General features: G+C 71.5%; 46 protein-coding genes and 2 pseudogenes (1 of these 48 running past the window's edge). 25 read left to right on the top strand and 23 right to left on the bottom strand.

Annotated features, from left to right (window positions below):
* The 4 genes and pseudogenes from tnpA to BBK14_RS24975 form a co-directional block, all read right to left on the bottom strand.
* Window positions 1-366 carry the 5' portion of an IS200/IS605 family transposase gene (tnpA, locus tag BBK14_RS24990; RefSeq protein ID WP_071065689.1) on the bottom strand. The gene continues 57 nt to the left of window position 1, outside the view, so the window shows 366 of its 423 coding nt (coding positions 1-366); its start codon is at window positions 364-366; its stop codon lies beyond the left edge, outside the window.
* A 116-nt stretch (window positions 367-482) separates the two neighbouring features.
* Window positions 483-707, bottom strand: a complete 225-nt coding sequence (locus BBK14_RS39140) for a hypothetical protein (protein ID WP_071065688.1) — start codon at window positions 705-707, stop codon at window positions 483-485.
* Window positions 708-959: 252 nt separating this feature from the next.
* Window positions 960-1,682 (bottom strand): enoyl-CoA hydratase/isomerase family protein, encoded by a 723-nt coding sequence (locus BBK14_RS24980; RefSeq protein WP_083391235.1) that lies wholly within the window; start codon window positions 1,680-1,682, stop codon window positions 960-962.
* Window positions 1,683-1,690: 8 nt separating this feature from the next.
* Window positions 1,691-2,353, bottom strand: a pseudogene (locus BBK14_RS24975) (SDR family NAD(P)-dependent oxidoreductase).
* 224 nt (window positions 2,354-2,577) lie between these two features.
* Here BBK14_RS24975 and BBK14_RS24970 point away from each other — a divergent pair.
* The 7 genes from BBK14_RS24970 to BBK14_RS24945 all read left to right on the top strand — a co-directional run bounded on the left by BBK14_RS24970 (window position 2,578) and on the right by BBK14_RS24945 (window position 9,534).
* Window positions 2,578-3,417, top strand: a complete 840-nt coding sequence (locus BBK14_RS24970) for an enoyl-CoA hydratase/isomerase family protein (RefSeq protein ID WP_071065687.1) — start codon at window positions 2,578-2,580, stop codon at window positions 3,415-3,417.
* Window positions 3,414-4,106, top strand: a complete 693-nt coding sequence (locus BBK14_RS24965; RefSeq protein WP_083391234.1) for a hotdog family protein — start codon at window positions 3,414-3,416, stop codon at window positions 4,104-4,106. Before BBK14_RS24970 ends, BBK14_RS24965 begins: the two co-directional genes overlap by 4 nt.
* On the top strand, window positions 4,103-5,767 hold the full coding sequence (locus BBK14_RS24960; RefSeq protein WP_071065685.1) for a class I adenylate-forming enzyme family protein: 1,665 nt from the start codon (window positions 4,103-4,105) through the stop codon (window positions 5,765-5,767). Before BBK14_RS24965 ends, BBK14_RS24960 begins: the two co-directional genes overlap by 4 nt.
* A complete protein-coding gene (locus BBK14_RS24955; RefSeq protein WP_241831827.1) occupies window positions 5,754-7,541 on the top strand; it encodes a class I adenylate-forming enzyme family protein in 1,788 nt (595 codons plus the stop codon). Before BBK14_RS24960 ends, BBK14_RS24955 begins: the two co-directional genes overlap by 14 nt.
* On the top strand, window positions 7,538-7,984 hold the full coding sequence (locus tag BBK14_RS42990; RefSeq protein ID WP_241831826.1) for an amidohydrolase family protein: 447 nt from the start codon (window positions 7,538-7,540) through the stop codon (window positions 7,982-7,984). Before BBK14_RS24955 ends, BBK14_RS42990 begins: the two co-directional genes overlap by 4 nt.
* Window positions 7,894-8,277 (top strand): amidohydrolase family protein, encoded by a 384-nt coding sequence (locus BBK14_RS42985; protein WP_338045498.1) that lies wholly within the window; start codon window positions 7,894-7,896, stop codon window positions 8,275-8,277. The genes BBK14_RS42990 and BBK14_RS42985 overlap by 91 nt, the downstream gene beginning before the upstream one ends.
* 123 nt (window positions 8,278-8,400) lie before the next feature.
* The gene (locus tag BBK14_RS24945) at window positions 8,401-9,534 is read left to right on the top strand and encodes an RNA-guided endonuclease InsQ/TnpB family protein (RefSeq protein ID WP_241831825.1); all 1,134 of its coding nucleotides are present in this window, start codon (window positions 8,401-8,403) and stop codon (window positions 9,532-9,534) included.
* A 493-nt stretch (window positions 9,535-10,027) separates the two neighbouring features.
* Here BBK14_RS24945 and BBK14_RS24940 read toward each other — a convergent pair whose 3' ends face one another.
* Window positions 10,028-10,348: a DUF1905 domain-containing protein gene (locus tag BBK14_RS24940; RefSeq protein ID WP_241831824.1), complete on the bottom strand. Its 321-nt coding sequence runs from the start codon at window positions 10,346-10,348 to the stop codon at window positions 10,028-10,030.
* A 505-nt stretch (window positions 10,349-10,853) separates the two neighbouring features.
* On the opposite strand from BBK14_RS24940, the gene BBK14_RS24935 reads away from it, so the two are divergent.
* Window positions 10,854-11,069: a hypothetical protein gene (locus tag BBK14_RS24935; protein ID WP_071065683.1), complete on the top strand. Its 216-nt coding sequence runs from the start codon at window positions 10,854-10,856 to the stop codon at window positions 11,067-11,069.
* Window positions 11,070-11,430: 361 nt separating this feature from the next.
* On the opposite strand, the gene BBK14_RS24930 is transcribed toward BBK14_RS24935, so the two are convergent.
* Both BBK14_RS24930 and BBK14_RS24925 read right to left on the bottom strand, forming a co-directional pair.
* Complete coding sequence (locus tag BBK14_RS24930) at window positions 11,431-12,705, bottom strand: acyl-CoA dehydrogenase family protein (RefSeq protein ID WP_071065682.1); 1,275 nt, start codon at window positions 12,703-12,705, stop codon at window positions 11,431-11,433.
* A complete protein-coding gene (locus tag BBK14_RS24925; RefSeq protein WP_071065694.1) occupies window positions 12,705-13,865 on the bottom strand; it encodes an acyl-CoA dehydrogenase family protein in 1,161 nt (386 codons plus the stop codon). The genes BBK14_RS24930 and BBK14_RS24925 overlap by 1 nt, the downstream gene beginning before the upstream one ends.
* A gap of 360 nt (window positions 13,866-14,225) precedes the next feature.
* On the opposite strand from BBK14_RS24925, the gene BBK14_RS24920 reads away from it, so the two are divergent.
* From BBK14_RS24920 to BBK14_RS24910, 3 genes are all read left to right on the top strand, one after another.
* Complete coding sequence (locus tag BBK14_RS24920) at window positions 14,226-15,260, top strand: NAD(P)-dependent alcohol dehydrogenase (RefSeq protein WP_071065681.1); 1,035 nt, start codon at window positions 14,226-14,228, stop codon at window positions 15,258-15,260.
* Window positions 15,261-15,352: 92 nt separating this feature from the next.
* Window positions 15,353-16,870, top strand: a complete 1,518-nt coding sequence (locus BBK14_RS24915; protein WP_071065680.1) for an acyl-CoA synthetase — start codon at window positions 15,353-15,355, stop codon at window positions 16,868-16,870.
* Window positions 16,867-18,318 (top strand): aldehyde dehydrogenase, encoded by a 1,452-nt coding sequence (locus BBK14_RS24910; RefSeq protein ID WP_071065679.1) that lies wholly within the window; start codon window positions 16,867-16,869, stop codon window positions 18,316-18,318. Before BBK14_RS24915 ends, BBK14_RS24910 begins: the two co-directional genes overlap by 4 nt.
* A 50-nt stretch (window positions 18,319-18,368) precedes the next feature.
* Here BBK14_RS24910 and BBK14_RS24905 read toward each other — a convergent pair whose 3' ends face one another.
* A complete protein-coding gene (locus tag BBK14_RS24905; protein ID WP_071065678.1) occupies window positions 18,369-19,403 on the bottom strand; it encodes an NAD(P)H-dependent amine dehydrogenase family protein in 1,035 nt (344 codons plus the stop codon).
* 301 nt (window positions 19,404-19,704) lie between these two features.
* Between BBK14_RS24905 and BBK14_RS24900 the strand changes: the two genes are divergently transcribed.
* Complete coding sequence (locus tag BBK14_RS24900) at window positions 19,705-20,889, top strand: amidohydrolase family protein (protein WP_071065677.1); 1,185 nt, start codon at window positions 19,705-19,707, stop codon at window positions 20,887-20,889.
* Between the two features lie 78 nt (window positions 20,890-20,967).
* Here the strand turns inward: BBK14_RS24900 and BBK14_RS24895 are convergent.
* Window positions 20,968-22,428, bottom strand: a pseudogene (locus BBK14_RS24895) (aldehyde dehydrogenase family protein).
* A 233-nt stretch (window positions 22,429-22,661) separates the two neighbouring features.
* On the opposite strand from BBK14_RS24895, the gene BBK14_RS24890 reads away from it, so the two are divergent.
* Genes BBK14_RS24890 through BBK14_RS40605 form a run of 3 tightly spaced genes read left to right on the top strand, consistent with a single transcriptional unit; the run spans window position 22,662 to window position 24,799 of the window.
* Entirely contained in the window at window positions 22,662-23,717 is a 1,056-nt protein-coding gene (locus BBK14_RS24890) for an acyl-CoA dehydrogenase family protein (RefSeq protein WP_071065676.1), read from the top strand.
* Between the two features lie 4 nt (window positions 23,718-23,721).
* Complete coding sequence (locus BBK14_RS24885) at window positions 23,722-24,594, top strand: acyl-CoA dehydrogenase family protein (protein ID WP_241831823.1); 873 nt, start codon at window positions 23,722-23,724, stop codon at window positions 24,592-24,594.
* Complete coding sequence (locus tag BBK14_RS40605) at window positions 24,560-24,799, top strand: acyl-CoA dehydrogenase family protein (protein ID WP_241831822.1); 240 nt, start codon at window positions 24,560-24,562, stop codon at window positions 24,797-24,799. The genes BBK14_RS24885 and BBK14_RS40605 overlap by 35 nt, the downstream gene beginning before the upstream one ends.
* 169 nt (window positions 24,800-24,968) lie before the next feature.
* Here BBK14_RS40605 and BBK14_RS24880 read toward each other — a convergent pair whose 3' ends face one another.
* Together BBK14_RS24880 and BBK14_RS24875 are read right to left on the bottom strand one after the other, a co-directional pair.
* Window positions 24,969-25,748 (bottom strand): FadR/GntR family transcriptional regulator, encoded by a 780-nt coding sequence (locus BBK14_RS24880; RefSeq protein ID WP_071065675.1) that lies wholly within the window; start codon window positions 25,746-25,748, stop codon window positions 24,969-24,971.
* A 263-nt stretch (window positions 25,749-26,011) separates the two neighbouring features.
* Window positions 26,012-26,746: an HAD family hydrolase gene (locus tag BBK14_RS24875; protein ID WP_198541428.1), complete on the bottom strand. Its 735-nt coding sequence runs from the start codon at window positions 26,744-26,746 to the stop codon at window positions 26,012-26,014.
* A gap of 127 nt (window positions 26,747-26,873) precedes the next feature.
* Here BBK14_RS24875 and BBK14_RS24870 point away from each other — a divergent pair, with 127 nt between their 5' ends.
* Entirely contained in the window at window positions 26,874-29,507 is a 2,634-nt protein-coding gene (locus BBK14_RS24870; protein WP_071065673.1) for a sensor histidine kinase, read from the top strand.
* Window positions 29,508-29,561: 54 nt separating this feature from the next.
* Here the strand turns inward: BBK14_RS24870 and BBK14_RS24865 are convergent, their stop codons facing one another.
* The 5 genes from BBK14_RS24865 to BBK14_RS24850 all read right to left on the bottom strand — a co-directional run bounded on the left by BBK14_RS24865 (window position 29,562) and on the right by BBK14_RS24850 (window position 37,875).
* On the bottom strand, window positions 29,562-30,803 hold the full coding sequence (locus tag BBK14_RS24865) for an ABC transporter substrate-binding protein (RefSeq protein WP_241831829.1): 1,242 nt from the start codon (window positions 30,801-30,803) through the stop codon (window positions 29,562-29,564).
* 675 nt (window positions 30,804-31,478) lie between these two features.
* Window positions 31,479-31,622, bottom strand: a complete 144-nt coding sequence (locus BBK14_RS37330; RefSeq protein ID WP_198541427.1) for a hypothetical protein — start codon at window positions 31,620-31,622, stop codon at window positions 31,479-31,481.
* Between the two features lie 7 nt (window positions 31,623-31,629).
* Window positions 31,630-34,506 (bottom strand): branched-chain amino acid ABC transporter permease/ATP-binding protein, encoded by a 2,877-nt coding sequence (locus tag BBK14_RS24860; protein ID WP_071065671.1) that lies wholly within the window; start codon window positions 34,504-34,506, stop codon window positions 31,630-31,632.
* 56 nt (window positions 34,507-34,562) lie between these two features.
* Complete coding sequence (locus BBK14_RS24855; protein WP_071065670.1) at window positions 34,563-35,879, bottom strand: ABC transporter substrate-binding protein; 1,317 nt, start codon at window positions 35,877-35,879, stop codon at window positions 34,563-34,565.
* Between the two features lie 763 nt (window positions 35,880-36,642).
* Window positions 36,643-37,875 carry a CaiB/BaiF CoA transferase family protein gene (locus BBK14_RS24850; protein WP_071065669.1) on the bottom strand — a complete coding sequence of 411 codons (1,233 nt, stop codon included), beginning with the start codon at window positions 37,873-37,875 and terminating at the stop codon, window positions 36,643-36,645.
* 1,035 nt (window positions 37,876-38,910) lie between these two features.
* Here BBK14_RS24850 and BBK14_RS24845 point away from each other — a divergent pair.
* The 7 genes from BBK14_RS24845 (at window position 38,911) to BBK14_RS24815 (ending at window position 48,360) form a co-directional block, all read left to right on the top strand.
* Window positions 38,911-40,008 carry a cytochrome P450 gene (locus tag BBK14_RS24845; protein ID WP_071065668.1) on the top strand — a complete coding sequence of 366 codons (1,098 nt, stop codon included), beginning with the start codon at window positions 38,911-38,913 and terminating at the stop codon, window positions 40,006-40,008.
* Window positions 40,009-40,018: 10 nt separating this feature from the next.
* Window positions 40,019-40,531: a PaaI family thioesterase gene (locus BBK14_RS24840; RefSeq protein ID WP_083391231.1), complete on the top strand. Its 513-nt coding sequence runs from the start codon at window positions 40,019-40,021 to the stop codon at window positions 40,529-40,531.
* Window positions 40,518-41,672 (top strand): thiolase family protein, encoded by a 1,155-nt coding sequence (locus BBK14_RS24835; RefSeq protein ID WP_071065667.1) that lies wholly within the window; start codon window positions 40,518-40,520, stop codon window positions 41,670-41,672. The genes BBK14_RS24840 and BBK14_RS24835 overlap by 14 nt, the downstream gene beginning before the upstream one ends.
* Before the next feature lies 1 nt (window position 41,673).
* Window positions 41,674-42,105 carry a Zn-ribbon domain-containing OB-fold protein gene (locus BBK14_RS24830; protein WP_071065666.1) on the top strand — a complete coding sequence of 144 codons (432 nt, stop codon included), beginning with the start codon at window positions 41,674-41,676 and terminating at the stop codon, window positions 42,103-42,105.
* On the top strand, window positions 42,102-44,600 hold the full coding sequence (locus BBK14_RS24825) for a CaiB/BaiF CoA-transferase family protein (RefSeq protein ID WP_071065665.1): 2,499 nt from the start codon (window positions 42,102-42,104) through the stop codon (window positions 44,598-44,600). Before BBK14_RS24830 ends, BBK14_RS24825 begins: the two co-directional genes overlap by 4 nt.
* A gap of 273 nt (window positions 44,601-44,873) precedes the next feature.
* Complete coding sequence (locus tag BBK14_RS24820; protein ID WP_476739406.1) at window positions 44,874-46,409, top strand: SMP-30/gluconolactonase/LRE family protein; 1,536 nt, start codon at window positions 44,874-44,876, stop codon at window positions 46,407-46,409.
* 109 nt (window positions 46,410-46,518) lie between these two features.
* A complete protein-coding gene (locus tag BBK14_RS24815) occupies window positions 46,519-48,360 on the top strand; it encodes a flavin-containing monooxygenase (RefSeq protein ID WP_071065663.1) in 1,842 nt (613 codons plus the stop codon).
* Window positions 48,361-48,455: 95 nt separating this feature from the next.
* Here BBK14_RS24815 and BBK14_RS24810 read toward each other — a convergent pair whose 3' ends face one another.
* The 3 genes from BBK14_RS24810 to BBK14_RS24800 form a co-directional block, all read right to left on the bottom strand.
* Complete coding sequence (locus tag BBK14_RS24810) at window positions 48,456-49,592, bottom strand: amidohydrolase family protein (RefSeq protein ID WP_241831821.1); 1,137 nt, start codon at window positions 49,590-49,592, stop codon at window positions 48,456-48,458.
* Window positions 49,593-50,315: 723 nt separating this feature from the next.
* Window positions 50,316-50,681 (bottom strand): CHRD domain-containing protein, encoded by a 366-nt coding sequence (locus tag BBK14_RS24805; protein ID WP_071065662.1) that lies wholly within the window; start codon window positions 50,679-50,681, stop codon window positions 50,316-50,318.
* Window positions 50,682-50,698: 17 nt separating this feature from the next.
* Window positions 50,699-51,019: an alpha/beta fold hydrolase gene (locus BBK14_RS24800; protein WP_071065661.1), complete on the bottom strand. Its 321-nt coding sequence runs from the start codon at window positions 51,017-51,019 to the stop codon at window positions 50,699-50,701.
* Between the two features lie 232 nt (window positions 51,020-51,251).
* On the opposite strand from BBK14_RS24800, the gene BBK14_RS24795 reads away from it, so the two are divergent.
* A complete protein-coding gene (locus BBK14_RS24795; protein ID WP_071065691.1) occupies window positions 51,252-52,022 on the top strand; it encodes a thioesterase II family protein in 771 nt (256 codons plus the stop codon).
* Window positions 52,023-52,068: 46 nt separating this feature from the next.
* On the opposite strand, the gene BBK14_RS24790 is transcribed toward BBK14_RS24795, so the two are convergent.
* Window positions 52,069-54,255: an NAD-binding protein gene (locus BBK14_RS24790; protein WP_420849191.1), complete on the bottom strand. Its 2,187-nt coding sequence runs from the start codon at window positions 54,253-54,255 to the stop codon at window positions 52,069-52,071.
* Between the two features lie 129 nt (window positions 54,256-54,384).
* Here BBK14_RS24790 and BBK14_RS24785 point away from each other — a divergent pair, with 129 nt between their 5' ends.
* The gene (locus BBK14_RS24785) at window positions 54,385-55,395 is read left to right on the top strand and encodes an oxygenase MpaB family protein (RefSeq protein WP_241831820.1); all 1,011 of its coding nucleotides are present in this window, start codon (window positions 54,385-54,387) and stop codon (window positions 55,393-55,395) included.
* A gap of 353 nt (window positions 55,396-55,748) precedes the next feature.
* Here BBK14_RS24785 and BBK14_RS24780 read toward each other — a convergent pair whose 3' ends face one another.
* From BBK14_RS24780 to BBK14_RS24770, 3 genes are all read right to left on the bottom strand, one after another.
* Window positions 55,749-56,222: a hypothetical protein gene (locus BBK14_RS24780; RefSeq protein ID WP_071065660.1), complete on the bottom strand. Its 474-nt coding sequence runs from the start codon at window positions 56,220-56,222 to the stop codon at window positions 55,749-55,751.
* Between the two features lie 252 nt (window positions 56,223-56,474).
* On the bottom strand, window positions 56,475-57,350 hold the full coding sequence (locus tag BBK14_RS24775) for a hypothetical protein (RefSeq protein WP_071065659.1): 876 nt from the start codon (window positions 57,348-57,350) through the stop codon (window positions 56,475-56,477).
* Between the two features lie 131 nt (window positions 57,351-57,481).
* On the bottom strand, window positions 57,482-57,671 hold a 190-nt coding region (locus BBK14_RS24770; RefSeq protein ID WP_198541426.1), incomplete at its 5' end, for a transposase.

Genomic DNA, 57,671 nt, shown 5'->3' with positions numbered 1-57,671 from the left:
GACAGTCTCGGGCGAAACCGCGCCGACGGTGGCAGCGACGTACGACCGCGACCACATGGCCGGCAACCAGGACCGTAGATGCCCGAACTCCTCGCGCAGCACCCGGGACGTCAACCCCTTGAGCTGGTTGGCGACAGACGACGGGAAGTGCCTCGGGTGAAGCTTGACGAACAGGTGCACAGGGTCGGGCGTGACCTTCGACGCTGCGACTGTCCACTTGTGCCCGGTGCACTTCCGCCGGATCAGCTCCTCACAGCGGTCATGGACAGGAGCGGCGAACACGGGGTGGCGGTACTTCGAGCACCACACGACGTGACATCCAAGATCGTAGACGCCACCCGCGCCCACCCGCATCCCCCGAACCATGATCCGAACATACCAGCGACGTACACCCATGGTTACGGTCCGCGCCCGATTGCCCTGACGCCTGAAAGCGCCAGTCCCCCCGGGCAATCTCGATGGGACGCAGCGTGGTCAGCGCGCTAGCCGTCGAGTACCCGGACCGGGTCGCCGTCGCCGTCGCCGTCGATCCCGCCTACCTGCTCCCGGGCGAGACGGCCGGCGCGATCGGGCCGATGCTCGACCTGCTCGCCGACACCGACCCGGCGCCGTTCGTCCAGCAGCTGGTGGGCGGCATGGACTCGCCGGCGCGGCTGCCGGCCCTGCGGACCTGGCAGGTGCGCCGGATCGCCGGGATGGCCGGCCACGTGCTGCGGCAGTCGCTGGAGGCGCAGACGACCGGGATGGCCCTGCACTCGCGCAGCGAGCCGTATCTGCGCCGACGGCGCTGCCCAGTGCTGACCTTCTACGCCGACCCGGCGCGGGCCGCGGTCGAGCGGGCCGTCTTCACCGACCCCCGATCGCGCGTGGTGACCTGGGAGGGTGCCGGCCACTGGCTGCACAAGGAACCGCCCGGCCGAGTTCAACACGCTTGTCACCGGCTGGCTCGCGTCGATCGCCTAGCTGAAACTCGGGCGACCGCGGCGCGGGCGCGGGACACAGCCACGGCACACAGTGACAGCACACGGCGGAGGTGCAATGCGCGCGGCGGTGGTCGCCCCTGGCGGGCAGTACGAGATTTCCGAGGTGCCGGACCCGTCGCCGGGTCCTGGTGAGTTACTTCTCCCGAGCGCCAGTGCCGCTGCCAGCAGCTCGTCCGGTGGCACCACCCGGTTGACGAGGCCCCAGCGCAGGGCCTCCTCCGCGGGTATGGGATCACCGGTGAGCGCCAGCTCCAAGGCCCGGGCGATCGGCAGCCGCAGCGGCAGCCGGGTGCCGCCGCCCGCGGCGAACAGGCCGCGCTTGACCTCCGGGAGGCCGAAGTTCACGCCCGCCGCGGCGACGACCAGGTCACAGCGCATCATGACCTCGAAGCCGCCACCGAGGCAGCTGCCGTTCACCGCACCCAGCAGAGGTTTCCGGAAGTCCCGCAATCCATCGAGGGCCTGCATGACGGGTGCGAGATTCTCACCCTTGGACAGCGCCTTCAGATCGAGACCGGCGCAGAACGTACGGTCGCCCGCGCCGGTGAGAACGATGCTGCGTATCTCGTTGTCACTCTCCGCGCGGGTGAGCGCGTCGACGAGGCCTTGACCGACCTCGCCGTTGAGAGCGTTGCGCGCCTCGGGACGGTTGATGGTGACGACGAGCGAGCCGCCGACGAGCTCGGTCAGAATGCTCATGCCCCGGCCTACTTCGGGGCGAAGCGCTGGCCGCCGTCGAGGCGGATGGTGGAGCCGTTGAGCATGGGATTCTCGACCTCGGGTCAGGCCGGTCTGGAACAGACTCGGTGCGATGGCGTTCACCCGGATCCCGAGAGAACCGAGCTCACGGGCCATCGTCAGGCTCATCGCGGCCACCCCGCCCTTCGCCGCGGTGTAGGCGATCTGTCCGATCTGCCCCTCGAACGCGGCGATCGACGCGGTGTTGATGATCACGCCTCGTTCGCCGTCGGCGTTCGGCGCGTTGCGGCTCATGTGCCACGCGGCGAGGCGGGCCACGTTGAACGTGCCCGTCAGGTTGAGATCGATGATGCCCTGGAACGTCTCGATCGACAGCGGGCCGTCCTTGCTCAGCGTGCGCCCGGGAATCGCCCCGCCGGCGGTGTTCACGACGACGTCGATCCCCTCCAGCGCGGCCACCGCGGTCTCGATGACGCCTTCCATCCCCGCGAAGTCGGTGACGTCACAGGCATGGAAACTGCCCTTGAGACCTTCGGCCACCGCCGCGCCGTCGCTGCTGTCCCGGTCCAGGATCGCCACCCGCCCACCGCGAGTCGCGATCAGCTCGGCCGTCGCCCTGGCCATCCCGGACGCGCCGCCACGACGACCGCCCGCAACCCCTTCAGTTCCACGCTGTCCCTCTCCTGCGCGTCGGGAATGATCCGACCGCAGCCTAAACCTAAATCTCTATATATATGCCACGGGTCGGCGGTCGCAGTCACGCGCCCGAGGTTCTCGCCCGCCGGCACACCCTCTCGTTGATCGGACGCGCGAGGTTATGCTATATCTCTATATATTTTGAGGGTTGCGAGCTACCATCGCCGCGATACACCGACAAGGCGGAGTGGCGGGACACATGACGTCGACCTACTCGACCATCCGGTACGAGACAGGGCCCGACCGGGTCGCGACGATCACCCTGGACCGGCCCGAGGCGCTGAACGCCTTCGACCGGCGGATGTGCGGGGAGATCCGCGATGTCTGGCAGCGGGTGAAACTGAACCCGGAGGTGCATGCGGTGGTGCTGCGGGCGGCCGGGGACCGGGCGTTCTGCGCCGGGCTGGACGTGAAGAAGCCGTTCGGCCAGCCCGAGGACGTGTGGAACCACGAGGACCCGGGCGAGCTGCTCAGCCCGAAGTGGCAGAAGTGCTGGAAGCCCGTGGTGTGCGCGGTTCAGGGCATCTGCACCGCTGGTGCGTTCTACTTCCTGAACGAGGCCGATGTGGTGATCTGCTCGTCGGACGCCACGTTCTTCGACTCGCATGTCACCTACGGTCGGGTGTGCGCGGTGGAACCGATCGGGCTGATGCGGAAGATCGGGCTGGGGGAGACGCTGCGGATCGCGTTGTCGGGCAACGACGAGCGGGTCTCGGCCCAGACCGCGCTGCGCATCGGCCTGGTGACCGAGGTCGTGGACCGCGCGCGGCTCTGGGAGCGTGCCCACGAGATCGCGGCGGGGATCGCGCGCAAGCCGTCGGCCGCCACGCAGGGAACCGTGCGCGCCATCTGGGAGTCGCTGGACCGGCCGTACCGCGCGGCGATGGAGCAGTCGCTGATCTACACCCGGCTCGGCAACCCGATCGGGATGGCCGAGGCGGAGGCGGATGCCAAGGAGTCGCCCGCGGGTGGCACGGGCGGGACGGGCGGGACGCCGGACGGGAATCCGACGGCCGGGCGGCCGTGGAGGTTGCGGTGACCGACCTGACCCCGGCCCCGGCCCCGCCCTCGCCCTGGACGTTCGGCGTTGAGCCGCTCCCGGAGACCGTCGAGGCGGCGGAGCGGTTACGGCAGGTCATCGGTCTACTGCTCGCGCTCGAGCATCCCGACCCGGCGGTGGACGCCCTGCTCGCCGCCCTCGACGTGGCGCAGCGGCTGCTGGGCCGGCGCGTCCCGGCCGACCCGGCGCCCCGCGTGGGCACGGCGGCGGACGGCGACGGCCGCGTCTACCTGGACCACTCCCGCCACATCGGCGCGTTCAATCCCTGCTTCCCCGGTTACGAGATCGCCGTCGACGGCGACCGTGCCGAGGGCACGGTCAACTTCCCGATCGCCTACGAGGGCCCGCCGGGCCTGGTCCACGGCGGTTTCCTCGCGCTGTTCTTCGACGCGGTGATCCAGCACCACAACTGCGACCTCGGCCTGGCCGGGAAGACGGCGGGGCTCGCGCTGCGCTACCGGCGGCCCGTCCCGCTGCGCACCGATCTGCGCTTCGTGCTGGCCCGGTCGGCCGACGGGCCGCGGATCAGGACCACCGGCCGGCTGCTGGCCGGTGACCCCGCCGGTGACCCCGCTGGTGACGTCGTGCTGTGCGAGGCGGAGCTGGACGCGGTCAAGGGCGACCGGGCCCGGCTGCCGGACGTCTCACCGCGGAGGGCGCAGTCATGATCGCCACGACCGTCGACGCCGGGGACGGGACGCCGCTGACCGTCCCGGCACTGCTGCGCCGGCAGGCCGACCGGTACGGCCCGCGGGTCCTGCTCGCCTGCGACGAGGACGTGCTCACCTACGCCGACGCCGACCGGCGGTCAAGGGCGCTCGCCCGCGGCCTGCTGGCGGTGGGTGCCGGCCGCGGCACGCACATCGGGCTCCTGCACCCGAACGGGAGCGAGTTCGTCGTCGGCTGGCTCGCCGTCGCGCGGATCGGCGCGGTGAGCGTGCCGCTGAGCACCTTCTCCACCGGCGCCGAGCTGCGGACCCTGCTGCGCAACGCCGACATCGGGGTGCTGCTGAGCGCGCGTTCCCACCGCTCCCACGACTACGTCGCGGCGCTGCGGGACGCCGTCCCCGAGTTCGGTGAGGCCGCGGCACCACCCCTGCTCGCCCCGTCCATGCCGGTGCTTCGGCACGTCTTCGTCGGCTCGACGGCGGATGCCGAGCCCGGGATGGCAACCGACGGCGGGGGCGGCGCCGGTCCCGCCTGGGAGGTGCACGCCCTGCTGACCCGGGGCACCGAGGTGGGCGAGGACGTCGCCCGCGCGGCCGAGGACGCGGTGCACGCGAGTGACCGGCTCGTGATCGTGCATACGTCGGGGTCGACGAGTGTGCCGAAGGGTGTGATCCACACCCATGGCGCGCTGATCCGCCACCTCGCAAACCTGAACGAGATCCGCCGCTACACCGCCGACGACGTGCTGTTCTCGAACTCGCCGTTCTTCTGGATCGGGGGGTTCGCCTACGCGCTGCTCGGCACGCTGCTCGCCGGCGGCCGGCTGGTGTGCTCCAACGCGCCGAGCGCCGCCGGTGTGCTCGACGTGCTCGAGCGCGAGCGCCCGACGATGGTCAACGGCTACGCGCAGTCGGTGGCGCGCCTGCCCGCCGACCCGACGTTCGCCCGCCGTGACCTCTCCTCGATCCGGCGCGGGAACCTGTACGCGCTCATGCCGAGCGACGTCCGGCCGGCCGACCCGCAGCTGCGCCACCAGATGCTCGGCATGACCGAGACCGGCAGTGTGTGCCTGGTCAGCGAGGACGAGGGCGACCAGCCCGAACACCGGCGCGGCTCGTTCGGACGTCCGGCGCCGGGTTTCGAGGCCCGGATCGTCGATCCCGAGGACGGGCGGGTGCTCGGCGCGGGCGAGGTGGGGGAGCTGTGGCTGCGGGGCCCGTTCCTGATGGAGGGCTACTACGGGCGGGAACGCCACGAGGCGTTCGACGCCGACGGCTGGTACCACTCCGGTGACCTGTTCGTCGTCGACGACGAGGGGTTCTTCTACTTTAAGGGCCGGGGTGGCGACGTCATCAAGACGGCCGGCGCCAACGTCTCGCCGCTCGAGGTCGAGGCCGCCATCCGGGACGTCGCCGAGCTGACCGCGCACGTCGTCGGCCTGCCGGACGCGGCTCGCGGCGAGATCGTCGCCGCGGCGGTCCGGGTGCCCCCCGGGCGGACCGTCGACCCCGACGGGCTGCGCCGCCGGCTGGCCGAACGCCTGTCCGCGTACAAGGTCCCCCGGCGCATCGTGCCGATCGCCGACGACGAGGTGCCGACGATGTCCAGCGGCAAGATCGACATGACCGCGCTCAAGGAGCTGCTCCGTGCCGCCGGATGACTCCCTGCCCGACCCCGCGCTGTCTGAAGAGGCGGTGCTGTCCGAAGCGATGCCTGAGGAGGCGGTGCTGCCCCATGCGCCGGTGCTGCCGGGCCAGCTGACCATCCCGGCGCTGCTCGCGACCCGGCGGCGCCTCGACGGCGCGGTCCAGGCGTTCGTCAGCGACGACGAGGAGATCACCTTCGCCGAGCTCGACGACGCGAGCCGGACCCTGGCCGGGCGGCTGGTCGGCGCCGGCGTCACCAAAGGCAGCAGGGTCGGGCTGGTGATGCCGAACGGCATCGGGTGGGCGACCGCCGCGCTGGCGGTGATGCGCGTCGGTGCCGTGCTCGTCCCGCTGAGCACCCTGCTGCGGCCGCCGGAGCTGCTCGCCCAGCTTCGCGCCGCCGCCGTCACCCAGCTGGTCGTGGTGCCGCGGCTGCGCGGCCGCGACCACCTCGACGAACTGGCGTCGGCGGCGCCCGGGCTGACCGAGCATGCCCGGCGCGGCCGCCCGCACCCGGATCTCCCGTCACCGCGCTGGATCTGGACCTCGGACGAGTGGACCTCGGACGAGCTGCCCGCCGGCGCCGCACCGGCGCCGCTCGTCGAGGCGCTCGGCCGGGCCGTCCGCCCGGCCGACGACCTGGCCGTGCTGTTCACCTCGGGCAGCCGCGACACCCCGAAGGGGGTGCTCCACACCCATGGCAACGGGCTGCGGGCCGTCGCGTCCAGCCTGGACAGCCGCCGCATCGGGCGGGGCGAACGGCTCTACATCCCGATGCCGTTCTTCTGGACCGGTGGGTTCGGCGGCGGACTGCTCTCGGCGCTCGTCGCCGGCGCCACCCTGCTCACCGAGGCCGTGCCGGAACCGGCCCGCACGCTGCGGTTCCTGGAGCGCGAACGGGTGACGCTGTTCCGCGGCTGGCCCGACCAGGCGGCACGGCTCGCCGCGCATCCGGCGTTCGCCACCACCGACCTGTCGACGCTGCGGCCCGCGAGCCTCGGCGCGGTGCTGCCGCCGGCGGCGCGGCCGGGGCCGGGCGCCCGGGCGAACCTGTTCGGGATGACCGAGACCTTCGGGCCGTACTGCGGTTCGCGGCTCGACACGGACCTGCCCGCCGGCAAGCACGGCAGCTGTGGCCGGCCGTTCACCGGTGTCGAGGTGCGGATCGCCGACCCGGAGACCGGAACCGTCCTCCCGCCCGGTACCGAGGGCGAGATCCTGCTGCGTGGGCCGAACGTCATGCGCGGCATCGCCGGCCGGCACCGCGCGGACGTGTTCGACGCCGACGGGTTCTATCCCACCGCGGACCGCGGCCTGCTCGACGCCGACGGCTACCTCTGGTATCGAGGCCGCCTCGACGACATGTTCAAGGTCCGGGGCGCGACGGTCTACCCGATGGAGGTCGAGGCGGCGCTGCGTGCGCTGCCCGGCGTCACCGACGCCTACGTCACCGACGCCTACGTCACTGCCGCCCAAGTCACGGACGTCTCCACCGGACCGGGAGCCGCGGGCGCCGCGGGCGCCGCGGGCGCCGCCGGCGCCGCCGGCGCCGTGGGGGCGCGGGAGGTCGCGGCGGTGGTCGTCGCCAGCTCACTCGACGACCCGGACGAGCTGGCCGAGCAGGCCCGGGCCAACCTGAGCAGCTTCAAGATCCCGACCCGCTGGCTGATCGTCCGCGCCCCCCACCGGGTGCCGCGGCTGGCCAGCGGAAAGGTCGACATCGACGCGCTCCGCCGCCTCCTCGTCGAGGAGGGCACCGCGGGTTCCCGGAAGGTGAGGTCAAGGTGAAGGCCATCGACTGCCTGGTCAACGTGGACATGGGGGACAGCGCGCCGCCGGACTGGATGATCCGGGTGAAGGAGGACTACTTCAAGGGCGGGGCGGACTTCCTGCGCAGCCCGGAGCTTCCCGAGCTGGTCGACGCGATGGACGCGGCCGGTGTCGAGCGGGCGATCCTGATCTCCAAGGCGGGGCGGAAGGACGACCGGGCGCGGCGCTACGCCGAGGAGCGTCCGGACCGTTTCGCGCTCGGGATCGGCGGTTTCAACCTGCTGCGTCCGATGAGCGCGCTGCGCGCGCTGGAGTCGTTCGTCCGGGACTACCCGGTCGTGTACGCCACGGTCGGGCCGAGCACACGGGTATCCCGGGGCCGCCGATCCCCGCGGAGCCGCAGAACCCGATACATCTCGACCGGGTCTGTATCCGGTTCCCGGAGCTGCGGCTGTGCATGATCCACGGGGCTGATCCGTGGTGGGACACCGCGATCCGAATGATGATCAAATATCGCAATCTGCGGCTGATGACGTCGGCGTGGTCTCCCAGGCGGCTGCCGGCGTCGCTGCTGCACTACCTGTCGACCCGGGGCCGCGACCGGATCATCTTCGCCTCGGACCACCCGGTCCTGTCCATGTCCCGGTGCACCGGAGAGGTCGCCAACCTCGACCTGACCGACGAGGTCCGCCAGGCCTGGCTCCACGACAACGCCCAGTCCTTCTTCTTCGCGGAGCGCAAGCCGGGCCGGTAGGGAGGGAGACCACCCCCATGACCGTGGAACGTAGCGCGCAGGCCCCGTCCTTCAGGGCGGGGATAGCGCATCAACGATAGCGCGACAGGAAAGGTTGGTATCCTGTCAGCTATGGGGGGCGGGGTGGTGAAGCGGGCGTACCGCTACCGCTTCTACCCGACCCCAGAGCAGGCCGAGCAGCTCGCCCGTACCTTCGGCTGCGTCCGCTACGTCTACAACCGGGCGCTCGCCGAGCGGTCTCGCGCGTGGTTTTCCGAACAGCGCCGCATCACGCACGCCGAGACCGACAAGATGCTCACCGCGTGGAAACGGGACCCGGAGACGGCATGGCTCGCCGAGCCGTCGAAAGGACCCTTGCAGGCCACGCTACGGCACCTTCAGTCGGCGTTCGTGAACTTCTGGGAGAAGCGGGCCGGCTACCCGTCCTTCAAGAAGAAGGGCAGGACCCTCGATTCGGCGACCTACTTCCGGAACTGCTTCAGCTACCGGAACGGCGCTGTCACCCTCGCCAAGCAGGACCGGTCGCTGGACATCGTCTGGTCGCGTCCGCTGCCCGACGGCGCGGACGTGTCGCAGGTGACGGTGTCGCGGAACAGTCGCGGCCAGTACCACATCTCGATCCTGGTCGAGGAGACCATCATCACCCTGCCTCCGACATCGGGGCAGGTGGGGATCGATGCGGGGATCACGAGTCTGGTCACTCTGTCGACCGGGGAGAAGGTCACCAGCCCCCGGTACGAGCGTGCCGACCGGGCTCGGCTCGCCCGCGCACAGCGGGAACTGTCCCGCAAGGAGAAGGGCTCGGCGAACCGGGCGAAAGCCCGCGCGAGGGTCGCGAAGGTCCACGGCCGTATCCGGGACCGTCGCCGGGATCATCTGCACAAGCTGTCCACGAGGATCATCCGCGAGAACCAAACGGTGGTCATCGAGGACCTGTCCGTCCGCACCATGGTCCKCAACCATGCGCTCGCACGGGCGATCTCCGACGCATCGTGGTCGGAGCTGCGGACGATGCTGGAGTACAAGGCCGGCTGGTACGGCCGCACCGTGATCGCGATCGATCGTTTCTACCCGAGCAGCAAGACCTGTTCGGTGTGCGGGTCGATCGTCGAGAAGATGCCGTTGAACGTCCGGGAATGGGCCTGCCGCGGCTGCGGCACAGTTCACGACCGGGACGTGAATGCGGCGCGGAACATTCTGGCCGCGGGGCTCGCGGTGGCTGCCTGTGGAGATGGAGTGAGACCGCTTCGCTCCTGAAGCGAGGAGGCGTCCGTTGACGAAGCAGGAACCCGCATCGCGAGGTGCGGGAATCCCCGGCATTCATGCCGGGGAGGATGTCAAGACCGACCAGCTCACCGAGTTCGGCTTCGACCAGTTCTGGACCTGGGTCGGGCTCAGCCCGGTCACCGGCGCCCAGCTCAAGGACATGGCCGGGCCGCTGCGGGACAGCCGTCCGGGACCCGCACGGCATCCGGATCTGGTCGGTCCTCGTCACCGTCGGCGACCACATCGCGCCGGAACACCGGAGCGCCGGGCCGTGGGCCGGCTGGCCATCTACCTGCTCGGCTCCGGCGACATCCTGGTGCGGGTCAACGGCTGGGACCCGGCGGTGCTCGCCCGGTTCCGGGCCGACAAGCTCGTCCAGGGGTTCCGCGACGCGCGGGTGCATCCACTGGATCATGAATCCGGGGGCGCGTGGCGCATACCCGCATTCATGATCCGTCCAAGGTGCGGCCCCTGCCGGGGACGATCAAAGATCGATGAGTTCAACGGTCACGGCCGCGATGCCACCCGCGTCCAGGGCCTCAGCCTCGCGAACAGCGCGCTTGATGGGCAACGCATAGCTGCCACGCCCGCTGTCGGGAAAGATCGAGGTCGTCCACGTGCTGCCGCCGACCGTGACCCGCACCCGCAGCGACCCGAAGCCACGGCGCTGTCCGCCAGTCCGGTCGCGAATCTCTTCGGATGCCTCGGCGGGCAAGCTGACGAACGTCCAGCTGTCAGCGCGTCGGGTCTCCCAAATCCACAGCTCACCCTCGAAAACGACGACCACGAACTCAGCGTCGCACATGGGGCCGACAGTTCCTGGGGTGGGACGTCGCGATTTGGACGCTCGCCCCAGCCCGGCCCGCACTGGGCCCGGATCGACCGGCATAGCCGCCAGTGCCGTTCCTGCTACCCCGACGCCTCCACCCGGCATGGACCGCCCACGGTGGGTAGCGGACAGGGGTAGCGGCCGCTACCTCCCTGCCCCGGTGCCACTACCCGCTATATCGCCAGCGAGCGCAGTTCGGCAGCCGCCCGGACGCTCCGTGGTCCAGGTGCTCGACGGCGAGCACCGGCCGGCTGGCGGTGACCGACGACGGATGGTTGAGGCCCAGTCCTGTGGCGGTGACTTCGGCGCGTGAGAGGCATACTGCTGCCGGTGTCAGTTGGCTCGTCGTGCCGGCCTGTCCCACGACCGCGGTAGTGCCGCTGGCCACCTTTCCCGACGTCATCGGGGGCTTCCCACGTAGCGTCAGCATGACCCTCTCGGTACAGGGGGCGATCAGGTTCGCGACGAAGGGCATGTGACGATGGCGGACGTATCGGTGCGGTTGCAGGCGGAAGCCGGCGCCGAGATCGTTCTGAATCTGTCTGTCCTTCAGGCGATCCGGCTGGTCGAGGCCATCGCGAGCAGGGCCGCGGACATGATGCCCGAGCCCGGACGGGCACAGGTCGACCCACGTTGGCTGGTGCCGCACACCGGCCCGCAGACGGCAGCCGCGGCACCACTCCGGCCGGGCCAGTGAAGCGGTCCGGTTCTGCGACGCCGGCGGACGAGTACGTGACCGCGACGAGCTACAAGGTCACGCCTCTACCGGGTCAGGCAGGGGAGTAGGCGTCCCATGCGTCGAGAGCTGCCTGGGGTCGTTGCGTGAAGTCCGCGTCGAGGCCTCGGCGGCAGGCTATGCGTCGTAGTTAGCCCTCGGCGCCTTGTAGCAGCCCGGACTCGGGATGGGTGAGGATGATGCCGCCCTGGCTGCCGTGCTTCTCGATGTGGCTCCAGGAGTCGCTGTCGGGACCGTTGCCCGCCACGGGGACGTGGCCCTCGACGAACCGGTCTTCTCGGTTGCGGCACCCCCAGGTGAACTCGTGGAGGACGCAGGCAGATCAGGTACTGCTCCGTCCGCCGCTCGCCTGTGGCCCGCGCGGGACGTCCCGGAAGGGGCCGGTGTCGGCGCGGTGCTCGCGGGGCATGCCGAGCAGCCGTTCGCTGATCACATTGCGGGCCATCTCGGTCGTGCCGCCGCCGATACAGGCCGCCTGGCGGGCCAGGTAGCCGCGCGCGACCTGGGCGGAGGTCTCGTCGTGTGGTGCCCAGACCACCCCGGTGTCACCGCACAGCTCCGTCGCTATCGCCGCGCGGCGGCTGGTCGCGGTGCCGCTGAACAACCGGCACATGGCGGCGGCGTGGTGCGGCAGGGCGCCGGTGGCCATCTTGCGGGTGACCGACTCGACGAGGGCCCTGGTGACGAGGGCGAGTGTCTGCCCCTCGCCGATGAGGTCCCGGGTGCGGCTGTCGTCGATCGTGCCGAGGCGCCGGGCGGTCTCGAGCATCATCCGGGGCTCGTAGGGGCCGTCGTTCGGGCGGTTGCCGCTGCCGGTGACGTAGGGCGAGYCCCCGGAGATGGTCCGCTCGTGGTGGAGCCAGCGGGTGACGACGCCCCAGCCGGCGTCGACGTCGCCGACGCGGTCGTGGTCGGGTACGACGACGTCGGTCAGGTACTCCTGGCAGAACTCCTTCGAGCCGTTGACCAGCTCGATCCGGTGGGTGTCGACGCCCGGGGCGCTGACCGGCAGGCTGAACACGGTCAGCCCGATGTGTTTCCCGACGTCCCAGTTCGTGCGGGCCAGGCACAGCGCCCAGTCGCCGTACCAGGCGGAGGTGGTCCAGATCTTCGATCCGTTGAGGATCCACCGGTCGCCGTCGCGGGTCGCGGTGGTGACCGCGCCGGCGGCGTCGGACCCGCCCCCCGGCTCCGACAGGAGCTGGACCCAGATCTCCTCGCCGCGCAGCATCGCCGGGATGTGGCGCAGCTTCTGTTCGTGGGTGCCGAACTCCAGCAACACGGCCATGCACGGGATGAACGTCGACGCCTGGATCTCCGCCGGGTAGTCGTAGCCGCGGATCTCCCGGTTGAAGGCGGCCTGGTGCATCGGTGTCAGCCCCTGCCCGCCGTACTCCGCCGGCACGCAGATGCCGGCGAACCCGCCGTCGAACAGCCGGCGCTGCAACTCGCGGCAGGTGGCGACGCGGGCCAGCTCCTCGGCCTCGGGGCGCTGGGTCGCCGTCAGGAAGAATTCGGTGGTGTCCGGATCGGCGGGTGGCATGTTCTCGGCGAGCCAGCTTCGGGCGCGCGCGGTGAACTCCTCGCCTGTGATCATTACGCTCGTCCTCCGTCTGCCACGGCGGCCTCGACGAGGCGCACGAGCCGTTCGGTGAAGTAGGCCGGCGTGCCGAACAGCTGAGCGTCGACCAGAGCTCGGCGCAGGTAAAGGTGCAGGTCGTGTTCGTAGGTGACGCCGATCCCGCCGTGCAGCTGGACGCAGTCCTGGATCGCCTCGGGGCCGACCCGCCCGGCGTAGGCCTTGGCCGTGCTGGCCCACGTGCGGGCGTCGGCACGGCCGGTGCCGACCAGGCGCGCCGCCTTCTCGGTGACCGCCGCGCTCGCCTCCAGCTGGGTGCGCAGGTCGGCCATCCGGTGCTTGATCTCCTGGTACGACCCCAGCGGTCGGCCGAAGGAGTAGCGGTCGTTGGTCCATCGCAGGGTCAGCTCGAACGCGCGGTGCGTCGCCCCGACGATCTCACCGGCCTGCAGCACGGCGCTGATGTCGAGCAGCGCGGCGTCGTGGGCGTCGGCGGTGCCCGGCTCGCCGACCCGGGCGGTCACCGGCACGGTCACCGCCCGCAGCATCACCGCCTGGTAGCGGCGGGTCAGGTCGATGCTGTCGAGCGGGGTCGTCTCCACGCCGGGAGCGCCGAGCGGGACGAGGAAGTGCGACCGCGCGCCGTCGCCGGTGGCGCTGTCCGGACCGGTGGCGGCGACGAGGAGGTAGCCGTTCGGACCTCCCCGCTCGATGCAGGGGACCGTGCCGTCCAGGACGACCCGGTCGCCCGAGCGGGCGGACCGAACCTGCGCGCCCGCGCGCCCTCCGGTCCGCGGCGAGTGCCCCCAGGCGGCGGTGGCGCCTCCGTCGAGCAGCTCCGCCAGCGGGCCGGCGTGCAGCTCCGCCGAGCCCCACCGGCCCAGCGCCGCCGCGACGACGTTCGTCCCGATCAGTGGCCCCGGCGCGGCGTGCCGGCCGAACTGGAAGGTGACCGCCAGCAGGTCGGCCAGCCCGTTCCCGCTGACGGAACCACCGCCGGCGTGCTCCGGGACCAGCGGCGTCGTCCAGCCGAACTCGGCGCCCTGCTTCCACAGGGTGCCGTCGAATGTCTCGTCCTGCCGCGCCAGCTCGCGCACGCGGGACGGGGGGTATCTCGCCTCCAGGTACTGCGCCGTCGTGTTCCCGAGCAGATCCTGGTCCGCGGTCTGGGTGAACATCGTCCTCCTGGGGCGGTGCCCGAGGTCGGCGCCGTCGCCGTGGCGGTGCTGCACCGCGGGGCTGACGGGCGGTGGGGCCGCTGGGTGTCCAGTGGGCGCAGCCTACGCCCGCAGGCGGCAAAAGGTCTACATGTAATCCGGACCGGGATGTCGCGGGCGTGGGCCGCCGTGGGCCGCCGTGGGCGCGGACAGGCCGGGAGCGTCCGGTGGTGCGTCCTTGCCGGCGGCCGCCGCATCTGCCTACTTCTGGTGATATTGAAACATCTAGATCTATGACTTAGGGTTCCGGGTGAACGGCCCGCGTGCCGGAGACGCGCCGGCAGGCCGACGAGCGGACGACTGGAACTGGGAGAGCGCGGGATGAAGGCGACTGCGGCGGTGCTCCGGCAGGCGGACGGGCCCTACGTGCTCGAGGAGGTCGAGCTCGATCCGCCCGGACCCGGCGAGGTGCTGGTCCGCGTGGTGAGCGCCGGCATGTGCCATACCGACATCGTGCCGCGCCAGGACGGGGCGCCGGCGCCGCCGCCGATCATCACCGGGCACGAGGGCGCCGGCGTGGTCGAGGCTGTCGGCGAGGGCGTGGCGCGGGTGTCGGTCGGTGACTACGTGGTGCTTTCGTTCGACTCCTGCGGCGAGTGCCCGAGCTGCCGCCGGGGCGCCCCGCCCTACTGCGATCTGTTCCTGTTCCGCAATTTCTTCGGCCGCCGCCTCGACGGCACCACCGGTGTCCGCGACGCCGACGGGGGCGAGATCGCCTCACGCTGGTTCGGCCAGTCCTCGTTCGCGACCCACTGCGTCGCCGCGGAGCGCGGCGTCGTCGTGGTGGACCGGGACCTGCCGCTGGCGAAGCTGGGCCCGCTGGGCTGCGGCATCCTCACCGGCGCGGTGGGCCTCGCGGCGATCATGGCGGCGCGGGTGGCCGGCGCGGGCCCGATCATCGCGGTCGACCTCCACCGGCACCGGCTGGAGCTCGCCACCGAGCTCGGTGCCACCCACGTGCTGGACGGCGCCGGCACGGATCTCATCCCCCGGATCCAGGAACTGACGGGGGGCGGGGCCCGGTTCGGCTTCGACACCACCGGAAACGTCGCGGTCATCGCGACCGCCGTCGGCGCGCTGCGGATGGGCGGGCACTGCGGGCTGGTGGGCATCCAGACCGAGCCGATCACCTTCGGCCCGGTGGCGCTCCTCGGCAAAACGGTGTCGAGCATCCTCGAGGGCGGCGCCGACCCGCAGATCGTGATCCCGCGGCTCATCGAACTGTGGCGGGCGGGCCGCTTCCCGTTCGACCGGCTGATCGAGACCTACCCGCTCGAGGCGATCAACACCGCGGAGGAGGCCTCGCGGTCGGGCAAGGTCGTCAAGCCGGTCCTGCTCCCGTCCGGGCAGGCCTGATCCGTCGACGGCAGCGGCGCGGGCGAGTCCGCACCGAGGTGGCCCGGACCGAGGCGGTCCGCGCTGAGGGAGTCCGCACCGGAGGAGTGTGCATGGACATCGAGCATCCGAAGCGGTTCGCGGCGTCCGCGCCGGACCGACCAGCTGTGATCATCGGCGATCGGGTGTTGTCGTACGGGGAGCTGGAGCGGCGATCCAACCAGGTGGCGCAGGCGCTGAGGTCGTCCGGGCTCGGCGTCGGCAGCCACCTCGCCGTACTGATGGAGAACCGGACGGAGTACTTCGAGGTGGTCTGGGCGGCACTGCGCGCCGGCCTCCTGATGACTCCGATCAACTGGCATCTGTCGGCCGCCGAGGCCGGGTACATCGTCTCCGACTGCGGTGCCGCCGCGCTGGTCGTGTCCGCGCCCCGGGCCGACGTGGCCGCCGGGATCGACGCCCCGGCGCTGAAGGTGCGGCTCGCCGTCGGCGGGCCGGTCGACGGGTTCGACTCGTACGAGGAGGTCACCGGCGCCCAACCGGCGTCGCCGGTCGACGACGAGTGCGAGGGCAACTGGATGTTCTACTCGTCGGGCACCACCGGCCGGCCCAAGGGGATCACACCGGCGAGTGTCGGTGGCCCGGTCGGCGCGGGCGACCAGTTCACCGGGATGGTCAGGTTCCTGTACGGCGCCGACGAGTCGACGCGTTACCTGAGCCCGGCGCCGCTCTACCATGCCGCGCCGCTGGCCTGGGCGACCGCGGTCCACCGGATCGGCGGCACGGTCATCGCCACCGAGCGGTTCGACGCGCTCGAGTTCCTCCGGCTCGTCGAGCGGCACCGAGTGACCTTGAGCCAGGTGGTACCGACGCACCTCGTCCGGCTGCTGAAGCTGCCCGCGGCGGACCGGGCCCGGTTCGACCTGTCCAGCCTGCGGACGCTCGTGCACGCCGCGGCGCCCTGCCCGCCCGAGGTCAAGCGGGCCGTCCTGGACTGGCTCGGGCCGGTCGTGTACGAGTACTACTCCGACAGCGAGGGAGTCGGGTTCTGCGCCATCGGTCCCGAGGAGTGGCTCGCCCACCCGGGCTCGGTCGGCAGGTCGCTGCTGGCCCCGGTGCACATCGTCGACGGGGACGGCAACGAGGTGCCGCCGCGCACCGAGGGCCGGGTGTACTTCGAGGTGGCTCGGCCGTTCGCGTACCACGGTGACCCGGAGCGGACGGCCGGCGCGTTCGACGAACGCGGGTGGGGCACCTTCGGCGAGGTCGGCTGGGTGGACGAGGACGGCTACCTCTACCTCACCGACCGGGTGTCGAAGATGATCATCTCGGGTGGCGTGAACATCTACCCACGCGAGGTCGAGGACGTGCTGATCCTCCACCCCGCCGTCACGGATGTCGTCGTGATCGGCGTGCCGGACGCCGAGATGGGCGAGTCGGTGCGCGCGGTCGTCCAGCCGGCGGAGCCCCCCGCCGACACCGCTGTGCTCGAGGCGGAGCTCATCGCGTTCGCCCGGGACCGCGTCGCCCACTACAAGTGTCCCCGCTCGGTCGTGTTCCTGGCCGAGCTGCCGCGCCTGCTGACCGGCAAGGTCGCGCGGCGCCTGTTACCCCCGGAGGTGACCGCGTGACCACTGTGATCGAACGCGACCGGCTGCTCGTCGGCGGCCGCTGGCGCGAGCCCGCCTCGCCCGGCCTGATCGAGGTCCGCTCGCCGCACGACCAGCGCCTCGTGGCCACCGTCCCGGAGGCCGGCCAGGCTGACGCCGACGCGGCCGTCACCGCGGCACGGGCCGTCCTGGCGGATGGCGACTGGGCGGCGACCACCGGCGGCGAACGCGCCGGCCTGATCCGCAAGGTGTCCGGCGGGCTGCAGGCCCGGGCCGAGGAGCTGGCCGGGCTGGTCACCGACGAGATGGGCGCGCCGGCGAAGTTCTCGATCTTCGGCCAGGCCATCAGCCCCGCGCTCATCCTGGACGGCTTCGCGGACGTCGCCGAGCGGTTCGCCTTCACCGAGGAGCGGGCCGGCGTGATGGGGCCCTGCCTGGTGCAGAAGGTGCCGGTCGGGGTGGCGGCCGGGATCGTGCCGTGGAACGTGCCGATCTTCATCTCGTGCATGAAGCTCGGCGCGGCGCTGGCGGCCGGCGCCCCGATCATCCTGAAGCCGGCCCCGGAGGCGCCGCTGAGCTCGTTCCTGCTCGCCGAGGTGCTCCTCGACGCCGGCATCCCGGCGGGCGTGGTGAGCGTGCTGCCCGGCGGTGCCGACCTCGGTCGGTACCTGGTCGCCCACCCGGGTGTCGACAAGGTGTCGTTCACGGGGAGCAGCGCGGCCGGCCGGACGGTCGGGGCCACCTGCGGGGAGCTCGTGAAGCGGTGCACGCTGGAGCTCGGCGGCAAGTCGGCCGGCATCATTCTCGACGACGCCGACCTGGCGACCGTCGTCCCGCAGCTCCTCGACTCGGCGCTGCAGAACAACGGTCAGGTCTGCGCCGCGCAGAGCCGCATCCTGGCGCCGGCCGCGCGCTACGACGAGGTCGTCGACGCGCTCGCCGACCACGTGCGCACGCTGGTCGTCGGTGACCCGCGCGACCCCGGTACCGACGTCGGCCCGGTCGTCTCCGCCCGCCAGCGGGACCGGGCCGAGGGCTACATCGCCGACGGCCGGGCCGGTGACGCCCGGCTGGTGGTCGGCGGCGGCCGCCCCGCTGGCCTCGACCCCGGCTTCTACGTCGAGCCGACGCTGTTCGCCGACGTCGACAACGCCAGCCGGATCGCCCGGGAGGAGATCTTCGGGCCGGTGGTGACGGTGATCAGGTACGAGGGCGAGGACGAGGCGGCGGCCATCGCCAACGACTCCGAGTACGGTCTGTCGGGCTCGGTGTGGACCGCCGACACCGCCCGCGGCGTCGCGCTGGCCAGCCGGATCCGGACCGGCACCTGCGCGGTCAACTCGATCGCGATCGTCGAGCCGCGCAGCCCGTTCGGCGGGTTCAGGCAGTCCGGGATCGGCCGGGAGATGGGCCCCGAGGGCGTCGAGGCCTACACCGAGACCAGGACGGTCGTCCTGCCCTTCGGTTGACTCCACCTACCGGGCCGGCTCCCGGCCTTCGTCCGTCCTGGCGGGGCTGCTCATCGCGGTGGGCCGCCCGCGGCGAGGCCCGCCCCGAACACATGCCGGCCGTTGATGATCGGGAGGTCGAGGAAGGTGCGTATCCCGGGCTCCGCCCGGCAGACCGGCCCGATCGCGTGCACGGCGTGCATCGCCGTGCCGAGACAGCCCTGGTCGTTCTCGTCCTCGCCGTGGACGGCGATCCTGGACTCGAGCACCATCGACGGCTGGCCCTCGACGGTGACCCGCCAGCCCCGGCCGGTGGGCCAGTCCGGTGCCTGCCCGTGTCCGACGCGGGTGACGTGCTCGACGGTCAGCGCCGGGCGGCCCCCGATGACGGCGGTGCAGGAGAACCGCTGCGCCGAGACGGTTCCGGCCTCGATGCGACCGGCGCTGATGTCGAACGCCGTGTCGGTGACGGCCACCGCCCGGTCGTAGACGAGGTCGTCGACGGTGGCCCCGAGGCCGTCGGCGACCATCATGATCGGCGCCCGGAAGACGCCTCCGGCCAGCACCGGGTCGGACATCGGCACGGCGGCGCTGTCGTAGGTGGAGTAGTCGAGCAGTTCCTGGACGAGCAGGGAGTCGATCCGCCGGAACAGCGGGGACATGGTGAGGGGCAGCACCTCGGCTGCCCAGCCGGGTTCGATGCCGGTGCCGTGGAAGGACGTCCCGCCCTCGGCGCAGGCGGCCTCGAGCCGTTCGACGACGCGGCGGCCCGCGCTGCGCGGGTAGATGTGCGCCGTCACCGCCGTCGACACCACGTTCTTGCCCGCCGCGAGCAGCCGGCAGATGTCGTCGAGCGTGCCGGCCGGGTCCATCTCGCCCTGCGCCATGTACAGGACGCAGTCGGCGTCGAGGGCGACGATCTCGTCCCGGTTGCGGGTGGCCGGCACTCCGAGCTCGCCGACGCCGCAGAGCTCGCCGACGTCCCGGCCGGCCTTCGCGTCGCTGTACACCAGGGCGCCCATCAGTTCCAGGTCGGGATGCCGGCTGAGGGCCGCGACGGCGTGCCGGCCGACGTTCCCGGTGCCCCACTGGATCACTCGAAGCACGGTCGCCTCCTGGTCCCGTCGTGGCTGCGGGTACGCAAGATATCTAGATGTTAATGGGAGTGCAATGGGAGTGCAATGCCGCGGACGGACCGCTCGGACCGGCTCGTGCCGGGCTGGGTGAGACGGGGTCGGACGTCGTCCGGTCTCACGGGGCCGGCGGGTTTCCGGCGGTGATCGGGCGATCGTCGCGCGCCGGCCGCAGCGGACCGGACGTCCCCAGGCGACTGGAAAAGTCTAGATGTTATCGCCTAGACTCCGGGTGGCCGAGGAGTCCGTGGGGCCGAAACGGAGAGGACGCGCGATGGAGCTCGACTTCGGAGCGATCGACGCCGACAACCACTACTACGAGTCGATCGACGCGTTCACCCGGCACCTCGACCCCCGGTTCAAGACCCGGGGCGTCCGGGTCGTCACCGAAGGCAAGCGGACGCACATCCTCATCGGTGGGCGGGTCAATCGGTTCATCCCGAACCCGACGTTCAACCCGATCGTCGTGCCCGRCTGCCTCGACCCGCTGTTCCGTGGCCAGGTGCCCGAGGGGGTCGACCCGAGAACGCTGATGCGGGTCGAGCCGCTCAAGGTGGAGTACCAGGGCCGTGATGAGCGCGTCGCGGTGGCGGAGAGCCAGGGCCTCGACGCCGTCCTGCTGTTCCCGACCCTGGGCTGCGGCGTCGAGGAGGCGCTGAAGCACGACGTGGACGCGACGATGGCGAGCCTGTCGGCGTTCAACCGGTGGCTCGAGGAGGACTGGGGCTTCGTCCACCGCGGCCGTCTCGTGTCGGCGCCCATGCTTTCGCTGGCCGATCCGGAGGCGGCGCTGGCCGAGCTTGACAGCCTCGTCGAACGTGGCGCCCGCATCGTGCACATCCGGCCCGCGCCGGTGCCGGGCCGGCACGGCACGTCGCGGTCGCTGGGTGACCGCGCGCACGACCCGGTCTGGGCCAGGCTGGCGGAGGCCTCGATCCCGGTGGCCTTCCATCTCGGGGACAGCGGCTACAACGCCTTCACCGCCATGTGGGGAGGGTCCGCCAACTTCGAGGGCTACGGCAGGGTCAACACGCTGAGCAAGATCCTCGTCTCCGACCGGGCCATCCACGACACCGTCGCCTCCCTGGTCGTCGACGGGGTCCTCCACCGCCATCCGACCCTGCGCGTCGCGAGTATCGAGAACGGCTCTGACTGGGTGTCGCTACTGGTCAGGCGGTTGCGGAAGCAGGCGAACCAGACGCCGTGGGACTTCCCGGAGGAGCCCCTCGAGGCGATCCGCCGCAGTGTCTGGGTGACCCCGTACTACGAGGAGGACCTGCCGGTGCTGGCCGAGCTCATCGGGGTCGAGCGCGTGCTGTTCGGCTCCGACTGGCCGCACGGCGAGGGGCTCGAGCAGCCCCTGGACTTCCTCAAGGAGCTCGACGGCTTCAGCGGGGCCGAGGTGCGCAGGATCATGCGGGACAACGCGATCGAGCTCCTCGGCTCCGCGCCGCTCTGACGGCGCGGTCGCTCGGGCAGCGCGGTCACCCCGGTGCCCTGGCCGAGTCGCCGCCCGGGCGACCGGTGGCGAGGTTGGTCAGGCGGGCCACGCCACCGTCTTGGTCTCGGTGAAGATCTCCAGGCCCTCGATGCCGCACTGACGTCCGACACCGGACTGTTTGTAGCCGCCGAACGGGGCGTCGGCGCCGTACCACAGGCCGCCGTTGATGCCGAGCGTCCCGGTGCGGATCCGGCGTGTCACCGCCTTGGCCCGGTCCAGGTCACCCGACGTGATCACCCCGGACAGCCCGTACGGGGAGTCGTTGGCGATGCGGATCGCGTCCTCGTCATCCTCGAAGCCGATCACCACGAGGACCGGCCCGAAGATCTCCTCCTGCGCGATCGTCATCCCGGGCTCGACGTCGGCGAACAGCGTCGGCTCCACGAAGTACCCGCGGGTGAGGTCCGACGGCACGCCGCCGCCCACCACGACGCGCGCACCCTCCCGGCGGCCCTTCTCGATGTAGCCCAGGACCCGCTCCTGCTGCCGCTTCGAGACCTGCGGACCCTGCAGCACGGACGGATCGGTCGGGTCGCCGTACCGGACGTCCTCGAACGCCGCCCGGGCCAGTTCGACCGCCTCGTCGTAGCGCGAGTTCGGGACCAGCAGCCGGGTCGGCATCGCGCAGCCCTGACCGCCGTGCATGCAGACCATCGCGGCGGGCGGTACGGCCTTGGCGAGGTCGGCGTCGGCGAGGACGAGATTGACCGACTTGCCGCCCAGCTCGAGGAAGGTGGGCTTCACCGTGCCGGCGGCCGCGGCCATGACGCGGCGCCCGGTCGCCGTCGAACCGGTGAAGGCGACCATGTCGACGAGAGGGGAGGTGGACAGGACCTCGCCGACGAGGTGGTCGGAGGACGGAACGATGTTCACGACGCCCGGTGGGATGTCGGTGTGCTCGGCGATCAGCCGGCCGATGCGGGTGGCGTTCCAGGGGGTGTCCGGCGCCGGCTTGAGTACGCAGGTGTTACCCATGGCGAGGACGGGCCCGAGCTTGTTGAGCGCGATCTCGAACGGGAAGTTCCACGGCACGATCACGCCGACCACGCCGAGGGGCTCCTTCCAGACCTCGCGGGCGGACGGGAACCCGAACCCGAAGGCGTCCTTCGGGGGGAGCGTGCGCGACCAGGGGAACGACTCGATCATCTCCGCCGGCCAGCGCAGCGCCTCACGCAGCGGGGCGTCGAGCTGCGGCCCGTAGGTCGTGATCACGGGGCATCCGACCTCGGCGACGAGCTCGGCGCGCAGCTCCTCGGCCTCGCGCTCAAGGGCCGCCTGCAGTTACAGCAGAGCGGCGTGGCGGCCGGCGTGGTCATGGGACCACGCGGTCTGGTCGAACGCGGCGCGGGCCGCGGCGACGGCCCGCGCCATGTCGGCGGGGGAACCGTCGGCCGTGGTGCCGAGCACCTCCTCGGTGGCCGGGTTGACGTTGTCGAAGACGCGGCCGCTCGTGGCCTCGACGAGGCTGCCGTCGATCAGCATGCGGTGCTCGGGCATCAGTCCTCCAGGGAAGCTGACGTCGTGGACTGGCGGCCGACGTTACCGCATCGAAGCCAATAGATCTATATATATGTGTGATGGTGGAAGGTTGGGTGGACAGCGTCCGCTCACCAGGTTTCTGTGGCGGCCGGCCTGCTCCGTCGCCGAGTCGGGATCGCATCGCCTGGAAAAAATGTATATGTTTTGGTAGCCTCTGACTGTGCGGATCGTGCTGCCATGGATCTGAAGCCATGGACCTGAAGCTCAGTGCGGAACAGCGGGCGCTCGTCGCCTCGTTCGCCGAGCTGCTCGCGAAGCATGTCCCGCCGGAACGGGTGCGGGCCGCCGAGCCGGTGGGCTTCGATCCGGTGCTCTGGGCGGTGCTGCGCGACGTCGGAGTGGTCGAGATGGCCGTCCCGGAGGAGCACGGTGGCTGGGGAGCGGCGCTTCTCGACCTCGTCCTGGTGGCCGAGCAGGTCGGAGCCGCGGTCGCGCCGGCGCCCGTCGTCGAGACGCAGGCCGCAGCCTCGCTGCTCGCTGTTCTGGCCGGCGCAGTCGACGCCAGCGACGTCGACACCGACGCGGCGCGTACCGCGCTGACGACCGCCCTGCGCGGGGAGCGACTGGTGACGCTGGCCGTGCGCCCGGCGCACGGCGGCACGGCGTCACTCGTGCCGGCGGCGGCGGTCGCCGACGACACCATCGTCCTCGACGGCGAGCGGCTGCTGCTCGTGCCGCTGCGCGACGGGACGCGCCGCGCCGTCGCCAACCTCGCCTCCGCCCCGCTCGCGGACGTCACCCTGGACGCCGATGCGGTCGAGCTCGCGCGCGGCCCGGCGGCGGTTGCCGCCTTCGAGGCCGCGCTCGACGACTGGCTGGTGCTGACCGCCGGCGGGCTCGTCGGGGTGGCCGCGGCGGCGCACCGGGCCACCTGCGAGTACGCGCGGGAGCGGCGGGCGTGGGACATGCCGATCGGTGCCAACCAGGCGGTGGCGCATCCGTTGGCGAACGGCGCGACGGCCCTGGACGGCGCCCGGTTGCTGGCGGTCAGGGCGGCCGCGGAGCCGGGGCGGGGATCGCCTCGCGCCCGCGAGCTGGCCGCGATGGCCTTCGCCTTCGCGGCGGAGACCGCCCGGCAGGTGACCTACGACGCCGTCCACTTTCACGGTGGCTACGGCTTCATGTTCGAGTACGACCTCCAGCTGTACTACCGGCGGGCGAGGGGCTGGGCGCGTGTGTGGGGCGAGCCGCGGGACGCCTATCGGCGGGCGGCCCGGGCCCGGTACGGCGGCGACACGGAGGTCTGAGCGCGTGGATTTCGAACTGGACGAATCCGTGTCGGCGTTCCGTACCGAGGTACGGGAGTTCCTCGCGCGGGAGCTGACGCCCGAACTCGACGAGCGGGTGTACCGCAGCGGMGTGTCACACGACGCGACCTTCGCCCGGCGGCTGGCCGAGCGCGGCTGGGTCGGCCCGGGCTGGGAGCGTGACGACGGCCACCGGCGGCTGAACCCCTACGAGGTTCACGTCCTCGAGGAGGAGCTGACGAGGGCGGAGGCACCGATCTACGCCGTCGCCACCACGGAGATGGTCGCCAACGTCATCCGGGTGGTCGGCTCGGCGGAGCTCAGGGCCGAGATCCTCCCGCGGTTCCTGCGCGGTGAGCTCACCATCGCGCTGGGCATGACCGAACCCGAGGCGGGCTCCGACGTCGCCGGTGTGCGTACCCGGGCCCGCCGCGACGGCGACCGCTGGATCGTGGACGGCCAGAAGATGTTCACGACCAACGGCCACGTCACCGACTACATCTTCCTGCTCACCCGCACCCGTCCCGACGGCCCGAGGCACGCCGGCCTCACCTTGTTCCTGGTGCGGCTCGACCAGCCCGGCATCGATGTACAGGCCGTGTACACCCTCTCCGGGGAGCGGACGAACATCGTGTTCCTCAGCGGGGTGGCGGTCGAGGACCGCTGGCGTATCGGCCAGGTCGACGGCGGGTGGCGGGCGCTGATGCTCGCGCTCCAGGACGAGCACTCCGCCGCGTTCAGCCCGCACCTGGACCGCCTGCTCGGGGCGGTGGAGGAGTGGGCACGCGCCAGCGGGCGGCTGGATGAGCGCCACCGGGCAGGTCCCGGTGGCCGAGGGCCCCATGTCGAAGCTGTTCAGCACCGAATCCCTGGTTGACGCCGCCGAGGACCTGACCGAGCTGGTCGGGCCGGACGCCCTGCGTAGCCGGCTCGACCCCACGGCGCTCGCCGACGGCCGCATCGAGCACGCCCTGCGGTTCTCGCTCGGCACGGCGATCTACGCGGGCACCAGCGAGATCCAGCGCAACATCATCGCTGCGCAGGCCTGCCGCCTGCCCCGGAGCCGGCACCCGTCCGGCTGACAGACGCCGCGCCCACGAGGTGTCGATCTCGGCGACGGCAGTGGCCGGGCGGCGGGGGAGACCACGGTCACGGTCATGCGTTCAGCGAGTCCGGCCTGCCGATCCTGATGCTGCTGGACAAGATGAAGGGCCGCTGGGCCGGTAACCAGCCGCTGCGTGCGGACGAATATCAGTACTGATGTTGCATCAGGTCGATGACTGATTTGGCGCCCTGGGCAAGCAGCACCTTTCCCACCGTCGTCATGTGTTCTTTCCAGTGTTCTTCCGCGCCGGCGGCGTCGCCCGCCTCGATTAGGGCTGCCAGTCGGGCCTGGGAACGCAGCCCACGTAGCCGGGTGTCCGTGGTGTCTTTTCCGTCCTCGGGTTGGCTGACCGCGGCGACGGCTCGGCCGACAATTTCGTTGAGCATTTCCGCGACAATGCCCAGGGTCTGGTTTCCGGCCAGTTCGACGAGTCGGGCGTGAAAACGCGAGTTGGCGTCCCCGAACGCCTCGGGGTCGTCGATCACCTCGAGCTGCTCGGCGGTGAGCCGCCGTAGTTCGTTGGCCGCCGCGAGACGACCCCGGGACGTGGCGACAAGCCGTGCGGCGACCGGTTCGAGCAGGCTACGGGCAGCGTGGACGTCCGCGAGCGGCACGTTGCGGGCCTGGAGCACGAGGGCCGCGGTGCGCGCCGTCATCCGCTGGTCGGGCCGATGGGCGACGATTCCGCCGAGGACACCGCGTTTGACCGAGATCAGCCCCTCGGTCTCGAGTATGCGCAGTGCTTCGCGCAGGGATGGGCGGGAGACCCCGAAGCGTTCCACCAGGTCCGGCTCGTGGCCGAGCGATTCTCCCTCCGAAAGATCGCCCTGGACGATGAGCTGTCKAAGCTCGTCGGCAATGCGCTGGGRCTTTTCGCGCAGCGTCGCCCGGTCGCGATTCCGTGTTTTTCTCGGCTCGGCCACCATGATCGACCTTCTCTCCCTCGGCCGCTTCCGGTAGCCGACATGGACCTGATGTGCAGGGTGGTGCACCCGCTGTTATGCCTCGACGGCCCGCTATGGCTCGACACCGCTCGGTGGACCAGTTTTTGCGGTTGACCCAGCTTACCGGGGCCAGACGATACGGAGTTGACAGCCGGGTGCGACCCGGCCCGAGGCCGTAAGCACGGATCTCGGGACCCCGTTGAGACCGGCCGCTACCTGGACACCAACGGTGTGGACGTCGACGGTCATGCGCGGCGTTCCGCCGGGCCGACGCCGAGGACGGCGCTGTACAGGGCGTCGAGGTCGGTCAGGTCGGCCAGGACGGCGTCGGCGCCGACGGCGGCCAGACCGGCGGCGGTGGTGGCGCCGGTGGTGACGCCGACGGCCCGGACGCCGGCGTCGCGGGCGCCCTTCACGTCGTGCGGGGTGTCGCCGATGACGACGGTGCGGGCCGGCTCGAAGGTGAGGTCGTAGGCGGCCTCGGCCCGTTTGACCGCCTGCCGGACAAGCACGGCCCGGTCGCCGTCGTCATCCCCGTAGCCGCCGATGGTGAGGTCGAGGTGCTCCGTCAGGCCGAGGGCGCGGAGCTTCGCCGCCGCTACGGAACGGAGGTTGCCGGTCACCACTGACTGCACGACGGTCCCGCTCGGCAGGCCCACGTGGTCGGCGAGGCTCGCGACGGCCGCCCGAGCGCCGGGCATCGGCTCGCCGATCTGTCGCATGCGYGCCTTGAGCCGCTCCGCGGCCAGCCCCATCGCCGTGTAGAGGGCGCTGAGAACCGCCTCGTCCACGGCGACGCCGTTGAGCCGCAGAGTGTCGCGGAGGATCGCGCGCTCGGTGCGGCCGGTCGTGTCCGCCCGTTCGCCGAGCGGACGGCCGACAACAGCCTCGAAGGCGGCGGCGTGGATCTCCCGGCCGAGCGGGCCGACGGTGAGCAGAGTCCGGTCGATGTCCCACAGGACGAGCGACGGCGTGGCCACCCGGCGATGATTCCACGGCGGCATCATCCGGTGCGCCGATACCCAGGGACGTTCGGCCACCGCAAGGGACGTTCGGCCACTCGGTGGTCGCTGGGATGCCCGGTGAGCTTCGTGGCAGGGTGGCGTCATGGGGACGTCAGGCGGGGGCGGGGGCCACGAACGCCCGCTGCCGTCGGGCAACCGGGCCTCGCCCGTGGCTCTCGCGGCTACCCCGGCCACGTCGATGTCGGCACCGTGGCCATCGGTTCCGTTCGCGACCGGCCGTCCCGGGTACCGCGACGACCTGGCCGGCGCGGCGTCATCCCGGGCCAGCGCGGCGTTGGAGCGGTCGACCGTCCGGGCGCTCGCGGCGCTGCGGTCGGCCGGCCTCGTCCTGACACCGGTCTACCTCGCGGTGTGGAACTCCTGGTACGCGCACGAGGCCGCCGCGGTGGCGGTCGTCGTGGCGGCCTCCGCGTGGGGTGTCCTCTTCGTGGTCGTCAGCCTGCGCCACGGTGTGGGCGTGCCGCTCGCTGCCGGCACCGTCGTGGCTGCGGCCGCCCCCGCGGCGCTGAGCTCGGTCTGCCTGCCGCCGGCGTCCGCCGGTGACACCGGGAGCTGGGTGATGCTCGCCGTCTTCCACGCCGGGCTGACGGCGGCGTGGGCGCTGCCGCCGCGCGCGTTCGCCGCCGCCGAGACCGTTCTGGTGGTGTCGGTCGTCGTCGGCGGACATGACGGGCGGCCCCAGGTGTTCACCGCGGTCACCTTCACCCTGGTCGTGCCCGTCCTGTTCGCGCTCGCCGTGTGCCGCCTGCGCGAGTCGACCAGACGGGCGGACGACCGCCTCACCTCGGCGATGCTCGGCCACCGGGCGAGGGTGCTCGTGCTCGCGCTCGACCGTGACCGGCGGGAGCGCCAACGGCTGCTGCACGACACTGTCCTCAACATCCTGACGGGCATCGCCTGGGGCGGGGGGGACGATCTCGCGCTGGCGCGGCGCCGGTGCGCGGCCGGCGCCGCGGCGGTGCGCCACCTGCTCGCCCACGATCACGGCCCACCGGCCATCGGCCTGGACGCCGCTCTCGCCGCGGTGGTGAGCAGCGCCCGGGAACGCGGCCTGACCGTGCACCTGACCGGAACGGCGCCGCTCGAGGACGGGCAGCCGGCCGACGGGCAGCCGGCCGACGGGCAGCCGGCCGACGGGCATCCCGCTGACGGGTATCCCGCTGCCGGTGAGGAGGCCGGCGGGCCGTCGGCGGCGGTCGTGGCCGCGCTGGCCGGCGCCACCGGTGAGGCGTTGGCCAACGTCGAGCGGCACGCGGGGACGGGCGAGGCGTGGGTGTGCCTGGAGCGGTCGCCACGGCGGCTGACGATCCGGGTGAGCGACCGGGGCGCCGGCTTCCAGCCGGGCAGATTCGCTCCCGACCGGCTCGGGGTGCGTCAGTCCGTCCTCGCGCGGGTCCGGGACGCCGGCGGCCTGGCGACGATCGACTCCGCGCCCGGGCGCGGCACCACCGTGACGCTGACCTGGCCGGACCACGGCGCGAACGCGGACCCGCGCCCGGCCGCCGGCGGCCCGGCCGCCGGCAGCAGCGCCGGCAGCGCCTCTGGTAGCCGGGCCGGTGCGGAGACCACGCGTGAGACGACCGCGGCGGACCTTCGGCACGACTACGCCGCCGGCCTGCGCGTGGTGATCGCCGCCCTCGCCATCGCCTGGCAGGTCCTGATGCTGCTGCCGCTGCTCGTCACGCTGGGACGGGTCCACTCCGCGGCCACGGCTGTCGGTGTCTGGCTGGTGCTCGCGGCCGCGACGGTCACCGTCGCGTCGGTGGTCCGCCGCCGTCCGCTGTCGGGGCCGGAGGCGGCCGGTATGACGGCGCTGGCCATCGGGGCGGTGCTGGCCAGCGCCAACGTCGACGACGGCGACCTGCTGCGGGTGGTGAACTGGCCGCTGATCGCGGTGGGGTTGCTGGTCGCGTTCGTGACGGCGTCCCGGCGGGCGGTGGAGTCGCTCGCGGCGATGGCCGTCGTCGTGGCCGCCGTGGTCGCGACCGTCGTCGTCCGCGGCGTGACGGATCCGCTCACCGTCTCGCGGCTGCTCTCGCTCGCGTACGGAATCACCGGGCTTCAGCTGATCGTGGCCATGATGGGACCGTTGCTGCGGCGGACCGCCGACACCACCGCGCGGGCCGCCCGCGCCGAGGCGGAGACGGCCGCCGGCCGGGACTCCGACGTGATGATCCGCCGGGAGCGGGTGCGGTGGCTGGGCACCATCCGCGACGACGTGTTGCCGACCCTCGACGCGCTCGCCGACGGGACAGCCGACCCGCGGGACCGCCGGTGGCGTCGGCAGTGTGCCCGGCAGGCGGGGGCGATCCGCCGCATGCTCGTCCAGGGTGGTGCGGGCTCCACCCCGGCCACGCTCGCCGCCGACATCGAGGCGGTCGTCGCCGCCGCGGAGGGCCGTGGGATGACCGTCGAGGTGCAGGTCGCGGGGGAGCCGGCGAACATTCCGCTGGAGCTGCGGGCCGGGCTGGTCGACCTGCTCGACCGCACGCTCGCGGTGCTGCCGGAGAACCGGGCGCTGCTCACGCTGTGGAGTGACGCCGAGGGCGGCAGCGTCTTCGTCTCGGCAGCCTGGCCGGGCCAGACGGAGCCCCCCGCGCTGACCGGAGCCGTCCAGGCGATCGTCGATGTCGACGACGGGCGGCTCACGGTCGAGCTGCGCTGGGATACCCGTGGTCCCGAGGGTGCAGGCCGGCGGCCTGCCGACGCCGAGTGACATCGGCAGGCCGGTCATCCCGGTTGAGGCTGTGACAGCGGGCTGGCCGTCGTCTCAGTCCTCGATCGGCGTCACTCCGACCGCCTCGTACGTGGTGGGCTGGCCCTTCTTGTCCAGGGTCGTGATGAGACCGCCTCGGGAGCATTCCGCCGGGAGGGTCGGATAGGCCTTGCCGTTGCAGCGGAACCGCAGTCCGGTCGCGCCCGGCAGGTCCTTCTCCGGCATTGCCTTGATCTTGGCCGTGACGGTGGCCGGGGTGAGGTCGCCCGTGATCCCCTCGAGGGCGGAGTGGAGGGCGGAGACCGTGAGGTACATGCCGGCCGCGCCGGCCTCGGTCGTGTCGATGTCCTTGCCGTAGGTCTTCATCACGGCTTCGAAGAGGCGGACGGCTGGGTCGTCCGAGCCGAGCGGGGCGGTCGCCGTGACCGTCATGCCCTCCAGGAAGTCGCCGGGCACGGCTTCGCGGGTCGCGTCGGTGATGCAGTGCGCGATGGCCGCGAGCGGCCCGTCGTACCCGACCGCGCGCAGTCCGTTGAAGGCGCTGATGCAGAAGGCGTCGCTGCCCACCACCTGCACGATCCCGGGGTCGCCGCTGATGATGCTCTGCATCTGCGGCGTCATGTCGGCGGTGCCCGGCGGGACCAGGATGACGTCGAGCGCGATGCCCTGCTGCTCGAACTGAGGCCTGGTGAGCTGGTAGAGACCGGTGGTGACGGGCAGGTCGATCGCGATGACCGTCACCTTCTTGGCGCCCTCGTCCTTGGCCACCGTGATCGGCATGGTGACCAGGGGAAAGAACTGGTCACTGAGGGCGAAGGTCGAATCGCCGTCAGCCAACGACTTGGCGCCGTTGGCGGTATAGGACATCGACGGTACGTGCGCGGCGTGCAGGGGCTCCCAGATCTGCTCCCCGGCCCCGGAGGAGCCCATGACGACGGCGGTGACGTCCTCTTCGATCATCCGGTTCGCGCAGTCGGTGGCCTTGCCCGGGTCGGCCAGCGCCTCGCACTGCACGAGTTCGATGGGCCGGCCCGCGATTCCGGAGCCGTGCTCGTTGAGGTACTTGACGGTGGCCTCGGAGACCTTGAACTCGTAGGAGAGGTCCGCGGCGGGGCCCTGCCCGTCCGAGATGATCCCGATCTTCACCGGGTCGCCCTTTGCCTGGGCCACCGGGCCCAGGATCTCGGCGGTGGTCCCGGTGTCGCCCGCCGTCCCGCTGTCGTCACTGTCACCACAGCCGGCGAGGAACAGGCTCCCGGCCAGGGCGCCTAACGCCCCTAACGCGGCTAAGCGCACGCCCACCGGCTGTCCCGGTTGCCGCCTGCGCGTCAACCTATCGAGCAGGATCCCCGACTTCTGCATGTTGATGTCCCTCGTCTCGCGTTGGGTGTGCTGTACCGCCGCCGGCCGGGACGGTGTGGTTCGTGGCGAGACCACAGGTCCCCGGGTCACCCGCCGCCGGCACGGTCGAGTTCCCGGCCAGCCGATCCCGTCGAATCGGACCGCCGGTCCGGTATGCAGGGAGCCACCGTACGGACCGCCGGTCCGCCTCACAAGCGGAATCCGAAGAAAGACGCAGGTGACGATGGTCTGAACGGGCGAGCCGAGGCGGACAGATCGCTGCCGGTGGCCGTTCGGCGATCAGCACGGCGACGGCGGCTGCCCGGATACTGGGCGCGGGTGATGCGCCCGTGGACGAGTCCGCCGGGTAGCGGTCGCGTTATCGGAGTCGGGCCGGCTTCCGGTCTGGTTCCGAGCGGGGTGCGCGCCATTGTCCGGCGGTGGGGCCGGGAAACAGCGCGCGCAGGGCGGAGCCCGATAGCGAACGGCTCCGGCATCGGCGTCGGCCGACGCACCCTGGAACAGCACAGGAACCGGTACGGGTTCCTGGGAGGGTCTTTCCGGAGAGATGCTTCCGTTTACCCGATGCTGATCGGGTAGGTCATACCTCTGGCATTCCCGCGGCCCGGGTCAGGTCGTCACGCCGTCGATCTTCAGCTGGATCATCTCGTCGTCCGACCAGCCCAGCTCCCACAGGATTTCGTCGGTGTGCTCGGCGAAGCGTGACGCGCGGCCGAGTTCCGCGGGCGTCTCGTCGAACTGGACGGGGTTCACGACGAGCTCACGAGATCACCGCTGGGGTGTCGTGGGTGGTGCCGAGGTAGGCATCGGCGACGGCCCGGCTGGCGCGGATCTCGGCCGGGGTGCCTTCGGCGATGACCGTTCCGAAGTCGAGCACGTAGATGTAGTCGCAGACGCCGAGCACGAGGGCGATGTCGTGGTCGACGAGCAGCAGCCCGACGCCGGACCGGCCGATCGCCTGGATGCGCCTGCCGAGCCACGCGGTCTCGGTGGAGTCGAGTCCCGCGGCCGGTTCGTCGAGCAGGAGGATCCGGGGGCCGGTGGCACAGGCACGGGCGATCGAGACCAACTGGCGTTCACCCTGGCTGAGCTCACCGGCGGGCCGGTCGGCCCGGTCACCGATGCCGACGAGGTCGAGCGCGGCGTGCAGGGCACGGTGCAGCCCCTCGCCGCGGGTGCCGAACAAGGCGGCGCCGACGTTCTCCTCGACGGTTAGGTCGTCGTAGAGCTCGAGGGACTGGAAGGTCCGGGCCAGGCCGCGCCGCACGAGCTGGTGCGGCGCCAGCTGGTCGATGCGCTGCCCGCCGAACCGCACCTCGCCCTGAGCTCGGGTGAAGCCGGTGACCGCGTCGATCACGCTGGTCTTGCCCGCGCCGTTCGGGCCGATCAGGCCGACGATCCGCCCGGCTGGCACCCCCAGCGAGACGTCCGAGACCGCGACCGTGCCGCCGTAGCGCACGGTGAGCCCGGTGACGTCGAGACCCGGCGCCCCTTCCGCCGCCGCGTCCACAGCGGTGCCGGCGTCCACAGCGGTGCCGGCTTCCGGGACAGCTGCCGTCTCCGAGGTCGCGTCCGCCATTGCGACCGCCGCCGGCTTCCCCCCGGTCGGAGCGTGCTGCGCCGCCATGTCCTGTACTGCCACGTCCCCCGCTGCCACGCTCTGTGCCGGCGCGGACGGTGCCGGCTTTCCGCCGCTCCGGCTCCGTCCGCCGCGAAGGCGGGCCAGGCGGTCGGCGAGGTGGTGGCCGGCGCTGGCCGCCCCCTCGGGGTGGACGAGGACGACGGCGACCACCCCGAGCCCGGAGAGGACGGGGAACCAGTCCCCGAGGTCGACCCACCGGTCCAGGGCGATGAAGATGATGCCGGTCCCGGCCGTCACACCGGCGAGAATGCCGCCGTACACCGAGGTCACTCCGGCGAGGTACGCCGTCGACAGCAGAGTCAGGCCACTGATCGCGGTGAACGATTCGTAGGTGACCGTGCTCTGCCGGTAGGCGAGCAGGCTGCCGCCGAGACCGGCGATGAAGGACGCCAGCGCGAAGCTCACGACCTTGATGAGCACGACGTTCACGCCGATGCCGGCCGCGGACCGCTCGTTGGCGCGGACGGCGAGCATGGCCGACCCCAGCGCGCTTCTCCGCAGGCGGGCGACGCCCCACGCGGTGGCGACGAGCACGGCCAGGCAGAGCAGACCGAACTGGATGCGGGGGAACGCGTGACCGGTGCCGATGCTCAGGTCGAGGCCGAACAGCGAGGGCTGGGTCACCAGGGCGCCGCTGGCGCTGACGATGTCGGTGTTGCGGAACCAGACGGCCTCGATGGCGTGGGCGAGGGCGAGGGTGACGACCCCGAGGGTCAGGCCGCGCAGCCGCAGGGCGGGCAGCCCGACGAGCACACCGAGGACGGTGGCGACCAGGGCGGCCAGCAGCGGCGCGAACGGGAACGGCACATGCCAGCTCCGGGTGAGGCCGGACAGGGTGAAGGCGGCGCTGCCGGCGAGGGCGAGCTGGGCCAGCGACACCTGGCCGGCGTAGCCGGTGACGACGACGAGGGACAGGCCGATGACGGCCGCGATGAACGTGCCGATGACGGCGCTGCGCCAGGTTCCGTCGGTGGCGAGCAGCGCGATGACGCCGATCAGGGTGCCGATGACGGTCGGCAGGAGCAGCGAACGTGGCCGGGGCGCCCGGCCGAGGGGCTGGCGGACGAGAGTGCCACGCACGGGCAGGCCCCGTCCGGTGGCCAGCAGCGCCACCAGGATCACCACCAGCGGCACCAGCTCCGCCGACCCGCTCTGCGGCAGCCAGGAGTGGTCCGCGGCCAGCGCGATCGCCTCCGCCTGGAGCATGCCGATGGCAAGCCCGGCGGCGGCGGCCGGAAGCAGATGCTGGAAGCCACCGACGACCGTGGCGGCCAGCGCCGGAACGACGAACAGGGTGTAGGTGGCCGGCGCGAGCGGGGTCAACGGGGCGATGAGGATCCCGGCCGCGCCGGCGACCGCGCTGCTGATCATCCAGTTGAGCAGGGCCACCCGGTCGGGGTTCACGCCGCTCACGTACGCGCCGGTCTGCGACTCGGCGGTCGCCCGGGTGAGCAGCCCGAAGCGGGTGAAGCGGTAGACGGCGGTCAGCGCGAGGGTCAGCACCAGCACTGACAACGCGAGGTAGAAGCGGTCGGAGAGCACGGTCAACGAGCCGAGCCGCCAGCGCTCTCCCGGGAAGATCGTCTTGACGCTCACCGGCGCCACGCCGACCCGGATCACCAACAGCGACTGGATCACGAGGAGAACACCCAGGGAGGCGACCGCTCTGGCCAGCGGCGGTGCCTCGCGCAGCTGTCGGAACACCAGCAGGTAGAGCAGCGCGCCGAGCAGCGCGCCGATCGCGAGGGCGATCGGCGCCGCCGCGGCGAAGCCCAGCGGCCTGCCGAGGCCGACCGACGTCGGCAGGCCGGGCACGAGCACGAGCAGCTCGCCGTCCCGTAGCCAGGCGTACGTGTAGGCGACGTAGGAAGCGATCGCTCCGGTCGCGAAGTTGATGACACCCGAGCTGCGGTAGGTCAGCACGAGTGCCACGGCCAACGCCGCGAACACCCCTCCGTTGCCGAGCCCGAGGAGGAGCGAGGCGACATGATCCATGACGATCTCCCGACGTCGTCCCGGTCGAGGGCTGTGACAGCGAGCTGGCCGTCGTCTCAGTCCTCGATCGGCGTCACTCCGACCGCCTCGTACGTGGTGGGCCGGCCTTTCTCGTCCAGGATCGTCAGGAGACCGCCTCGGGAGCATTCCGCCGGGGAGGCCGGATACGCCTTGCCGTTGCACCGGAACCGCAGTCCGGTCGCGCCCGGCAGGTCCTTCTCCGGCATTGCCTTGATCTTGGCCGTGACGGTGGCCGGGGTGAGGTCGCCCGTGATCCCCTCGAGCGCGGAGTGGAAGGCGGAGACCGTGAGGTACATGGCCGCGGCGCCGGCCTCGGTGACGTCGATGTCCTTGCCGTAGGTCTCCACCACGGCGTTGAAGAGGCGGATCGCCGGGTCGTCCGAGCCGATCGGGGCGGTCGCGGTGATCGTCATGCCTTCCAGGAAGTCGCCGGGTACGGCTTCCCGGGTCGCGTCGCTGACGCAGTGCGCGATGGCCGTGCGCGGCCCGTCGTACCCGACCGCGCGCAGTCCGTTGAAGGCGCTGATGCAGAAGGCGTCGCTGCCGACCACGTGCACGATCCCGGGGTCGCCGCTGATGATGCTCTGCATCTGCGGCGTCATGTCGGCGGTGCCCGGCGGGATCAGGATGACGTCGAGCGCGAGGCCCTGCTGCTCGAGCTGAGGCCTGATGATCTGGAAGAGGCCTTTGGTGATGGGCAGGTCGATCGCGATGGCCGTCACCTTCTTGGCGCCCTCGTCCTTGGCGACCTTGACCGGCAGGGTGACCAGGGGGAAGAACTGGTCGGCCAGGACGAAGGTCGACTCGCGGTCGCCCAGCGACCCGGCGCCGTTGGCGGTGTAGAACATCACCGGGACGTGCGCGGCGTGCAGCGGCTCCCAGATCTGCTCCCCGGCCCCGGCCGAGCCGACGACGACGGCGGCGACGTTCTCCTCGACCATCCGGTTCGCGCAGTCGGTGGCCTTGGCCGGGTCGGCCAGCGCCTCGCACTCCACCAGCTCGATGGGCCGGCCCGCGATTCCGGAGCGGTGTTCGTTGAGGTATTTGACGGTCGCCTCGGAGACCTTGAACTCGTAGGAGAGGTCCGCGGCGGGGCCCTTGCCGTCCGAGATGATTCCGATCTTCACCGGGTCACCTTTTGCCTGCGCCACCGGGCCCAGAACTTCGGCGGCGGTCCCGGTGTCGCCCGCCGTCCCGCTGCTCCCGTTGTCGTCGCTGTCGCCGCAACCGGCGAGGAACAGGCTCGCGGCCAGAGCGCCTAAAGCTCCTAACGCGGCTAAGCGCACGCCCACCGGCTGTCGCGGTTGCCGTCCGCATGCCGACCTGCCGAGCAGGATCCCCGAATTCCGCATGTTGATGTCCCTCGTCTCGCGATAGGTGATCTGTACTTCCGTCGGCCGGGACGGTGTGGTTCGTGGCGAGATCGCAGGCCGCCGGGCCGCACCCGCCTGGCGGTGCGGCCGGGTCCCCGGCCGGTCGATCTGTCGAATCGGACCTCCGGTCCGATATGAACGGCCACGGTACGGACCGCCTGTCCGTTTCACAAGCGGAATCTGGAGAAATATGCAGGTGGCGATGCTCCGAGTTGACGGGCTGAGGCGAGTGGACCGCTGCCGCCACACATTCGGTGATGCGCGCGGCGGCACACCGGAATCAGGTTCTGGGCACACGGGCACGCCGGCCCGCGGCCCAGGCGGAAGTCAACCACCGATGAGTCCGCCGAGTCGTGGTGCGATTCGGGGATGGGTTTGTTCCGGTCTGATCCGGGTGTTCTGGATGCGATCCCGTTGTCTGGCAGCGGGGTCAGGACACAGCGCACGGCGGGCAGGGCCCGGCGGGGAGCGACATCGACGTCGGCGTCTGCCGGCACATTCTGAAACGGCCCGGGAACCGGTGTGGATTGCGGTGAGCCTCTCCGTGGAGAGTTTTCGGTGTCGGATGGGTGACGGCAGTGCTTCCGATCATGTGATCGGTGCTTACGGTGCGGTGCGTGGCGGGTTTCTCGGCGGCAGGCGGCGAGTAGTGGGCGAATGCGCGGAGTTCGCCGACCGGGCGCAGGCCGGGGGCCTGGTGCTGATCGGGTGGGTGATACCTCGGACTTTCCCGCGGCCCGGGTCAGGTTGCCACGCCGTCGATCTTCAGCTGGATCATCTCCTCCTCCGACCAACCCAGCTCCTGCAGGATCTCGTCGGTGTGCTCGGCGAAGCGCGGCGCGCGGCCGAGGTCTGCGGGTGTCTCGTCGAACTGGACGGGGTTCGCGACGAGTTCACGGTTCCTGCCCTCGGCGTCGACGAGGGTTCCTATGTTGCCGTTGGCGCGCAGCGAAACGTCCTGGCCGACGCCCCAGGCGTCCTGGACCACGGCCCACTGGCCCTTCATCCCCTCGACGGTTTTGAGCCATTCGGAGTAGGTCAGGGAGGCGATGATCTCGGCCACCAGATCGGCGGCCTCCGCGGCGTTCGCCATGATCTTCTCGGTCGAGTTGAACCGTTCGTCCTCGGCGAGCTCCGGGCGCCCGACGACCGTGCAGAACTCCGGCCAGTACACCCCCGGCTGGAGCATCGACAGCTGAAGCCACCGGTCGTCCGCGGTCCGGAAGGCGCCGATCAGCGGGTTCGTCGGCGCGCCGTGCCGGGGCTCCTCGACGTCCGGCAGCGGTCCGCCGGCCAGCAGGGCCAGGTTCACCGAGAACTGGGTGGTCCATGCTCCGACGCCGAGCAGGGACACGTCCACCACCGAGGGCTCACCGGTCGCCGCGCGCCGGTAGAGGGCCGCGGCGATGCCGCCGGCGATCGTCAGCCCGCCCATCGAATCGCCGTAGGCGCCGGCTGGCATCTTCGTCATCCGCTCGGCTCCGGGTGGGGTGACGCCCGACGCGCTGCCGCCCCGGGCCCAGAACGCGGTGCCGTCGTACCCGCCCTTGTCACGCTCCGGGCCACGCTGGCCGAAACCGCTGCCCCGCACATAGATGATGTTGGGATTGATTGCCCTGATGTCCTCGAGGTCGATCTTCAGTCGGGACCGTGACCTGGGCAGGAAGTTCGTCACGAACACGTCGGCCCGCGCGACGAGCTTCTCCAGAACGACGCGCGCGCCGGGCTTTTCGAGCGCGAGCCCGATGCTGCGTTTGCCGCGGTTGGGGGCCTCCATGATGGGAAAGAACGCGTTTCCGTTGCTGGAGACATCGAGACCCAGCAGCCGGATCAGCCCGCGTTGGGCGTCGCCGTACTCGGCGTGTTCGACCTTGATCACGTCCGCGCCCCAGTCGGCCAGAACCGCTCCGGAGGCGGGGACGAAAGTGTATTGGGCGACCTCCAGCACTCGGACGCCCTCCATCGGTCGAGCCATCTGCGCCGCCTCCCGTCGCGCCACGTCGGTACCGATATATCCCACCGGCCCCTACGGCCTGTCAACCGCGTCTTTGTATTTAGTCGCCGCGCAGGCCCTCATCCGTCCGGACGCTCCATTACTTGTCGCAAAGCAGATTCAGGCCAGCCCGGGCCTGTTTGTTGCTCCGAAAGTGGTCCGTACGCGGAGCTTGTCGGGTGGCGGTGGGCTCCGCCGTTCCAGGCCCCGTTCACCCGCTCGAAGTCCGGCCGGCCGCCAACTGCGAGCGGGGCCGGAGACCCTCGTGCTGCGCGCTCGCCCGACGCCGGTGAGCTCGCGCGCGGTCCTCGGTGAAATCGTCGGAAAGTGCTCCTGACCTGCTGGAACGATTCTGGCTGCGCGGCCAGGGTGAGGTTGCCTGCGGCCTGGTCAACCTTCCATCCGGTCAGCTCCTGTCCGCGGGATCCGCGCCGGGTGTCGAGATGGGAGTAGACACATCGAGATAAGGCTTCTAATCTTGTCAATGTTAGCGTCCGAAGATCGTTTATAATCTGGTCGGCGGCTGCGGCCATCCAGGGGGCGGCCCTCGGCGAGTCGGCAGGCGGTGTCGGAAAGGGCGACTCCGTCTCCGGTCGCAGTGGTGGGCGAGTTCCGGATCGCGCAGAACTGACGGGCGCCGGCGCGGTGTTTGCTGGCGGCTGCGTATTTTCCGTCGGAGTTCGACAAAGAGCAGGCAGCATTCTGGTTCCGTAAGGTGCCGTGCGTCGTGGCTGCGTGCCGGTGAACCACGGCAGGACGCCGGGGTGATTTCCTCGGAACCGTGCCGCCGGTGACAGCTCAGCACGGTGAACTTCCCGGTCCGGGCGTAGTGCACCCGGCCCAATCCTCCCTTGACCCGGATTCCGGTTTCGTGACCGACGACTCGGAGCAGTCGGACGGTCGCCGGCTCCCGCGCGCCGCCGGTGGGTCCTGACCCGGACCCGAACCTGACGATCCGCGAGCCCTGTCCACTTACCTGATCTGTCTGTGTTGCGACGGCGAGAACGGAGGAAAGCCGTGCCCGACGACACCGAGGTCCACCGGTTCCCTTTCGGTCCATCGGCCGGCCTCGAAGTCCATCCCCTGTGGGCGAAGATCCGCCGGGAGGAGCCGGTCGCCCGGGAGGACGTCCCACGGACCACCCCGCGGCCGGCGCAGCCGTCCGCGCTGCTGAGCATGGACCCGCCGGAGCACACCCGGTTACGCCTGCTGATCTCCAGAGCCTTCACCGGCCGTCGCGTCGAGCAGTTACGCCCTCGTGCCCAGGAGATCGTCGAGGCACACCTGGAGCAGATCGAGCGATCGGGGCCGCCCGCCGATCTCGTTCGGGGCTTCGCCCTGCCGCTGCCGGTCACGCTGATCTGCGAGATGCTCGGCGTGCCGCCGGAAGATCAGCACCGGTTCCGTGAGTTCGCCGACTTCATGCTGTCGACGACCGCCTACACCGAGGAACAGGTCGTCGACGCCCGGGCGAGGCTCGCGGGCTACCTCGCCGAGCTGGTGGCCCTCCGCCGGGCGCACCCGACGGACGACCTGCTGGGTGCTCTGGTCGCCGCGCGGGACGACGAGGATCGGCTCAGCGAGGAGGAGCTGATCGACATCGGCATCACCCTGCTGATCGCCGGTCACGAGACCACCGCGAGTGAGCTGTCCAACTTCATCTACGTGCTGCTCACCGAGCCCGGGCACTGGGAGGCGCTGCGTGCGCGGCCCGAGCTGATACCCGGCGCGGTGGAGGAGCTGCTGCGACACGTCCAGCTGTCCACCGGCGGCAACAACCCCCGGGTGGCCACCGAGGACGTCCGGCTGGGCGACGTCACGGTGTCGGCCGGCGAGGCCGTGATCGTGTTCGCGCAGTCCGCGAACCGCGACGAGGCCGTCTTCGATCACCCGGACGAACTGGACTTCACTCGTCACCCCAACCATCACCTGGCCTTCGGGTACGGCACGCACTACTGCCTCGGAGCCCAGCTGGGCCGGATGGAGCTGCAGGTCGCGTTGGCCGCGTTGCTGCGCCGGTTCCCCTCGCTGCGGCTGGGCGTGCCGGTCGAGGAACTGCCATGGAAGTCCGGCCTGCTCGTGCGGGCCCCGGAGTCGCTCCCGGTCGAGTGGTAGGGCGGTCACGTTGACAGAGCAGCCGAACGGCACCGAACCGAACTGGAAACCGGTCGGCGACGACCTGTTCGCCGTCCTGTGTCCCCCCTGCCGGCAGCTCGGGCGCTGCCGGATGGGGATGGAAGAAGAGACGCTGGCCGCGGACGGGTCGGCCCACTACCGCCTGCGCTGCGGCCCGGAGCACGAGGGCGGCCCGGGCGTGGCGCACGGGGGCTGGATCTCGGGCGTGTTCGTCGAGATCGTGGGCCACCTCGCCGTGCAGATGGAGCAGCTCGCGGTGACGGGGGCGCTGAGCGTCACCTACCGCAAGCCGGTGCCGATCAACCGGCCGCTGACCGCGCGGGCCTGGCTCGCCGGGAAGGACGGCGGGAAATGGACCGTCGAGGGCAGCATCCACCTCGCGTCGAGCGGCACTGAGCTCGCGCACGCGACGGCGCTCCTGGTCGAACGCGAGATGAGTCATTACACGCGGGCCCGGGAGTGGCTCGGTCGCGAGGAGGCGGGCTCAGATGGCACTGCGTGACGTCGCGATCGTCGGGCTGCACGCCACCGAACAGGCGCGCCGGCTGCCGCACCGCACCGCGCTCGATCTCGCGCAGGAGGCCGTCTTCGGCGCGATCGCCGACGCCGGCCTGCGGCCCGCGGACGTCGACGGGGTCGCCGCGGACTGGCCCGGCCCCGGCGGGACGGTCGACGAGAGCGCCTCGTGGTCGCGCTCGCTGGGGCGGTCACTCAACTGGGTCGGCGAGGGGATGCTCGACACGGCCGGTGCCCGCGGCGTGATGAAGGCCGCTGCCGCGATCGCCGCGGGCCTGTGCGACGTCGCCGTCGTCGGCGGTGGGTTGTCGGGCAGGTTCGGCGGCCGCGGGCCGGTGGGCGTGGCGGTGGCGGAGGTCGAGTTCGTCGACGTCTGGGGCGCCTACTCCATTCCCCTGTTCGCCCTGGTCGCCCAGGGGTACATCCGCCGGTTCGGGACCACCCCGGAGCAGCTGGCGACCGTCGCCGCCACGATCCGGAACAACGGCTCGTCGAATCCCGAGGCGATGATGTACGGGAAGGGCCCGTACACGGTCGACGACATCCTGGCCTCGCCCCTGGTGGCGACGCCGTTCCACCTGCTCGACGTGTGCATCACCGGTGAGGGCGGCGGAGCCGTCGTGCTCACCTCGCTGGAACGGGCGCGCGATCTGCCCCACCAGCCGGTCGCCGTGCTCGGGGCCGGGATGGAGTTCGCCGGGAACCACGGCATGCCGCCGCTGGACTACCGGACGGTGGGCCGGCTGGGCGCCGCCGCGGCGCAGCGGGCGTTCGGGGCCGCGGGCGTCACAGCGCGGGACGCCGACGTGCTCGCCCTCTACGACCCCAACTCGTTCGAGCTCCTCAGGCAGCTCGAGGTGATCGGGCTGTGCGGCGAGGGGGAGGGCGGGGCGTTCGTCGACGACGGGCACATCGCCCTCGACGGCCGGTACCCGACCAACCCCGAGGGTGGCTGCCTGTCCTACTCCTGGAACGGAACCCAGCACATGACGCTGAAGGTGGCCGAGGCGGTCCGGCAGATCCGCGGCACGGCGGTCCACCAGGTGCCGGGGGCCGAGGTCGCCGTCGTGGCGAACGCCGGGTCCGGCACCCGGCACTACGAGGTCGTCGTCCTGGGGAAGGCCTGAAATGACACGATCGACACCCACGCCCTCCGAGCTCTCCGTCGAGTTCTGGTCCGCCGCAGCGAAGCATCGCCTGCTCGTCCCCTACTGCGGCGGTTGCGGGATCCGGTACTTCCCCCCCGAACGCCTGTGCCCGGGATGCGGCGAGCCCGGCTGGCACTACGTGGAGAGCACCGGGACGGGCCGGGTCGTGGCCCACACGGTCGTGCACCGGGCGCTGTCCCCGGACTTCGCGACCCCGTTCGTCCTCGCCACCGTCGAGGTCGACGGCGAGTGGACGATGCTGACCAACATCGTGGACTGTGATCCGGACCAGGTGGCCGTCGGCCTGCCGGTCCGGGTGCGGTTCCTCGACTGCGAGGGCGGCGCCCTGCCGTGCTTCGCCCCGGAGAGCAGCGCCGGGTCCCCGCCCGACCGGACGGGGCAGCGACCGTGACGGGGCTGTCGGGCGGCGGCGCCGAGCTGCCCTTGGCCGGCGTCCGGGTCGTCGACCTGTGCCGCGGCGGCGCGGAGCTCGCCTCGCGGGTGCTCGGCGACCTCGGCGCCGACGTCGTCCGGGTCGAGCCGGCCGGAACCCTCGACGCTCCTGGTCGGGCGCCCGGTACGGACGTCCGGCACGAGACGCACAACTTCAACAAGCGCGCCCTGGCGCTCGATCTCGCGGCGGCCGGCGGCCGCAAGCGGTTACTGGGCCTGCTCGCGAGGAGCGACATCGTCATCGAGGGGCTCACCGAGTCGCTCCCGGACAGTCTGGGCCTCGACGCGGGTGAGTTCCGGCGCCGGTTTCCCGCGCTCGTCGTCGTCTCCGTCACCGAGTTCGGCCGGTCCGGGCCCTACCGGGACTGGGCCGGCACCGATGCCGTGCACGCCGCGCTCGCCGGCTTCCTCTCCCGCTCGGGGTTGCCCGGCCGGCCACCGCTGCTCCCACCGGCCGCCCTGCCCACGGAGTCCTCGGCGCTGGTCGCGGCGTGGTCGGCGCTGCTCGCCCACCACAACCGGTTGGTCACCGGTGTCGGCGACGACGTGGAGGTGTCGGTCTTCGAGACCACCGTCCAGGTCATCGACCCCGGCTACGGGATGGCGGGTTCCGCGACGAGCGGCATCCCCACCTCCGACGGCCCCCGGGGCCGCCCGGCCGCCGGCCATCTCTATCCGGTGTTCCGCTGCGCGGACGGCTACGTCCGGCTGTGCATCCTCAAGCCCCGGCAGTGGCGGGCCGTGTTCGAGTGGATGGGCCGTCCCGCCCGGTTCGCGGACCCGGAGCTGGCGGACATGTCCCGGCGCTTCGCCGTCGCGGACGTCCTGCATCCCGAGATCGGTCGCCTGCTCGCCAACCGGAAACGCGACGAGGTCGCGGCCGAGCTCCAGCGGCTGGGGATTCCCGCGGCGGCGGTGCTCGACCTCACCGGGGTCCTGCGCGCGGACCACTTCGCCGCCCGCCGCACGTTCACCGGCGTCGCCACGCCGGAGGGGGAGATGCTCGTCCCGGACTGTCTGCTCGGGATCGACGGCCACCGGGCCGGCCTGCGCACACCGGCACCGCGGGCCGGTGAGTCGGCGGCTGAACCGGCGGCTGAACCGGCGGGTGAGCCGCCGGACAGCGGGGCCCCCGGTGATCGTCCGGCGGCGGTGGCGGGACCCGATGCGGCCGGCACCACCGAGCCCCCTGCGCCTCCTGCGCCTCAGGCGCCTCCCGCGTCGCGCCGGCCGCTCGACGGACTCCGGGTGCTCGATCTCGGCGTGATCGTCGTGGGTGGGGAGAGTGGGCGGCTCCTGGCCGACATGGGGGCCGAGGTGATCAAGATCGAGAGCGCGGCGTTCCCCGACGGCTCGCGGCAGTCGCTCACCGTGGAGCCGATCAGCCCCGTCTTCGCCTGGGGCAACCGCAACAAGGCGAGCCTGGGGCTGGACCTGCGCCACCCGCGTGGCCGGGCGCTGTTCCTGGCGCTCGCGCGGCAGTCCGACGTCGTGCTGTCGAACTTCAAGCCGGGGACGATGGAGAAGCTGGGGCTCGGTGTGGCCGAGCTGCACCGGGTCAACCCGCGGCTGGTGGTGGCCGATTCCAGCGCCTTCGGGGCGGACGGCCCGTGGGGCGGCTGGCTCGGCTACGGCCCCCTCGTGCGCGCCGCGACCGGTATCAGCCTGCTGTGGCGGGACGACACCTCAGACGACCCGGACGGTTTCGCCGGTGATCCGGGCGGCTTCGCCGACGCGTCGACGATCTACCCGGACCACGTCGCGGCCCGGGTCGCGGCGATCGGCGTCCTGGCTCTGCTCGTCCGGCGGCGCAGCACCGGCCGTGGCGGGACCGTGAGCGTCGCCCAGGCCGAGGTCATCCTCGGCCAGAATCCCGACCTGTACGCCGCGGCGTCGCTCGGCCGGGCCGAGGGCTCGCAGCGGCACGCGCCGCGGGGCGTGTACCCGTGCGGCGGTGACGACGAGTGGGTCGTCGTCGACGTGCGGGACTCCGCGGACTGGCACCGGCTCGCCGCGGTGATCGGTGGCCCGTCCCTCGCCGCGGACCCGCGGTTCGCGACCACGCAGGACCGCCTCGCACGCTCGGAGGAGATCGACGAGCTGATCGCGGCGTGGACCCGCCTGCGCCCGCCCCGCGTCGCGGCGTCCGAGCTCCAGGCGGCGGGCGTGCCGGCCGGGATGATGCTGCGGCTCACGGAGCTGCTGGACGACGAGCACCTCCGGGCGCGCGGGGCGTTCCGCACCGCGCGGCACCCGCTGATCCCGCGGCCGATGCCCAGCGAGAACACCCCCGCGCACTTCCGGAACATCCCGGACGTCGAGCTGCGCCCCGCGCCGATGCTCGGCGAGCACACCCGCCGGATCGCCCGCGAGCTGCTCGGCCTCGACGAGGGGGAAATCGAGCGCCTGGTCGACGAGGGTGTGCTACAGGAGACGACGCCTTCCACCCATTAGCTTTTCAGCAAACAATGGGTCGTTCTGACCAGGCGCCGCTGTTCTCGAGATGGCTGTTGAGGATGGCGGCCAGCATTGCTATCCTTGTAAAGATATACGGTCATAAACCAGACACATAACCAGTACAGAGGTGGTCCGCGCGCCTGCCATCCGACGGCAGGCGGCGGACACGTCTCGCGGACACCGATGTCCTCAGTACAGGGGGTCTCAACCTTGGCTCAAGGGGCGCGCTACACCAGCCTTGCTCCGACCACCCTTGCGGCGGGTTGGACCTTGGACCGACTTACGCCGACGAGCAGGCTTTTCGGTGCGAACGGGCTGCGCACCGGTCCCGACGGCCGCATATACATAGCCCAGGTGACCGGTAGTCAGATCAGCGCGCTGGACGTCGACACCGGGGCGGTGGAGGCCGTCAGCCCCAAGGGCGGCGACATCGTCGGCCCGGACGACGTCGCCTTCGACTCGGCCGGCAACATCTACGCGACCGAGTACATGGACGACCGGGTGAGCGTCCTCGGCACCGACGGCCGGGTCCGGGTCGTGGGCGAGGACATGCCCGCCGTCAACGGCATCACCGTGTACCAGGACCGCCTGTTCGTGAACGAGTGCCGCCCCGGCGGCCGGCTGATGGAGCTGCCGCTCGGTGGCGGCGCGCCCCGGGTGCTCGCGGACAACCTGGACATGCCGAACGCCATGGAGGTCGGCCCGGACGGCTTTCTCTACTACCCGGCCATGGCCACCAACGACATCTGGCGTATTCACCCCGACGGCGGCGAGCCGCAGCGGGTCGCCGGCGACCTGGGTGTGCCGGACTCGGTGAAGTTCGACGACGCCGGATTCATCGTGTCCACCCAGGTACACACCGGCGAGGTGCTGCGCATCGACCCGCGCTCGGGCGATCGGGAGGTGCTCGCCAAACTCCAGCCCGGCCTCGACAACTGCACCTTTCTCGACGGCCGGCTGTTCGTCTCGAACTTCACCGGAGAGATCACGGAGGTGCTGGGCGGCGGCGAGACCCGGACCACGCTGCCCGGGGGCCTGAACTGGCCGCTGGACCTGACCCTCGACACGGACGGCACCCTTTACATCGCCGACGGCCCGTTCTTCTACGCGCTGAGCCCGGGCGGCTCCCCGCGAACCGTCGGCATGCTGTTCAGCCCCGGCAGTCCCGGCTTCGTCCGCGGGGTGACCACCACCGGGCCTGGCGAATTCATCGTCACCACGGGCAATGGCACGATCGCGCGCTTCCGGCCCGCGGAATTCGTGAGCGAGGTGCTGGCGGAGGGCCTGGACCAGCCCTACGGTGTCGCGATCGCGCTGGACGGCGCGGTGGTGGCGGCCGAGTTCGGCCGCGGCCGGGTGCTGGCTGTCCGAGCCGGCGAGATCGAGGTCCTCGCCACCGGACTGGACAAGCCGGTCGGCGTGACCTTCGGCTCCGACGGGGCCTGCCTGGTGTCCGAGGCCGGGGCCGGGCGGATCGTCTCGGTCGGCGGCCCACGCGCGGAGACCGTCGTCGACGGTCTGGACACGCCGCAGGGCATCCTGGCCCGGGGCGGGCGGTTGCTGATCGTCGACGCCGGCGCCAAGACGCTGCTCGACGTCGACCCGGGCACCGGGGCGCGCACCACGATCGCGCGTGACCTCCCCGTGGGCGCCCCGCCCGGCGTCACCCCCAAGCCGCTGCGCGGGCAGCCGCCGTTCTCGGGGCCGCAGGGCCCGTTCGCCGGTATCGCCGCCGGCCCGGACGGCACCCTGTACGTCTCGGCGGACGCCGAGGGCAGCGTCCTGGCCCTCCGGCCGGAACGCTGAGCAGCCGCGCCGTGGACATACCGACCCGGCCGATCGAAATCCCGCGGAGCCGGCCATGACCGGACCCGCCGTTCCCGACCGTGACCACGAGCAGGACCGAGGATCTCTCATGTACCGATCGCCCCTGGATCACTGTGCGCCGACGATCACCCCCGAGGTCGATCAGGAGGCGCTTCGCGAGAAGTATCTCGCCGAGCGGGACCGGCGGCTGCGCACTGACGGCCAGAAGCAGTACGTCGAGTCCGGTGACGAGTTCGCCGAGTTCTACGAAGCCGATCCGCACACGCCGCTCACGCCCCGCACGCCGATCGACCTTGAGATCGAGGTGGTGATCCTCGGTGGCGGCTTCTCGGGACTGATCGCCGCGGACCGGTTACAGAAGAAGGGGATCTCCGACTTCAAAATCCTGGAACTGGGCGGCGACTTCGGTGGCGTCTGGTACTGGAACCGCTATCCAGGCATCCAGATCGACTCGGACGCCTACTGCTATCTCCCGCTGCTCGAGGAGACCGGCTTCATCCCGAAGGAGAAGTTCTCCCACGGCGACGAGTGCTACGAGCACGCCCAGCGGATCGGGCGCCACCTGGGCGTCTACGACAAGACGCTGTTCCACACCATGGTCCAGTCGCTGGAGTGGGACGAGGAGATCGGGCGCTGGCGGATAGTCACCAACCGCGGTGACGACATCCGGACCAGGTTCATCATCATGTGCCAGGGGCCCTACAACCGGCCGAAACTACCCGGCATCCCCGGCATCACCGATTTCAAGGGGCACACCTTCCACACCGCCCGCTGGGACTTCGACTACACCGGCGGTGACCTGCACGGCGGGCTGGACAAGATCGGCGACAAGCGGATCGCCGTGATCGGTACCGGCTCCAGCGGCGTCCAGGCGATCCCGCACCTGGCGCGCGGCGCGAAGCACCTGACGGTGTTCCAGCGGACGCCGTCCTACGTCTTCGAGCGTTCCAACTACCCGACCGATCCGGAATGGGTGGYGAGCCTGAAGCCCGGGTGGCGGGAGGAGCGCCAGCGCAACTTCCACAACGCGACCTTCGCGTTCTACTCGCCGGGTGAGCCGGACAACATCTGCGACGCCTGGACCGAGGTCGCCCGTAACCTCGCCGCGCACCTCAACTCCACGAACGGCTGGGGCGCGCTGGCCGACCCCGTGAAGTTCATGGAGCTGCACGAGGCCGAGGACTACCGGGTCGCGGAGCGGATCCGGCAGCGGGTCGACCAGGTCGTCGAGGACCCGAAGACCGCGGAGCTCCTGAAGCCGTACTTCCGCATTCTGTGCAAGCGTCCGGTGTTCAACGACGACTACCTGCCGACCTTCAACCTGCCGAACGTCACCCTCGTCGACGTGTCGGACTCCAAGGGCGTCGAGCGGATCACCGAGCGTGGGGTCGTCGCCAACGGTATCGAACACGAGGTTGACTGCATCGTGTTCGCCAGCGGCTTCGAGATCACCGGAGCTCTCGACCGGCAGCTGGACATCAGGCCGCTCGCGGGCCGTGACGGCAGATCGCTCTACGACCACTGGGGCAAGGGCTTCCGCACGCTGCACGGCATCATGGCGCACGGTTTCCCCAACTACTTCGCCACCGGCTTCATCCAGGGCGGGGTCACCGCGTCCACGACCAAGATGTTCGAGCAGCAGGCCGACCACATCGCCTACATCCTCGGGGAGGCGAAGGCCCGCGGGGCGAAGGTCGTGGAGCCCACCGCCGAGGCCGAGGAGGGCTGGGTCCGGACCATCCGCGACAACAAGATCGACAACACCAGGTTCGTCACCGAGTGCACCCCCGGCTACTACAACAGCGAGGGCGAGTCGAACGCCCGGTGGTTCCTCGGGGAGCCCTACGGGCCCGGCTTCTACGCGTTCGAGGAGCTGTTGCAGGAGTGGCGCGACGCCGGTGACCTGGCCGGACTGGTCCTGAGCGACTGAGGCGCGGACGGCGGGCGTCCACGACGAGGGAGTCGTGGACGCCCGCCGTCCGACCATGCGGGCGAGTGCCGGCCGCGGCCCGATGCGGCGTTCCCTCAGCCCAGTCGCTGTGCCAGGGCGGGGAACAGGCGCAGGGCGTTGCCGCGGGCGATCGCCGCGCGCGCCGGGGCGTCCAGCGCCGGGTCGGCGCGTAGGGCCGCGAGGCTCTCGCCGACGGTCGCCGCGGGGATGGCGTTGTAGTCGGAGCCGTAGAGGATCCTCCCGGCGCCGGCGGCCGCGAGCAGGCTGGGCGTGGCGTACGGGGACATCGGCCCAGCGGTGTCGTACCAGAACCGCCGCACCGCGGCCCTGATCGCTCCCGGGTCCGCGCCGTAGCCGAGGCCGCGGCCCAGCGCCAGGCGGCCCGCCAGGTACGGGAAGGCGCCGCCGCCGTGCGCGAGGATCCATTGGATCCGCGGGAAACGGTCGAGAGCACCGGACACGGTGAGTTGCACGGCAGCGCGGGTGGTGTCCGCCATGAAGTCCACGACGAAGGACGGCACCGCGATCGGGGACGCGCCGGGCAGGTCGAACGGATGCACCAGGACAACCGCGTCCCGGTCGTTCAGGGCCGCCATGACCGGATCCAGGGCCGGGTCACCGAGGTATTGGGTGCCGGCGTGCGCGGTGAGCAGCACCCCGTCGGGCGCCTGGCCGCCGTACACCCGCTCGATCTCGGCCACGGCGTCGTTCGGCTCGAGGTACGGGACGCTGGCCAGCCAGCCGAAGCGGGACGGCTGCTCGCGGGCGAGCGTGCCCAGGCTGTCGTTCGCGATGGTCGCCAGCTCCGCGGCCTGCGAGGGCACTGGGGTGAACGCGGTCGGCACCGGCGCGGACAGGACGGCGAGCTGGATGCCGTGCTGGTCCATGGTGGCGAGGGTGGTGCCGAGATCCCACCGCGCGAACAGCGGGCCCCCCGCCGGTGGGAGCATGCCGTGCTCCACCAGCCAGGACCGGACGGGTGCCGGCATGGCGTGGTGGTGCACGTCGACGCGCGGCGGCAGGTCCCCAGCGGGCTGGCCGGGCCCTCCCGGACGCACCGCGGCCGCGGCCACGCCGCTCGTCAGGACCGCCGCGGGGACGGCACCGGTCGCGGCCAGGAACAGCCCGCGACGAGAGGGAACGCGACCCGGGCCCGCGGATTCGGGTAGGGGAACAACGTCGGGTACGGGAAGTACGGGGTGGTCGAGCATTGCTGGTGCCGTCCTCTCCGGGACGCCTGTCTGAAGGCAGGCGTGTCCAGCGCCCTGGGTCGGCTTTTGTGGAATCGCCGCCGGTCGCCGCCGAAAATCTCCGGCGGCGAAGGAGAACGGAATCACAGAAGCATGGTCACGGGCGCGGGAAAAAATCACGCCAGGTATCGGTAACCGGCCGCGGATCGCTGGGAGACTCCTGGGTGGCGTCTTCGATGGCCTGGTCGGCACCCGTACCCATGTGAACCCCCGACATGGAAATAAACGAAGCGCCCGGCGCACACGACTACCGCGGGCCTCGAGATGGACGACGGCATGCAACCTTAGCCGATCACCGTAAAGAGATGATAGGTCGGCCATCCGTGTTGGGGAAGGGTTGTGTGTTGACTCTCTGGGTTCCTTGTGCTTTCAGGGTGGCCGCGGCGAAACACGATGGTGAGCGGCCCCCGCCATTTGGCGGCCCTTTGACGGCGCAAAGGACGTCGGCCGCGGTCCGGCCACGACGCGTCGGACAGCTCGTTGAGCTCCACGTCCGTCAGATCAGGACGCACCACCAGTACCGCGCCAGCCTGGGAAACAGTCATCCAGCGCCATGCGGGGCAGCCTGGCCACGCGGGCCGAGCGTCGTGGGCCACGTGGCTCGTCGGGGACCCGCCGCGCCGTTCCTCCGACCAGCAGGAGACGAGCCTGATCGCACCATCGAGATCCTCGCCGGTCGGAAAGTCAGATCGGCCAGTCGAGTTGTGAGTCGGGGATGCCGTGAGCACGGCCGTGTTCCTGGGCCTCGGCGCGTCCCTGCGGGTCCCCCCGTCGGTAGCGTATGACTCGGCCGGGGAACACGATGAAGCTGTCCTGAGCGGTGTGTAGGTCCACGTACCATCCAGGCGTATCCAGGGCGTCGCTCAGTTGAGTGGCCAGTGCCTCGGCTTCGGTGTCGGCGACGTCGAAGAAGACCAGCGTCCAGACAGGTGGCTGCTCGGCGGTGGCATTTCCCGGTGCCGACCGTTGGAGTTTCCGGACGACGAGCGACAGGTCGTCCAGGACGGTCCCGACGCGCAGGCTCTCCGCGATCAGTACTCCGGCGGCCACTGGTGTGCTCCCTTGGGTCAGGTCCGGCTGACGGGTATCGAGGCTGTGGAGAGGAAGGTCCTGGCGGGTGGGACGGAAAGATCGCTACGGACGAATGCGTCGAAGTGGCCGCAGCCCGGCAGCTCAACGACGACGGCTCTGGCCAGTCGATCGGCTGTCCGCATCCAGTCGGGCAGCGCTCCCTGCCGTTCGAGGTGGTCGATGAACGGTGCGACGCCACGGGTGCGGAAGAGCTCGGCTTCGCGGTCCTTGAAGAAGCCGTGCAGAAGTACCAGCGGCTTCCCCTGCCCAAGGATCTCGTAGCCGATACGGACCCCGTCAGAGCTCTCGACCGGCATGCGGGGATCTTCCTCGGAGCCTGCTCGAACCGCAAAGCTATTAGGCGCGTTCGTCGGCGTACCCGGTGCCGTGGCGGCGGCCCCGGGAGTCCAGTGCGGACCGGCGTGCGAACGATGCTCGACCGGGACGTCGACGGGCCGGTGGCCGGGGAGCGGGCGGGCATGGTCTGATGGTGGTGGTGGGTCCGGACACGGACCGCTCTGTTCCCGTCCTTGTCCCGGCCTGACGGTGGTGACCTTGACCAGCGACATCGACCGCTGGCTGCGGCGGTTCCACCGCGGCAGCGAGACGGGCCCCCGGCTCGTGTGCTTCCCGCACGCCGGCGGCGCGTCCACCTTCTTTCACCCGCTGTCCGCGGCGCTGGCGGAGGTCGCCGAGGTCTGCGCCGTGCAGTACCCGGGCCGGCAGGACCGGCTGGCCGAGGCCCCGCACACCAGCATCGACGCGCTCGCCGACGAGATCGCGGCGGCGCTGGGCCCGCTGACCGACCGCCCGCTTGCCCTGTTCGGGCACAGTATGGGCTCGATCGTCGCGTTCGAGGTGACCCGCCGGCTGGAGGCCACGCCGGGGGCACCTGTTCCGTCGATCGTGTTCCCGTCCGGCCGTCCCGCCCCGTCCAGGAGCCGACCCGGCACCGTCCACCACGGTGATGACGCGTCCGTCCTGGAGTCGATCGCGAAGCTGGGCGGCACCGACCGGCGGATCATCGCGGACCCGGAGCTGGTCGACCTGATCCTGCCCGCGACGCGGGCCGACTACCAGGCCATCGAGACCTACCGTTGCGCGCCCGGTGTCACGGTGGCCGCGGAGCTGCGGGTGACGATCGGTGACAGCGACGCGGCCGTGACCGAGGCGGAGGCGGCGGCCTGGGCCGAGCACACGACAGGCGCGTTCGACCTGGCTGTGCTGCCCGGCGGGCACTTCTACCTCTCGACGCAGGTCGAGGCGGTGGCCGACCGTGTCCGCACCGGCCTGCTCGGCGCCGGCATCCCCCTGGCCTGAACAGCCGCTCCTGACCAGCAGCCGCCCGCGGTGCCGGCTGGCGGCGTCAGCTCTGTGACGACGTGTGCCGGGTCAGCTGGTTGCGCCGGACCATGTCCACGATCTGGGTGACGGGGCCGACCACGAGCAGTTCGTCCCCGGGCCGCAGCTTTGTGTGCCGGCCGGGTCGGTAGTCCGGGGAGCTCGCGCCCGAGCCGTGGGCCATGCCGTCCTCGGTGTTGCCCCGGGAGTCGTCGTCGGGCCCGATACGGGGGCCGCTGTGGGGGTCGTCGTGCCTGGTCACGGCTAGGACCCGGGTTCCGGTCGCGAGCTCGCCGAGGGTGGGCCCGGCCAGCCCGCCTCCGGGGCGCACCGTCATCCGCGCGACCAGGAACGGCGTCCGCTCCACGTAGAAGGCGCTGATCACCTCGTGGCCGAGCGCGGCGGCGACGAAGTACGGCGTCGCCAGCGTGGACGCGCTGCGGGCGGTGTGGATCCCGAAGCGGCGCTCGAACTCGTCCGCCATGGTGGCGTCGAAGACCCGCAGGACGACGCGCAGCGCCGCTTCGGGGCTCCTGTCGGCGGGTCGGGCGGGGTCGTGGCGTGCGCCGTGGTGGGCCCGGCCGCCGGCGCGTTGGGTGGCGGTCCGCGCGGCCCACCGGGCGGCGTGGGCCCGGCGCAGCTCCGCGTGCGTCTCGCGGGCCGACAGGATGGTCTCCAGGTTGGCCAGGCCGTCGCTGGTCACCGCCGCGATCGTGGTCGCGTGTGCGAGCCCGGCCTCCAACAGCGTCGCGCGTACCGTCGCGTCGCCGATCACCACGGGGACGCCGCGCTCACGGGCCACCGGCAGGAACCGGTTGTTCTCGTCCCGTTCGATGACCACGATCCGCCGGCCGGCCCGCAGCAGGCCCTCCATCGTCGCCACGCCCACCGAGCCGAGCCCGCAGAGGATCACATGCCCGCGGACGGCGTTCGCTCGGCCGCGCCCAAGCGCCCGTTCCAGCCGGCGGCTGATGATGACGTTGGTGATGAACGCGTAGACGACGGCGATGGACAGGGCGCCGAGCAGCATCAGGCCGATGCCGAAGGCCTGCAGCCAGCTGTCCGCGGCGCCGAAGTTGTAGTCGCCGTAGCCGACCGTGACCATGGTCTCGACCGTCAGGTACAGCGCGTCGAGCGTGTCGAAGTCCGCGGGCGCCCCGGGGTTGTTGTCCTCGTAGGTCAACGTCAGCACGACAGTGCTGATCACCATGAGGGCCCCGACGACCGCCAGGGCCCGGCGGAACGGCCGGTCGAGCTCGCCGCGCACCGTCGCCAGCAGCGTCCGCATCCGGGCGGCCCGCGTCGTGTTCCGGGCCGGCGCGTGCCGTGCGCGGCCGGGGGCGTCCGGCGCCCCCGCACGGCCATCCCTGCCACCGCGGCCGTCTCTGTCACCGAGTCCACCGCGGTCGCGGTCATCGCCTCCGGCGCCCCCGCCGCCGTGGCCGCGGCTGTTGTCGCCGGCGTCCTCCCTGGCGCCGGCGGCCAGGGAGGCGAAGACGCGGGCGTCGTGCACCTCGTCGACCGCCATCCCGCGTGCGCGGAGCTCGCCGAGACGGCCCAGCACGGTGAGACGGTCACCGGGGGCCAGCGGGACGTCCCGCGGCGGGCACACCTCGGCCAGCCGCTCGCCCGCCCGGCGCAGCGAGATGGGTGTCAGGTCGCCGTAGAGCGCCCGGAACGGCGCCCGGCCGGTGACCGGCTCGTCGACGACGGCGAAGATCTCCCTGTCCCCGGCTGGTTCGTCCAAAGGAAAGGCGTGGATCACGGCGGAGCGGACGCACGCCTCGACGAAGCCCGGCCCCGCCAGCTCACCGACGCTGCGTACCCGGACCTGGGTGAGCGCGTCCCGGAGCTGGTCGCCGAGCTGGCGGTTGCCGATGCCGGCGATGATCCGGATCCGCGGCGCGGCGTTGACCGCCACCAGCGCGATCTGCAGGTTCTCCAGGTCGGTCTCGTGGCAGGCCACCACAKCCAGCGCGGTGTCGAGGCCGGCCTCGCGCAGGGACTCCGGCGTCCGGACGCTCTCCCGGATCAGGGTGACGCCCCACCGCTCGAGCCGGCGGCGCAGGCCCGGCGCGTCGCGCTCGTCGACCACCACGGCGCGCACCCCGGCCGCGTCAAGCTGCTCGACGATGCTCAGGCCCAGGTCGTTCAGGCCACACACGATCACGTGGCCGGCGATCGTCGCAGGTCCGGCAACCTCCATGGCCATCACTGAACCATGCGGGAAGGCGGCACCCGGCACCCGGCACGTCCCCGGGCCGTCCCCGGGCCGTCCCCGGGCCGGAGGCCGATTCCGGCCGGTTGGTCCGTCCGCGGTTGCCCGGCGCATGATGGAACGGTGACGCTGCCCAGGATCCGGATCGACGCGGAAGCCCTGCGCACCCGTCTCGCCGGGGAGGTGTTCTCCCGGGTGGCGGGCACGAGCGGGCCGCAGCGGCGGGAGCAGATCTTCGAGGCCCCCGGCGAGCGTTGGTTCGGCGAGGACCGGCCCATCCGCCGGGTGCACGCCGACGCGGCCATGTTCGTCGGCGGCCTGCGCGCCCTGCTCTTCCAGTCGCTGCACCCGCTCGCGATGGCCGGGGTCGCCGAGCACTCGGACTACCGAGAGGACCCGTGGGGCCGTCTCCAGCGGACGAGTTTCTTCCTGGCGGTGACGACGTTCGGCCCGGTGAGTGAGGCGGAGCGGGCGGTGGACCGGGTGCGCGGGGTGCACCGGCGGGTCCGGGGCGTCGCCGCGGACGGCCGGCCCTACTCGGCGGGCGACCCGCACCTGCTGCGATGGGTTCACCTCGCCGAGATCGACAGCTTCCTGGCCGCCCACCAACGCTACGGGGCGGCGCCGCTGAGCCCGTCCGAATGCGACGACTACATCGCCGACGCCAGCCTGATCGCCAGCCGGCTCGGTGTGCCCGACCCGCCGCGGACCCGGCCCGAGCTCGCCGACCAGCTCGCCGCCTTCCGGCCCGAGCTGCGGGGGACGCCGCAGGCCCGCGGCGCGGCCCGCTACCTGTTGCTGCGGGCCCCGCTGCCCCTCGCCGCCCGGGTTCCCTACAGCGCGCTCGCCGCCGCGGCCGTCGGGCTGATGCCCGCCTGGACCCGCTGGCCGCTGCGCCTGCCCTACCTCCCGGCGACCGAAGCCACCTGGGGACGGATCGCCGGGCACGGCGTGGTCTCGAGTATCCGCTGGGCCACGGCCCCCCGGGCCAGTGCCTCGGACCGGGCCACCGACCCGGCCGCCGTGCCCGCGGCCGACCCGGCCGACGCGCCGGAGGGAGCAGGCGCGCCCCCCTCACTGACGCGCCTGCCCACCCGGCCGGCGGCCGGCGCCCACGCGCCTGGCCGGGCGTGAACCCACCCGCGGCTCGGCACGTATCGCCTCGGGCCCGCCACGTCTCGACGCGGCCGGCACCCGCCGTTCGGCGCCCGCTGACCCACCGTGCGGGACCGCGGACGCCGTCGTGAGAAGTACGCGGCCAGCCGCCGGTACCCGCGTCGCGAAACAGCCCCCCGCCGCTACGCGGCTGGCGCCAGCGCGTTCCAGCCCGCGGCGAGGCTTTCCAGGACGTGGCCGCCGGTCGCCGGCAGCAGGGTTCTCGGCGGAGCCGGCTGCAGGCCCAGGCCGGGAGTGAACAGGGCGCCCTCGGTCGCGGGGCCCCGCCGGAACGCCTGGGTGACCAGCCTGTCCTGCGCCTCGGGTGACCCTCAGGGCATCTCCATCGTCTGCGCCTGGCGGAGCTCGTCGAAGACGCGGGCCAGCTCGGCGTCGAGTGGGACGCCGAGCCGCTGGACCAGGTGGCTGACCACCGCCGCGCAGGCGATCGGAAGCACCTCGGGGTCGAGCGGTGGCGCGTCCGCCTCGTGCACCGACAGCACGCCGGTGAGCACGACGGCGACCGGGTAGGCGTCCAGCTCCGGCAGCCAGGCCGCCGCCGAGCGCAGGACGTCCCCCAGCAGCGCGCGCAGGTCGGCCGCATCGAGACCGTCGGGGAACGCCTGCTCGATCAGCCCCAGGGTCAGCCCGTGCAGGACGTCCCGGACCTGCAGCTCGTCGATGGCCCGCAGCCGGGTGCGTGCCTCACGCAGCGCGTCCGGATCCCGTGCGGCGACGGCCGCGACGGCTGCGGTCACCTCACGGCTGATCGCGCGACCGGAGGGGGGGAGCCCGGCCGGGGTCATGCGCCCTCGGCGGGGGGATGGCTGGGCGGCGCCGTGACTCGCATGCCGCCATGGTGGCCCACCATCCCGCCGGTCGGGTGCGGGGGCGGTCACCATGTTCGGGCCGAACGGGCCGAACGGGCCGAACTCCGAGATTCAGCCGCGACGAGCCGACCACGCCACCAGCGGCCCCGGGCAGGTGGATCAGGTTCCGCCTTCGCCTCCAAGCAACCGGCACGCACTACCGTCCTTGGACATCGAATCTCCTCCGTCCTAGTTTGCCCCGATTACCGGTGTCCGGGCGATAACCCACTCGTAGCGCCTTCCCTGTGGACTGGGGTCGTGCCAGTCCACCACCCACTCGCCGGTGCTTGAACGCGTTGGACCGGAAGTCGTTCCGTACCCGTTCCGCTCGCTCACCCGAGGTTTGAACGTGGAATCCACGAACACGAAGGTGATCCGGAAGTCGACCATGGGGGATCTGCCGTCGGACGGCATCGTGTCGTGCCGGACGAGACGGTCGTGGCCAGTCTCGCGAAGCTCCCGCCACAGGCCGCGTGGACGGTACTGGAACCGCCATACGGTGGGCTTAGTCAACGTCGGAGTGAAGATCAACCATATCTGCAGGTACTCCCGGTTCCGCATCGGTCGAGGTCGGACAAGCACCGGGCCGTCGTCGCTCTCGTCCACGGTGCAGGTGAACTCGATGTCGCGGAGGTGGCCGGGCCGCCGCCAGTGGTAGGGCATGATCGGTCTGATGATCCGGTTCACGACCTGTGGGTTCGGTCTGACCTGCACCTCCTCCTGGACGCGGTCAGCCTCATCCGAGCAGCCAATTATGATCTTGACCTGGACGGACTCCTCGTTGGGTGCCGACTGTCGGGTGACCACGTCCTCGACATCCCGGATGAGCTGCTCCGCCGAGACGAGGTCGTTCTCGCGTGAGAGCCGGTAGTAGGTACCGAGCAGGTAGATCATGTAGATGGCGGCGATGCCGGCCACAACCCGAAGAACGACCTGCGCCGTGCCTGCGGTCCAGCCGCCCAGCGCGCTCGCGCCCGTCCCGACCGTGAAAAGGAAGACGACGGCGTCCTGGAACCGGGCCCATGAGCCTCTCCGATCGTCCCTGCTGCTGAAACTCCTGCTCACGGGAGCCGTAGGCGGTCGCTGGGGGATAGCGTTTCCCGGCCGGGTTTACTGACGGTAGTTGTTCTTGCGCAATGGGAGTTTTCTGGGCAGTATTGACAGGTACCGCACGGCTGGAAACCGGGTCTTCGAAGTTAAGCGGGGTTGAGACATCCGCGGGCTCGGCGGGTGGTTGCGCAGCGTGTCCGTAGCTGCTGGTTGGTTGGGGTGCGGTATCCGAAGGCGTTGCGGGCGTCGAGCTTGACGATCCGGTTGTGGCCCTCGCTGCCTGCGTTGGTGAGCCCGGTGCGCAGGAATGCCTCGATGCACGGCCACCAGGTGCTG

The sequence above is a fragment of the Parafrankia soli genome, from assembly GCF_001854695.1.
GTDB classification, from domain to species: domain Bacteria; phylum Actinomycetota; class Actinomycetes; order Frankiales; family Frankiaceae; genus Parafrankia; species Parafrankia soli.
Note: the sequence above shows the minus strand (reverse complement) of the source record. Positions and strands in the feature narration are given on the sequence as shown.

Bases quoted from the DNA above. Each gene is read 5' to 3' on its own strand.
- BBK14_RS24980 (WP_083391235.1), bottom strand. From the start codon at position 1,682: ATGAGCATTCTGACCGAGCTCGTCGGCGGCTCGCTCGTCGTCACCATC.
- BBK14_RS24970 (WP_071065687.1), top strand. From the start codon at position 2,578: ATGACGTCGACCTACTCGACCATCCGGTACGAGACAGGGCCCGACCGG.
- BBK14_RS24960 (WP_071065685.1), top strand. From the start codon at position 4,103: ATGATCGCCACGACCGTCGACGCCGGGGACGGGACGCCGCTGACCGTC.
- BBK14_RS24940 (WP_241831824.1), bottom strand. From the start codon at position 10,348: ATGTGCGACGCTGAGTTCGTGGTCGTCGTTTTCGAGGGTGAGCTGTGG.
- BBK14_RS24935 (WP_071065683.1), top strand. From the start codon at position 10,854: ATGGCGGACGTATCGGTGCGGTTGCAGGCGGAAGCCGGCGCCGAGATC.
- BBK14_RS24925 (WP_071065694.1), bottom strand. From the start codon at position 13,865: ATGTTCACCCAGACCGCGGACCAGGATCTGCTCGGGAACACGACGGCG.
- BBK14_RS24920 (WP_071065681.1), top strand. From the start codon at position 14,226: ATGAAGGCGACTGCGGCGGTGCTCCGGCAGGCGGACGGGCCCTACGTG.
- BBK14_RS24915 (WP_071065680.1), top strand. From the start codon at position 15,353: ATGGACATCGAGCATCCGAAGCGGTTCGCGGCGTCCGCGCCGGACCGA.
- BBK14_RS24890 (WP_071065676.1), top strand. From the start codon at position 22,662: ATGGACCTGAAGCTCAGTGCGGAACAGCGGGCGCTCGTCGCCTCGTTC.
- BBK14_RS40605 (WP_241831822.1), top strand. From the start codon at position 24,560: ATGTCGAAGCTGTTCAGCACCGAATCCCTGGTTGACGCCGCCGAGGAC.
- BBK14_RS24870 (WP_071065673.1), top strand. From the start codon at position 26,874: ATGGGGACGTCAGGCGGGGGCGGGGGCCACGAACGCCCGCTGCCGTCG.
- BBK14_RS24860 (WP_071065671.1), bottom strand. From the start codon at position 34,506: ATGGATCATGTCGCCTCGCTCCTCCTCGGGCTCGGCAACGGAGGGGTG.
- BBK14_RS24855 (WP_071065670.1), bottom strand. From the start codon at position 35,879: ATGCGGAATTCGGGGATCCTGCTCGGCAGGTCGGCATGCGGACGGCAA.
- BBK14_RS24850 (WP_071065669.1), bottom strand. From the start codon at position 37,875: ATGGCTCGACCGATGGAGGGCGTCCGAGTGCTGGAGGTCGCCCAATAC.
- BBK14_RS24835 (WP_071065667.1), top strand. From the start codon at position 40,518: ATGGCACTGCGTGACGTCGCGATCGTCGGGCTGCACGCCACCGAACAG.
- BBK14_RS24830 (WP_071065666.1), top strand. From the start codon at position 41,674: ATGACACGATCGACACCCACGCCCTCCGAGCTCTCCGTCGAGTTCTGG.
- BBK14_RS24810 (WP_241831821.1), bottom strand. From the start codon at position 49,592: ATGCTCGACCACCCCGTACTTCCCGTACCCGACGTTGTTCCCCTACCC.
- BBK14_RS24800 (WP_071065661.1), bottom strand. From the start codon at position 51,019: ATGCCGGTCGAGAGCTCTGACGGGGTCCGTATCGGCTACGAGATCCTT.
- BBK14_RS24780 (WP_071065660.1), bottom strand. From the start codon at position 56,222: ATGACCCCGGCCGGGCTCCCCCCCTCCGGTCGCGCGATCAGCCGTGAG.